Annotated in this window: 52 protein-coding genes (2 of these 52 cut by a window edge); 24 read left to right on the forward strand and 28 right to left on the reverse strand. The window is 33.4% G+C overall.

Features of this window, described 5'->3' with window-relative positions:
* From H8R22_RS11060 to H8R22_RS11090, 7 genes are all read right to left on the reverse strand, one after another.
* Positions 1–161, reverse strand: partial view of a M48 family metallopeptidase gene (locus H8R22_RS11060; RefSeq protein WP_187010442.1) — the start only. Its footprint begins 1,906 nt before the window's first position; the window shows 161 of its 2,067 coding nt (coding positions 1–161); the start codon lies at positions 159–161; the stop codon falls past the left edge of the window.
* 75 nt (positions 162–236) lie between these two features.
* Positions 237–656 (reverse strand): hypothetical protein, encoded by a 420-nt coding sequence (locus H8R22_RS11065; RefSeq protein WP_187010443.1) that lies wholly within the window; start codon positions 654–656, stop codon positions 237–239.
* 233 nt (positions 657–889) lie between these two features.
* Positions 890–1,960: a type I restriction endonuclease gene (locus H8R22_RS11070; RefSeq protein WP_187010444.1), complete on the reverse strand. Its 1,071-nt coding sequence runs from the start codon at positions 1,958–1,960 to the stop codon at positions 890–892.
* Between the two features lie 667 nt (positions 1,961–2,627).
* On the reverse strand, positions 2,628–3,287 hold the full coding sequence (locus H8R22_RS11075) for a hypothetical protein (RefSeq protein WP_187010445.1): 660 nt from the start codon (positions 3,285–3,287) through the stop codon (positions 2,628–2,630).
* 184 nt (positions 3,288–3,471) lie between these two features.
* Positions 3,472–3,675 carry a hypothetical protein gene (locus tag H8R22_RS11080; RefSeq protein ID WP_187010446.1) on the reverse strand — a complete coding sequence of 68 codons (204 nt, stop codon included), beginning with the start codon at positions 3,673–3,675 and terminating at the stop codon, positions 3,472–3,474.
* Between the two features lie 51 nt (positions 3,676–3,726).
* The gene (locus H8R22_RS11085) at positions 3,727–4,020 is read right to left on the reverse strand and encodes a Bor family protein (RefSeq protein ID WP_187010447.1); all 294 of its coding nucleotides are present in this window, start codon (positions 4,018–4,020) and stop codon (positions 3,727–3,729) included.
* Between the two features lie 367 nt (positions 4,021–4,387).
* The gene (locus H8R22_RS11090; protein ID WP_187010448.1) at positions 4,388–4,561 is read right to left on the reverse strand and encodes a hypothetical protein; all 174 of its coding nucleotides are present in this window, start codon (positions 4,559–4,561) and stop codon (positions 4,388–4,390) included.
* A gap of 500 nt (positions 4,562–5,061) precedes the next feature.
* Here H8R22_RS11090 and porX point away from each other — a divergent pair, with 500 nt between their 5' ends.
* The 5 genes from porX (at position 5,062) to H8R22_RS11115 (ending at position 9,309) form a co-directional block, all read left to right on the forward strand.
* On the forward strand, positions 5,062–6,645 hold the full coding sequence (gene porX / locus H8R22_RS11095) for a T9SS response regulator signal transducer PorX (protein WP_187010449.1): 1,584 nt from the start codon (positions 5,062–5,064) through the stop codon (positions 6,643–6,645).
* Positions 6,646–6,722: 77 nt separating this feature from the next.
* Positions 6,723–7,130 carry a tRNA (adenosine(37)-N6)-threonylcarbamoyltransferase complex ATPase subunit type 1 TsaE gene (tsaE, locus tag H8R22_RS11100; protein ID WP_187010450.1) on the forward strand — a complete coding sequence of 136 codons (408 nt, stop codon included), beginning with the start codon at positions 6,723–6,725 and terminating at the stop codon, positions 7,128–7,130.
* A 7-nt stretch (positions 7,131–7,137) separates the two neighbouring features.
* A complete protein-coding gene (locus tag H8R22_RS11105) occupies positions 7,138–7,608 on the forward strand; it encodes a GNAT family N-acetyltransferase (protein WP_187010451.1) in 471 nt (156 codons plus the stop codon).
* Positions 7,609–7,695: 87 nt separating this feature from the next.
* Positions 7,696–8,895: an alanine dehydrogenase gene (locus H8R22_RS11110; protein WP_187010452.1), complete on the forward strand. Its 1,200-nt coding sequence runs from the start codon at positions 7,696–7,698 to the stop codon at positions 8,893–8,895.
* Between the two features lie 36 nt (positions 8,896–8,931).
* Positions 8,932–9,309, forward strand: a complete 378-nt coding sequence (locus H8R22_RS11115; protein WP_187010453.1) for a DUF4258 domain-containing protein — start codon at positions 8,932–8,934, stop codon at positions 9,307–9,309.
* A gap of 208 nt (positions 9,310–9,517) precedes the next feature.
* Here the strand turns inward: H8R22_RS11115 and ung are convergent, their stop codons facing one another.
* Positions 9,518–10,192 carry a uracil-DNA glycosylase gene (ung, locus tag H8R22_RS11120; protein WP_187010454.1) on the reverse strand — a complete coding sequence of 225 codons (675 nt, stop codon included), beginning with the start codon at positions 10,190–10,192 and terminating at the stop codon, positions 9,518–9,520.
* A 167-nt stretch (positions 10,193–10,359) separates the two neighbouring features.
* Between ung and H8R22_RS11125 the strand changes: the two genes are divergently transcribed.
* From H8R22_RS11125 to H8R22_RS15690, 3 genes are all read left to right on the forward strand, one after another.
* Positions 10,360–12,525 carry an endonuclease MutS2 gene (locus tag H8R22_RS11125; protein ID WP_187010455.1) on the forward strand — a complete coding sequence of 722 codons (2,166 nt, stop codon included), beginning with the start codon at positions 10,360–10,362 and terminating at the stop codon, positions 12,523–12,525.
* 159 nt (positions 12,526–12,684) lie between these two features.
* The gene (locus H8R22_RS11130) at positions 12,685–13,104 is read left to right on the forward strand and encodes a thiol-disulfide oxidoreductase DCC family protein (protein WP_187010456.1); all 420 of its coding nucleotides are present in this window, start codon (positions 12,685–12,687) and stop codon (positions 13,102–13,104) included.
* A gap of 72 nt (positions 13,105–13,176) precedes the next feature.
* On the forward strand, positions 13,177–13,305 hold the full coding sequence (locus tag H8R22_RS15690; RefSeq protein WP_262891051.1) for a hypothetical protein: 129 nt from the start codon (positions 13,177–13,179) through the stop codon (positions 13,303–13,305).
* Between the two features lie 59 nt (positions 13,306–13,364).
* Here H8R22_RS15690 and ettA read toward each other — a convergent pair whose 3' ends face one another.
* The 3 genes from ettA to holA are packed head-to-tail and all read right to left on the reverse strand — an operon-like array spanning position 13,365 to position 16,319.
* The gene (ettA, locus tag H8R22_RS11135) at positions 13,365–15,056 is read right to left on the reverse strand and encodes an energy-dependent translational throttle protein EttA (protein WP_187010457.1); all 1,692 of its coding nucleotides are present in this window, start codon (positions 15,054–15,056) and stop codon (positions 13,365–13,367) included.
* A gap of 29 nt (positions 15,057–15,085) precedes the next feature.
* Positions 15,086–15,262, reverse strand: coding sequence for a CAL67264 family membrane protein (locus tag H8R22_RS11140; RefSeq protein ID WP_222616921.1), 177 nt, complete (start codon positions 15,260–15,262; stop codon positions 15,086–15,088).
* A 52-nt stretch (positions 15,263–15,314) separates the two neighbouring features.
* Complete coding sequence (holA, locus tag H8R22_RS11145; protein WP_187010459.1) at positions 15,315–16,319, reverse strand: DNA polymerase III subunit delta; 1,005 nt, start codon at positions 16,317–16,319, stop codon at positions 15,315–15,317.
* A 52-nt stretch (positions 16,320–16,371) separates the two neighbouring features.
* On the opposite strand from holA, the gene H8R22_RS11150 reads away from it, so the two are divergent.
* The 3 genes from H8R22_RS11150 to H8R22_RS11160 all read left to right on the forward strand — a co-directional run bounded on the left by H8R22_RS11150 (position 16,372) and on the right by H8R22_RS11160 (position 18,755).
* A complete protein-coding gene (locus H8R22_RS11150; RefSeq protein ID WP_187010460.1) occupies positions 16,372–16,818 on the forward strand; it encodes a type I restriction enzyme HsdR N-terminal domain-containing protein in 447 nt (148 codons plus the stop codon).
* A 42-nt stretch (positions 16,819–16,860) separates the two neighbouring features.
* A complete protein-coding gene (locus H8R22_RS11155; RefSeq protein ID WP_187010461.1) occupies positions 16,861–17,850 on the forward strand; it encodes a glycosyltransferase family 2 protein in 990 nt (329 codons plus the stop codon).
* Positions 17,851–17,921: 71 nt separating this feature from the next.
* The gene (locus H8R22_RS11160) at positions 17,922–18,755 is read left to right on the forward strand and encodes an OmpA/MotB family protein (RefSeq protein WP_187010462.1); all 834 of its coding nucleotides are present in this window, start codon (positions 17,922–17,924) and stop codon (positions 18,753–18,755) included.
* Between the two features lie 275 nt (positions 18,756–19,030).
* On the opposite strand, the gene H8R22_RS11165 is transcribed toward H8R22_RS11160, so the two are convergent.
* The 3 genes from H8R22_RS11165 to H8R22_RS11175 all read right to left on the reverse strand — a co-directional run bounded on the left by H8R22_RS11165 (position 19,031) and on the right by H8R22_RS11175 (position 22,980).
* Complete coding sequence (locus H8R22_RS11165; protein ID WP_187010463.1) at positions 19,031–19,651, reverse strand: L-threonylcarbamoyladenylate synthase; 621 nt, start codon at positions 19,649–19,651, stop codon at positions 19,031–19,033.
* 81 nt (positions 19,652–19,732) lie between these two features.
* A complete protein-coding gene (locus tag H8R22_RS11170; RefSeq protein ID WP_187010464.1) occupies positions 19,733–22,069 on the reverse strand; it encodes an ATP-dependent helicase in 2,337 nt (778 codons plus the stop codon).
* Between the two features lie 143 nt (positions 22,070–22,212).
* The gene (locus H8R22_RS11175) at positions 22,213–22,980 is read right to left on the reverse strand and encodes a sulfite exporter TauE/SafE family protein (RefSeq protein WP_187010465.1); all 768 of its coding nucleotides are present in this window, start codon (positions 22,978–22,980) and stop codon (positions 22,213–22,215) included.
* 156 nt (positions 22,981–23,136) lie between these two features.
* Here H8R22_RS11175 and H8R22_RS11180 point away from each other — a divergent pair, with 156 nt between their 5' ends.
* Positions 23,137–23,658, forward strand: a complete 522-nt coding sequence (locus H8R22_RS11180) for a DUF7935 family protein (protein WP_187010466.1) — start codon at positions 23,137–23,139, stop codon at positions 23,656–23,658.
* 6 nt (positions 23,659–23,664) lie between these two features.
* Here H8R22_RS11180 and H8R22_RS11185 read toward each other — a convergent pair whose 3' ends face one another.
* The 5 genes from H8R22_RS11185 to H8R22_RS11205 all read right to left on the reverse strand — a co-directional run bounded on the left by H8R22_RS11185 (position 23,665) and on the right by H8R22_RS11205 (position 30,123).
* Complete coding sequence (locus tag H8R22_RS11185; RefSeq protein WP_187010467.1) at positions 23,665–25,728, reverse strand: M1 family metallopeptidase; 2,064 nt, start codon at positions 25,726–25,728, stop codon at positions 23,665–23,667.
* Between the two features lie 184 nt (positions 25,729–25,912).
* On the reverse strand, positions 25,913–27,115 hold the full coding sequence (locus H8R22_RS11190; protein ID WP_187010468.1) for a sensor histidine kinase: 1,203 nt from the start codon (positions 27,113–27,115) through the stop codon (positions 25,913–25,915).
* Positions 27,116–27,373: 258 nt separating this feature from the next.
* The gene (locus H8R22_RS11195; protein WP_187010469.1) at positions 27,374–28,864 is read right to left on the reverse strand and encodes an aminopeptidase P family protein; all 1,491 of its coding nucleotides are present in this window, start codon (positions 28,862–28,864) and stop codon (positions 27,374–27,376) included.
* Positions 28,865–29,008: 144 nt separating this feature from the next.
* Positions 29,009–29,557, reverse strand: coding sequence for a DUF1697 domain-containing protein (locus H8R22_RS11200; protein ID WP_187010470.1), 549 nt, complete (start codon positions 29,555–29,557; stop codon positions 29,009–29,011).
* A 119-nt stretch (positions 29,558–29,676) separates the two neighbouring features.
* On the reverse strand, positions 29,677–30,123 hold the full coding sequence (locus tag H8R22_RS11205; RefSeq protein ID WP_187010471.1) for a YhcH/YjgK/YiaL family protein: 447 nt from the start codon (positions 30,121–30,123) through the stop codon (positions 29,677–29,679).
* A 167-nt stretch (positions 30,124–30,290) separates the two neighbouring features.
* On the opposite strand from H8R22_RS11205, the gene recG reads away from it, so the two are divergent.
* The 6 genes from recG to H8R22_RS11235 all read left to right on the forward strand — a co-directional run bounded on the left by recG (position 30,291) and on the right by H8R22_RS11235 (position 40,186).
* Positions 30,291–32,399 carry an ATP-dependent DNA helicase RecG gene (recG, locus tag H8R22_RS11210; protein ID WP_187010472.1) on the forward strand — a complete coding sequence of 703 codons (2,109 nt, stop codon included), beginning with the start codon at positions 30,291–30,293 and terminating at the stop codon, positions 32,397–32,399.
* Positions 32,400–32,683: 284 nt separating this feature from the next.
* A complete protein-coding gene (locus H8R22_RS11215) occupies positions 32,684–33,742 on the forward strand; it encodes an efflux RND transporter periplasmic adaptor subunit (protein ID WP_187010473.1) in 1,059 nt (352 codons plus the stop codon).
* Positions 33,743–33,778: 36 nt separating this feature from the next.
* Positions 33,779–36,874 carry an efflux RND transporter permease subunit gene (locus H8R22_RS11220; RefSeq protein WP_187010474.1) on the forward strand — a complete coding sequence of 1,032 codons (3,096 nt, stop codon included), beginning with the start codon at positions 33,779–33,781 and terminating at the stop codon, positions 36,872–36,874.
* Position 36,875: 1 nt separating this feature from the next.
* Positions 36,876–38,189 (forward strand): TolC family protein, encoded by a 1,314-nt coding sequence (locus H8R22_RS11225; RefSeq protein ID WP_225876017.1) that lies wholly within the window; start codon positions 36,876–36,878, stop codon positions 38,187–38,189.
* A gap of 133 nt (positions 38,190–38,322) precedes the next feature.
* A complete protein-coding gene (locus H8R22_RS11230; protein WP_187010476.1) occupies positions 38,323–39,186 on the forward strand; it encodes a bestrophin family protein in 864 nt (287 codons plus the stop codon).
* Positions 39,187–39,262: 76 nt separating this feature from the next.
* The gene (locus H8R22_RS11235; RefSeq protein WP_187010477.1) at positions 39,263–40,186 is read left to right on the forward strand and encodes an AraC family transcriptional regulator; all 924 of its coding nucleotides are present in this window, start codon (positions 39,263–39,265) and stop codon (positions 40,184–40,186) included.
* Positions 40,187–40,188: 2 nt separating this feature from the next.
* Here H8R22_RS11235 and H8R22_RS11240 read toward each other — a convergent pair whose 3' ends face one another.
* A complete protein-coding gene (locus H8R22_RS11240; protein ID WP_187010478.1) occupies positions 40,189–40,563 on the reverse strand; it encodes a DUF779 domain-containing protein in 375 nt (124 codons plus the stop codon).
* 82 nt (positions 40,564–40,645) lie between these two features.
* Complete coding sequence (locus H8R22_RS11245; protein WP_187010479.1) at positions 40,646–42,151, reverse strand: aldehyde dehydrogenase family protein; 1,506 nt, start codon at positions 42,149–42,151, stop codon at positions 40,646–40,648.
* 264 nt (positions 42,152–42,415) lie between these two features.
* On the opposite strand from H8R22_RS11245, the gene pheT reads away from it, so the two are divergent.
* Positions 42,416–44,836, forward strand: a complete 2,421-nt coding sequence (gene pheT / locus H8R22_RS11250) for a phenylalanine--tRNA ligase subunit beta (RefSeq protein WP_187010480.1) — start codon at positions 42,416–42,418, stop codon at positions 44,834–44,836.
* A gap of 128 nt (positions 44,837–44,964) precedes the next feature.
* Here pheT and H8R22_RS11255 read toward each other — a convergent pair whose 3' ends face one another.
* A complete protein-coding gene (locus tag H8R22_RS11255) occupies positions 44,965–45,519 on the reverse strand; it encodes a fasciclin domain-containing protein (protein ID WP_187010481.1) in 555 nt (184 codons plus the stop codon).
* Positions 45,520–45,831: 312 nt separating this feature from the next.
* Between H8R22_RS11255 and H8R22_RS11260 the strand changes: the two genes are divergently transcribed.
* Positions 45,832–46,362, forward strand: a complete 531-nt coding sequence (locus tag H8R22_RS11260; protein WP_187010482.1) for an ExbD/TolR family protein — start codon at positions 45,832–45,834, stop codon at positions 46,360–46,362.
* A 78-nt stretch (positions 46,363–46,440) separates the two neighbouring features.
* Here H8R22_RS11260 and H8R22_RS11265 read toward each other — a convergent pair whose 3' ends face one another.
* From H8R22_RS11265 to lon, 6 genes are all read right to left on the reverse strand, one after another.
* Entirely contained in the window at positions 46,441–46,905 is a 465-nt protein-coding gene (locus tag H8R22_RS11265) for a DUF5362 family protein (protein WP_187010483.1), read from the reverse strand.
* A gap of 109 nt (positions 46,906–47,014) precedes the next feature.
* On the reverse strand, positions 47,015–48,793 hold the full coding sequence (rpsA, locus tag H8R22_RS11270) for a 30S ribosomal protein S1 (RefSeq protein WP_187010484.1): 1,779 nt from the start codon (positions 48,791–48,793) through the stop codon (positions 47,015–47,017).
* A gap of 401 nt (positions 48,794–49,194) precedes the next feature.
* Positions 49,195–50,457, reverse strand: a complete 1,263-nt coding sequence (locus H8R22_RS11275) for a nucleoside permease (RefSeq protein WP_187010485.1) — start codon at positions 50,455–50,457, stop codon at positions 49,195–49,197.
* Positions 50,458–50,525: 68 nt separating this feature from the next.
* Positions 50,526–51,221: a (d)CMP kinase gene (gene cmk, locus H8R22_RS11280; protein ID WP_187010486.1), complete on the reverse strand. Its 696-nt coding sequence runs from the start codon at positions 51,219–51,221 to the stop codon at positions 50,526–50,528.
* A 7-nt stretch (positions 51,222–51,228) separates the two neighbouring features.
* Positions 51,229–52,248: a type IX secretion system protein PorQ gene (gene porQ, locus H8R22_RS11285; RefSeq protein ID WP_187010487.1), complete on the reverse strand. Its 1,020-nt coding sequence runs from the start codon at positions 52,246–52,248 to the stop codon at positions 51,229–51,231.
* 166 nt (positions 52,249–52,414) lie between these two features.
* Positions 52,415–54,865, reverse strand: a complete 2,451-nt coding sequence (gene lon / locus H8R22_RS11290; protein ID WP_187010488.1) for an endopeptidase La — start codon at positions 54,863–54,865, stop codon at positions 52,415–52,417.
* Positions 54,866–55,150: 285 nt separating this feature from the next.
* Here lon and H8R22_RS11295 point away from each other — a divergent pair, with 285 nt between their 5' ends.
* The 4 genes in view from H8R22_RS11295 to H8R22_RS11310 are tightly spaced (at most 18 nt apart) and all read left to right on the forward strand, a layout consistent with a single transcriptional unit that may run on beyond the window.
* Complete coding sequence (locus tag H8R22_RS11295) at positions 55,151–55,705, forward strand: RNA polymerase sigma factor (RefSeq protein WP_187010489.1); 555 nt, start codon at positions 55,151–55,153, stop codon at positions 55,703–55,705.
* Complete coding sequence (locus H8R22_RS11300) at positions 55,702–56,238, forward strand: anti-sigma factor (RefSeq protein ID WP_187010490.1); 537 nt, start codon at positions 55,702–55,704, stop codon at positions 56,236–56,238. The genes H8R22_RS11295 and H8R22_RS11300 overlap by 4 nt, the downstream gene beginning before the upstream one ends.
* Complete coding sequence (locus tag H8R22_RS11305) at positions 56,222–57,286, forward strand: hypothetical protein (protein WP_187010491.1); 1,065 nt, start codon at positions 56,222–56,224, stop codon at positions 57,284–57,286. Before H8R22_RS11300 ends, H8R22_RS11305 begins: the two co-directional genes overlap by 17 nt.
* An 18-nt stretch (positions 57,287–57,304) precedes the next feature.
* Positions 57,305–57,671, forward strand: partial view of a head GIN domain-containing protein gene (locus H8R22_RS11310; protein WP_187010492.1) — the 5' end (the start) only. The gene runs 368 nt beyond the window's last position; the window shows 367 of its 735 coding nt (coding positions 1–367); the start codon lies at positions 57,305–57,307; its stop codon lies off the right edge, out of view.

Raw genomic sequence — 57,671 nt, forward strand, 5'->3', positions numbered from 1 at the left:
GAGGGACGAACTGTAATAACATAAAAAGCACCTATTAAACACAAAACAGTAATACCAATGGCTAGTAGTAGCAAGAGCACATAGACCAAGAGAAAAAGCACTATTGAAAAAATGGCTTTGGTTGTCATTTTTTTAAAACTAGCTGAGACTTCGATATTCATAAATATAAAGGTGTGTTATTTACTGAAATAGTACTTGATGTTTGAATTTCTTTTTAAATTAGGTAAAAAGAAGCCTTAATCATCTTCAATTTTGAAATCAGTGAATTTATAGCTTGTATCTTTTTCACCCATTAATTCTATCGACTGGAAATCAACACCTTCAGTAGTTATGCGGTAATTATAACTATCTACAACACCATCAAAATCATGCAGCTCATAGTACTTTCCGTTTTCTGTCCACCAGGTTCCATTTTCTGTTTCTTGCGTTACCTTGCCGTTTTTATCAATGGCTACAAATAAAAGAACACTTTTTCCACCAGCAAAGCGACAGGAAACCCAGTATTTACTTAAGCCTTTTTGTTGTTGCCCAACTTCGGAGCCTTTCCAACAACCTATCAAGTTGGGATCGTATGATTTCGTACTCGTTTGCGCTTCTTGACTGAATCCTAGTGTCGTTATCAGCGAGATTGTTAGGATTAGAATTAATTTTTTCATTAGTGGGAATGATTTTGATTGTTATTTTATATGAATATCTCTACAATGTGATTTCTTATTTATATTTTTAAATCTTGTTCTTAGCAAGAATGGTTACGTTTTTTTGCTTTTATGTGCCTAAAAGATCTTTACTTTTTAGTTTTCGGCTTAACGAAAACTTGATGCGCAATAGTAAGTACACTAAATGCAAGCTAGTTTTTAATGATTAAAGCTGCAGCCGTTTTTAGGTTCTTCTATTCGTACGTTTTTATTGTCATCAATAATTCATTTTTAAAATTATAAATTTCGTCTAAAGAAGAAATTAGCTTTTTCTCTCCATTATCTTTTCCATTGTGGAAAAGTTCAATGTATTTATTTGCTGAATTAAAGTGTAAGCGACAAATTGGTTTTCTGTTATTATCATCTAATAAAATACCAAAATAAGATTGTGTATCTCTAAATGCAATTCTTGAAGAAGGTAAAACTTCTCTTAAAATTGCTTTTACAATTTGTGAACCTTCAACTTCTTCTTCGGTTGTAATAAATTTTGGAGTATCTACATTTTCGTCGATCGCAGTTGTTTGTTCAGTTGCTTTAGATGGAACCGTTTCAGATATATTTAAAGCATTTTTTAATCTAAAGTTTATAGTTTCATTTATTGAAGTAGAAAATGCTTTTTTAGTATATTCCTTAAACGCAAGTAATCTTGGAGCTGTAAAAGGCTTATTGAAAAATCGATTTACTAAAAGTCGAACCATCTCGTCTGAGGGATCTTGTATTTCCTTTTCAAATTCTTTTCTAATTGCTTTTATATATTTTAATCCTTCTGCTGAATCTAATATTTCTTCAAGATTATACCCATTTTTAGAAAAATTATGTAAGATTTTTAAACTTGTTTCTTTCAAGTTTGATATGTCTAAAGTGAAAAATGGCTTTTCATCCATTATATTAGGTTTCTCTAAATCGGCATAAAAGTTATAAATGTGACCATTCGTTAAAACACCAAAGCGAGATTTTGAAACGTGGTAATATCTATGAAGTTGAGAATTATGAGCATCGACATTTTCATTCCATTTTTTACATTCAATGATTAAAATAGGTTCGCCATCTTTTTTAATTACGTAATCTATTTTCTCTCCTTTCTTAGTACCAATATCACAAATATATTCAGGTATTACTTCTGTTGGATTAAAAATATCATAACCCAGTATTTGAATAAAAGGCATTACAAAAGCATTTTTAGTCGCTTCTTCTGTATTTATTTGGTCTTTTAAGGAATCAACTCGTTCATGTAGTTGCTGCAATTTTAATTTTAGATCTTCCATTGGTTTTTATATTTGATATATTTTAAATAAGAATTATTTCTCTGTTTCACACAACTGTTATAGTTAGCGTTTTGGCACCCTTGCATGGCTAGAAGTTCGTAATCACTCTATTTTCGACTTTATTTAGACTTAAAGTGAAACGGTAATGATATCAAATTCGAGCAAGCGCAAAACAGCTTTTAGTGGACGTTTAAACATTTAAAGTTTCTCCAAAAATTGTTGAATAATTGAAAACTACTATTATCACAGAAATAGGGGACGACGCTAAAAGAAATAAAATTGTCGGCCACTTATTTTCAATGACGAAATTTTTCCAATTTTTCCAAATAAATATAATCCCAAAAAAAGCACAAACTGACATTAAGAATATTTGAATAAGTAGACCCCAATTTTCGTCATATTGCAGAAATTGAGTTTGATATATTCCATTCCACATTGCTCCAGTAAATAGTATTAAAATTATAAGGTAGAAAATCTTTAAAATTTGTTTTCGTTTCATTTTAATGTGATTTTTGATGCATTACCACTAACCTTATCGCCACTTAGCTATGTCACGAACTTCGTAACCGATTATATACCCCTATAGATAAATAATCTTGCGAAACGTAAACGAGAATTCACCACAAAATTCGCAATCTTGCCAAATGGCTGTTGTGTGTAGTTTTTATTAAGTTCCAATTGGTTTTATTTTCCTATGATTTAGTTTTGAACTTTTTGAAAGTAAATTTTTAACTTGATGTTCAATTTTTTCTTTCTCATTTCTTTCTTTCCAAATGGAATATAGTTCAATAACATGTTCAAATATTGCCTTATCATTTGGTCTTTCTTTCCTAGTTTTAATTACTTCAACAGAACAGAGATTACACAATTGATAGAAATTTAAAAACTCTGAACTATATGCAAATTGCTCATCTGCTAATTTTCTTGTAAAAGGAATAGAAAATTCCTCTAATTTGTCTACAAGGTTAAATAATTCATCTTCTATTTCATTGTACTTTTCTAATAATTTTTTATACTCATTTATATTTTCATTATTTTCATTAATTTCATCTAATTTATGTAAATCTAATTTTTCAATTTTTTCAGCATCAATATCTAAATCGTACATTTTGTTTATTAATTCATTTCGGAGCTGTTTGAGAATTGGAATATATTTTTCACATAGTTCAAATGCTAACTTTGCTGCTTCACGTTCAGAATTAATCTTTATACTGTCTTTAGCAATTTTTAATTGATATAAGCCGATTAGAGCAACTATAAATATTAAAAATCCGCTTAGGAAATTTATGTTCTCAACAATTGATTTAGTTTCATCAAAAAATGTCATAATACTTGGTTTTTTATTTATACTGATTTTTTTAAAATTACACACAACGTTTTGACACTTTCAGATGGCTGGAAATTCGTAATCGCTCAATTTTTGGCTTAACGAAAACGTGACACGAAACAATAATTCCAATAAATTCCAGATAGATCAAAACAACGTTCGTAGGCAGTTCATCTGAGCTAATTTAACGTCTATTTTCACTTTTTTGTTTAAATGGATTTGTTCGGTAAACTACAAAACCAAAAATTAATAACAATACTATTTTTCCAATTAAAAATCCATTTCCATAATTGTTTAGCTTATCGTAATGATAGACAAAAATGTTTATGATGATGTAAATCAAATACAATGCAGTAATTATCGATGCGTAAAATATTGTTTTTTTCATTTTAATTTAAAATTAGGCGGTACTATTTTACTATTACCGCCTGAAGTATTATTATTTTGTTACTGTCGTTGTAGTTGGAGTATAAATGCTGAAAGTGAGAGCAGCAATTAAACCGTTTACAAAACTCTGTCTTGTAAACACCGTGTAATCTGTTGCTTCTCCAGCCATTTCTTTAGAGTCTGAAACTCCAACTGGTGCTAATCCACCAATTACGTAATGATTCCATTTTGTAACCTGAGAGTTACCTTGTGCACCTTTACCAACTACGCTTGTGTATGAAAAACAAGACGTTAACATAATTGACATTGCGAAAGCAATTGACAAAACTTTGAATGTTCTTTTCATTCTAATCATTTTAAAAAATATTATTGTTTACTCACTTTGAGTTTTTTTTAGGCATTATTTTACTTCGGTTTATATGCTTTTCCGCTTTCAGAACTCAATGAGCAAGTTTTTCAAAACTTCTCTCCACAGTTTTTAACCGTACTGCTAGGTTTAACTTGCTCACAACTGGGTTATAGTAACAAACAAAAACGTATTTTGTCCATTACCTCCTCAAAAACGAAAATCCACAACAATACAAGAGCTACTGCTCCTATTGTTATGGATTAATTTGTTTTTTTGTGGTGTCCAAATATAAGATTTATTTGATAAAAGTCTAATTTATTTTATTCTTTTTAAGATGCTATAAACACTTTAATTTTATATTTTTTTACTGTTCAATTGGTTTCAAGCAGTTAATCCAAATCATAGCTATAATGGGAGAAATAAAACCAAAAACTCCCCATCCTACAGCGCTGCGATTTAATTCTTTGGCAGTACTAGAGCAAACGTAGGTCCCTATGATTTTTAAAACAATCAAAACTAAATAAACTCCTCCTTCCATAATTAGTGTTTTAGAATATAATGCTATTTGTTTACTATAGTTTGAAACAGAATTTAGTACATAAGCGATTTACTTATTTTTATTGTATTACATGTTTTATCTCTCTACTTTTCAAAGATAAATAGCTGTAACTACTCTTCCTTACGGTTTCCCGTAATCGACGTTTTTATATACTTTAAACAGACCTAATTGGATGCTACAAAATGTCAATTTCTAATTCTACTCGAATACTGAATGCCCAATCTCGCGTGAGGGACGGAAACGAAAAGCCCGCAGCGACGCTTTTTAGCAAAGCGAGGACTTGTAGTGTACTGCCCGACCGTAGCTTTTGCGGAGGGCACGCCCAAAATAAAGTTTTGGCTATTTTTAGGTACTGCTGCAAGAGTATTACTAGCCTATAATTGTATAAAATTTTATAAAAATATTAATACCCTTACGCCTGAAAAAACTGTACTTTGGCTTATTGAACAAATACAATTGAACGCTTTTTACCTATATATATGGACAAAATAAAAATACTTTGGGTTGATGATGAAATTGACTACCTAAAACCGCATATTATTTTTCTAGAGAAAAAAAATTATAGTGTTACCACTTGCAACAACGGACGCGATGCCATAGACCTTTTTGAGAACGAAAACTTTGATGTGGTGTTCCTAGATGAGAATATGCCTGGTATGAGCGGACTGGAAACGCTGCAGGAAATGAAGGAGAAAAAGAGTGCTATACCCATGATTATGATCACGAAAAGTGAGGAAGAGTACATTATGGAGGAAGCGATAGGTTCTAAAATTGCCGATTACTTGATTAAACCCGTGAATCCCAATCAGATTTTATTGAGCTTGAAAAAGAACTTGGATCACTCTCGCTTAATTTCTGAAAAAACTACGCTAGATTACCAAAAGGAGTTTCGTAAAATTGCCATGGAAATGGGCATGGTAAACAGTTACGAGGATTGGGTGGAGTTGTATAAGAAATTAGTTTTTTGGGAATTACAACTCGAAAATATTACAGATCAAGCTATGATTGAGATCTTAGAATCTCAAAAGGTAGAGGCCAATTCCCAATTTGGAAAATTTATAGAACGCAATTACGAGGATTGGTTTGCTCCTAAAGCAGATAAACCGGTACTTTCGCACGACTTATTTAAGGAATTAGTATTACCTGAACTGAAGAAAAAGAATTCTCGAGACCCAGACGAGCAGAGCAAAGCGAAGCCTGTACTGTTTGTGGTTATAGACAACCTACGCTACGACCAATGGAAAGTTTTTGAGAGCGTTGTAAACGATTATTACAAACTCGAGAGAGAGCTATCCTACTACTCTATCCTACCCACAGCGACGCAGTATGCTAGAAACGCGATTTTCTCTGGATTACTGCCTGTTGAAATGGAAAAGCAGTTTCCGCAATACTGGAAAAATGATCCTGAGGAAGGTGGTAAAAACTTGTACGAAGCCGAATTCTTGACCGCACAGTTAAAACGTTTGGGATTAAACATCAAGGAAGATTACTTTAAGATTACCAATATGGAATCTGGTAAAAAACTAGCTGAGAACTTCAAGGGACTTAAAAACAATGATTTGGTTACCATCGTGTACAACTTTGTAGATATGCTTTCGCATGCTAAAACAGAGATGGATGTGGTAAAAGAATTAGCTGCAGATGATAAGGCGTATCGCTCCTTGACGCTAAGTTGGTTCAAGAATTCGCCTTTGTTAGAAATTATTCAGCAAGCGCAAAAACTAGGTTTTAAATTGATTTTAACTACAGATCACGGAACCATCAATGTCAAAAATCCATCGAAAGTAGTGGGAGATAAAAACACAAGTTTGAACCTTCGATACAAAACGGGACGAAGCCTTACTTACGAGCATAAAGATGTTTATGCTGTAAAAGATCCAAAAAAAATAGGATTGCCTAGCATTAATATGAGCAGTTCTTATATTTTTGCAAAAAATGATTTGTTTTTGGCCTACGTAAACAATTACAATCACTATGTAAGTTATTATAAAAATACGTACCAGCATGGTGGAATTTCGCTTGAAGAAATGATTATTCCGGCACTAGTATTTAATCCAAAATAGTATCTAGCATTCGAGCTCTTGTTTCCGAATTTAGTAAGGATTTAGAGCTCTCTGTTAGCAAATGAAGAAGCAAGAATATGGAGTTTATTTATGAATTAGAAGACATCGCCTCAGTGGCGGAAATAGTTGTGGCTCAAAATCCTAAAAAAGTCATCCTTTTTTATGGTGAAATGGGTGCCGGAAAAACTACTTTTATCAAGCAATTATGTAAAACTCTTGGTGTTACAGAAGCAACTAGTAGTCCAACCTTTTCTTTAGTTAATGAGTACCAAACTACTAAAAATGAAACGATTTACCATTTTGATTTTTATAGATTAAAGGTCGAAACGGAAGCGCTAGACATGGGAGTTGATGATTATTTATATTCGGGTGCTTGGTGCTTCATCGAATGGGCAGAACAGATTCCGAATTTGATTCCAGAGGAGCATTCGGTAATCAGAATTAGGGAGCAAGCCGATGGAAAACGAATTTTAGAATTAAGTTAATTACTGTATGAGTACTACCAAAATGGTTCGCATTATTCCCTTTACAATTGACTTAAAGGACTATATTAAAATTTTAAATGTAGAATGGTTACAAAAGTATTTTCGAATAGAAGATCGAGACGAAATTGTCTTATCAAATCCACAAGAAGAAATCATTGACAAAGGCGGTTTGATTTACTACGCAACATACAACGATGAAATAGTTGGCACGGTTTCGCTTTTGCGAGTTAGTAACACCGTTTACGAAGTTAGTAAAATGGCCGTTACAACAAACGTTCAAGGATTAGGAATTGGAAAAATACTATTAGAGCACTGTTTTCAAGTTGCCAAAGAAAGGAATGCTACCAAGCTGATTTTGTATTCGAATACAAGTTTGCAATCAGCCATTCATTTATACTACAAATATGGTTTTGTAGCAATACCATTAGAAAGCGGCATTTATGAACGTGCTGATATCAAAATGGAGAAAGTTTTGTAACCTTAGTTTTTATATGATTTAGCCCTCAAGGTCAACTGTATTTTGAACTTTTTTATGTAATTTTACCTCTTAAACAGCACAACAACAATGTCAATTTCATTCACACCGTTTACAAAGCAGCAACTAATGCCTCAGGAGGAAAAACTAGAGGTTGGAAAACGACGAAGCGAACTTTTTATTGGTTTACCTAAAGAGACAAGCCATCAAGAACGCCGTATTTGTTTAACGCCTGATGCTGTCAACTCTTTAACATGTCACGGTCACCGCGTAATGATCGAGTCTGGAGCTGGAGAAAGTTCAAGCTATTCAGACAAAGAGTATAGTGATGCTGGTGCCGAAGTAACGAAAGACACGAAAAAGGTTTTTAGCTGTCCGATGATTCTAAAAGTAGAACCACCAACACTAGAAGAAATTGAAATGATGAACAGCCAATCGATTCTGATTTCGGCTATTCAGTTAAAAACAAAACAAAAAAGCTATTTTGAAGCTTTGACCAAGAAAAAAATCACTGCCTTAGCATTTGAATATATAAAAGACGAAGACGGAACCTATCCTGCGGTGAAGTCACTTAGTGAAATTGCTGGCACAGCCTCGATATTGATTGCTGCAGAATTAATGATTACAACCGAATTTGGAAAAGGATTGCTCTTTGGTAACATCACCGGCGTTCCTCCTACCGAAGTTGTTATTTTAGGTGCTGGCACTGTAGGAGAATTTGCAGCCAAAACAGCAATAGGTTTAGGTGCCAATGTGAAAGTATTTGACAACTCTATTACCAAATTGCGTAGACTGCAGAATAATTTAAACCAACGCATCTTTACCTCTACCATTCAGCCAAAAACATTATTAAAGGCGTTAAGACGTTGTGACGTAGCGATAGGTGCCATGCGCGGAATTGATAGAACACCTGTTGTAGTTACAGAAACAATGGTCGAGCACATGAAAAAAGGCGCTGTGATTGTTGATGTGAGCATTGACACGGGTGGTTGTTTTGAAACTTCAGAGGTTACCTCACACGAGAAACCAACCTTCATAAAAAGTAATGTTTTACACTATTGCGTACCCAACATACCCGCTCGCTACTCTAAAACTGCTTCGTTATCGATCAGCAATATAATTACACCTTACTTAATTCAAATCGCAGATGATGGCGGAATCGAAAGTGCGATACGATGCGATAAAGGATTAAAATGTGGCGTTTATTTATACCACGGTATATTGACTAATAAGGCCATTGGCGATTGGTTTGACATCCCTAATAACGATATCAATTTAATTGTGTTTTAAATAATCTTTGCCCTACCTTTGCAAAAAAAATAATTCATGAAGTTTGTACATCGTTTTGCCTACTACCTAGTAGGTTTAGTTATAGGTTGTTTTTTTGTAGCACTTGTTTTTAGCGGTAAAGATACTCGTTGTAGTTATTTCCCAAATGCACGTGTTTTAAATGACATTCGTAATAAACCATTTGAGTACTCAGATGCAGCCCTTAAAACGTTGGCTGAACCTTGGATTGATAAAAATGATATTAAACAATCACTAACTTACGGTGATGTAGATTTTGATAAAAGCAACACCGAGTTTGGCAAAAACAATAAATTGTACATTATAGAAGGTAAAACCGTCAAAAATGTAGAGATTATTTTAACTGTTGAAAACAAGGCAAGCAAAGCTATCCTTGTAGATGTTAGTCGCAAATAACACAATTTAAATAATTGAAATTGAAAAACCACTTCTGTTTATAGAACCGAAGTGGTTTTTTTATTTTTTAGAAAATGGTTCAAATTTACGTTCAGTAATACCTTCGTCGTTTTTTGAGTAAGCATATGTAGTTTCGCTTTTTATAAAGTTATTCTTCACCAAGCAACTTTAACATTCCATCTGTTTTTTATAGAGGTTTTCGAATGCACTACAAAAACCAATCAATTTCTTTTTCATTGTTAGCTTTTAAATAGGCATTCACTTTGCTAAAATGCTTGTTGCCAAACCATTTTCCTTGATTAGCACTTAAGGGTGATGGATGTCCTGATTCTAAAATTAAATGCTTAGTTCGGTCAATTTTACTACCTTTTTTTTGTGCAAAAGCACCCCATAACAGAAAAACGATACCTTCTTTTTGACTTGAAATTTCTTGAATTACGGCATCCGTAAAAAGATTCCATTTTAAGTGCTTGTGACTGTTTGCTTGGTCTTTTCGAACTGTCAATCCTGCATTCAAAAGTAGTACGCCTTGGTTTGCCCAACGTTCTAAATTACAAGACGTAGGCATAAATAAATGATCTAAATCATCGTTTAGCTCTCTAAATATGTTTCGTAAAGAAGGAGGTATCTTTACTCCATCATTTACAGAGAATGCTAATCCGTTAGCCTCGCCTTCCCCATGATAGGGATCTTGACCTATTATCACTACTTTTAAATGCGAAAGGTCGCAATAATCAAAAGCAGCCAATATTAAATCCTGCGGAGGGTAACAAGCTCCTACTTCATACTCCTGGGTTAACTGCTCTTGTAGATCCTGAAAATAAGGCTTTTGTAGTTCATTTGCTAGTAGCGAATCCCATTTTGGCGGTAGTTGTAATTGCATTATTTTTAAAACTTAAGAACACAAAGATACACAGAGATATCTAATCGATAAAAGGAACAATTATTTTTTATGTTACAGCAGAAATAAACATTAGTTAAACTTGGTATTTATTTACAAAATAGTCTTCACTATTAACTATTTTTGTAGCAAAGAAGTAACTTATCCTAATGATATCAATAACAGAAAAAACTTTACAAGATCTACAATTCCCAACGGTCCTTGAAACCATTTCGAGTATATGTAATACCGAAATTGGTAAAGAAAAAGCGTTAAACATAACTCCCTTTAAAGACAAAGAGAGTTTGATGCAAGCATTAATGCAAACATCAGAATATGTTTCGTCTTTTCAAAATAACAATGCCATTCCTAACCACGGATTTGAAACCATAAATCACGAAATTAAATTTCTGGCAATCGAGGATAGTTTTCTCGAAGTTGGAAGTTTTAGAAAAATAGCGACGCTAGCATCTACAGTCAACTTTTTATTGAATTTTTTACGAAAATTTGATGATTACTACCCCAACATAAATGCTCGAGCAGCTCGCGTAGAACTAACGAAGGATATTGTTCACATGATTGATGATGTAGTGGATAAGTATGGTGAAATTAAAGATAATGCTTCACCTGTACTTTTAGACACAAGACGCAGCATGAATAGTGTTCGTGGTAAAGTGAATCAAAGTTTTGGTATAGCCATGTCACATTACAATGGTTTAGGTTACTTAGATGATATCAAAGAAAGTTTTGTTCAAAACAGACGTGTACTGGCCGTTTTAGCGATGTACCGTCGTAAAGTGAAAGGAACTATTTTAGGCAGTTCAAAAACAGGAAGTATTGCTTATGTAGAACCCGAAATGACGTTGCAATACTCTAGAGAGCTAAGCAATTTAGAATATGAGGAAAAAGAGGAAATCACCCGAATTTTAAAACAACTGTCAAATTCTATTAGACCCTTCTTACCATTACTTATTGAATACCAAGAATTTCTAAGTGATATTGATGTAGTTGCGGCTAAGGCTAAATATGCTAACAAAATCAACGGAATCTTACCAGCAATTACTGATGAACGTCGCATGTATTTTAGAGATGCTTATCACCCGATTTTGTTTTTGAACAACAAACAAAAAAACGAAATCACGCATCCTCAAACCATTGAATTGGGTCAAGAAAACCGTATTATAGTTATCTCTGGACCTAACGCTGGAGGTAAAACCATCTCGTTAAAAACAGTTGGATTATTGCAATTAATGCTGCAGTCTGGTATGTTGATTCCGGTACATGAACGATCAGAAACATTTTTGTTTGACAGGATATTAACAGATATTGGTGATAACCAATCTATTGAAAATCATTTAAGTACGTACAGCTACCGATTGAAGAACATGAATTACTTCTTGAAGAAGTGTAATAGCAAAACCATGTTCTTAATTGATGAATTCGGTACTGGTTCTGATCCCGAATTAGGAGGTGCGTTAGCCGAAATTTTCTTGGAGGAGTTCTACCACCGAGAGGCCTTTGGAATCATTACTACACACTACTCTAATTTAAAAATTCTAGCTAACGAACTACCGTTTGCTACCAATGCCAACATGATGTTTGATGAGAAATCATTGGAGCCTATGTATAAATTGGCTTTGGGACAAGCAGGAAGTTCCTTTACATTTGAGGTAGCGCTTAAAAACGGAATTCCGTTTAGCCTTATCAACCGAGCAAAGAAAAAGATCGAAGTGGGGAAAGTCCGTTTTGACAAAACAATAGCTACGCTTCAAAAAGAACGTTCTAAACTAGAAAAAACTTCTCAAAATCTAAAAGAAGAAGAAACCAAAGCACGCGAAGAAGGTAAAAAGATGGAGACTATCAATGTCAAAATAAAGCAGAAACTAGAAAGTTATCAGGAGCTTTATGATAGTAATCAAAAGACCATTTACATTGGTCAGAAAGTCGAAGATATTGCCGAGAAATACTTTAACAATAAAAATAAAAAAGAACTGCTTGGCGAGTTTTTAAAAATTATCGAAATCGAAAATTCAAAACGTAAAAAAGCCACTGCAAAAGAGTCTAAAGCGATAGCTGTCAAAAAGAAGGAAGTTATTGAAGAAGTAACATTAGTCGTTGAAGAAATTCGTAAAGAAAAGAAAGAGAAGAAATTAAAACCTATTATCGAAAAACCAAAACCTATTTTGAAAGTAGGTGATCGCGTACGAATGTTTGACGGTCGTGCAGTGGGAACAATTGATGTGATTGAAAAAAACAAAGCTACTGTGAACTACGGAGTGTTTACATCAAAAGTAAGTTTAGAAGCGCTTGAATTTGTTGAGGCGGCTAAGAAGTAGTTATAAAATTATTGATTTAATATTAGTCTCCTTTTTGTCATTCTTAGGAACGAAGAATCCCAACAAAATTAAACAACTAATGTAGATCTAATCTTAGAGGCTCCTTGTCCCTTGGAATTAAAAATTAAGCTTGAAATAGAAAACTGAATTCGATACAAAATGCTAAACTTACCTCCTAATAAAAAAATAATACTATTTGATGGTATATGTAATCTTTGCAATTCGGCTGTTCAGTTTATAGTTAAAAGGGACGCAAATGATGTTTTTAGGTTTGTAGCGCTACAATCCAATTTAGGAATTGAAATTTGTAATTATATTGGTGTTGATCCAACAAAAATGGATAGTATTATTCTTTATGAGCCAGGAAAAGCGTATTACTATAAATCAGACGCTGCATTAAGAATAACTTCTAATTTAGGTTTCCTTTATTCCTTAACCATAGTTTTTAAAATTATTCCAGAAAGCGTACGCAATATGATCTATGATTATATCGCTAAAAATAGGTACCGCTGGTTTGGAAAAAAAGAGGAATGTATGATTCCGACTAATGAGTTAAAAGATAAATTTTTAGAACAATAAGGTAATAACTGATTATTATCATATTTTATCTTGGTGCTGCTACCTATTTTTGAAGTTCTAAAATAGAATAGTATGAAAAACATTTCGCTTTACACCTGGGATAACGGTTCAATCATTATAGTTTTTGTCTTTGGTTTTGTAGTCATTGGTTTGGTAGCCACCGTTTTATTACTAATGAGTAATGACAAAAAAAAGAAATAAAAAAAAGGATGTCACGCAATCAAAGCAGACATCCTTTTTGGTTTGATTTGAAAATACAATTATCTAATCAATTTTCTATATTTCAATCGCTTAGGTGTCAAATCTCCACCAAGGCGCTTTTTCTTATTTTCTTCGTATTCAGAGAATCCACCTTCAAAATAGTACACTTCTGAATCCCCTTCGAATGCTAAAATATGCGTACAGATTCTGTCCAAGAACCATCTGTCGTGAGAAATCACTACTGCGCAACCAGCGAAGTTTTCTAAACCTTCCTCAAGTGCACGAAGTGTATTTACATCCAAATCATTCGTTGGCTCATCCAGTAACAATACGTTTCCTTCTTCCTTTAAAGTCATAGCAAGGTGCAAACGGTTACGTTCCCCACCAGAAAGTGCCGAAACCTTTTTATTTTGCTCACCACCACCAAAATTGAAACGAGATAAATATGCTCTTGAATTTACTTGCTTACCACCCATCATGATTAATTCTTGACCATCGGCAAAGTTTTCCCAAATTGATTTGTTTGGATCTATGTTCGAGTGTGATTGATCTACATAAGCAATTTTCACCGTCTCACCTACAGAGAATTCTCCACTATCTGTTTCTTGTTCTCCCATGATCATTCTGAAAATAGTTGACTTACCAGCACCATTGGGTCCGATAATTCCAACAATTCCAGCTTGTGGTAATGTGAAATTTAAGTTATCGTATAATAATTTGTCTCCAAAAGCTTTGGCAACATTCTTAGCTTCAATAACATTTGTTCCTAAACGTGGTCCGTTAGGTATATAAATTTCTAGATTTTCATCTAATTGCTTTTGGTCTTCGTTTAACAACTTATCGTAGTTTTGTAAACGCGCTTTTTGCTTCGTTTGACGACCTTTAGCTCCTTGACGAACCCAGTCTAACTCTCTTTCTAAGTTTTTACGACGTTTAGAAGCTACTTTTTCTTCGAGAGCCATACGACTCGATTTTTGGTCTAACCAAGAAGAATAATTCCCTTTCCATGGAATACCCTCTCCTCTATCTAACTCTAAAATCCATCCAGCAACATTATCTAAGAAGTATCTATCATGCGTAACTGCAATTACAGTTCCTGCATATTGTGCTAAATGTTGTTCTAACCAAAGCACAGATTCTGCATCCAAGTGGTTGGTAGGCTCATCAAGAAGCAAAACATCTGGTTGTTGCAATAACAAACGACACAAAGCAACGCGACGACGCTCTCCTCCAGAAAGATTTTTGATTGGCGTATCACCGTCTGGCGTACGCAAAGCATCCATTGCAATTTCTAATTTGGTATCGATTTCCCAAGCACCTAGCGCATCAATTTTGTCTTGTAAAGCTGCTTGACGATCCATTAACTTGTCCATTTTATCTGGATCAGAATAATTCTCCTCTAGACCAAACAAATCATTAATACTATTATATTCAGCAAGTACAGCCATTGTTTCTGCAGCTCCTTCTTGAACAATTTCTAAAACTGTTTTAGTATCATCTAATATTGGCTCTTGCTCTAAATAACCAACAGTGTAACCCGGTTGAAAAACAACATCACCTTGAAAGTTTTTATCAACCCCTGCAATAATTTTAAGTAGTGATGATTTACCGGATCCGTTCAAACCTAAAATACCAATTTTAGCTCCGTAAAAGAAACTTAAATAAATATTTTTAAGAACAGGTTTGTCTGCTCCAGTGTAGGTTTTACTCAATTTTTGCATTGAGAAAATTACTTTTTTATCGTCTGACATTATATTTAATTTTAATTTTTATATTTTATTTACAATCTCCCTTTTAATGAGCTAAAAACCCATGCATTAGCAAGAAAACCGACTCCAACAGCTACAAATCCCCAGCCTGAAACTTCGCTATATCTAAAAGCTCCAAGACCTATTAATAGCAATCCCATCAATATCATTATAAAGGTAGCCCATCCTAAGACCGTATTTTTATTCATTCCCATGATTGTGATATATAATTTATGTGTTGCAAATATCGTGATTTAACCGCTAATTAAAAATATGATACAACATTTCTCTTAATAAATCCCCATTTGACATCGCGCTTGCTCCAACTCCTTTGCTCTTTACATCAATTTCTCGCAATGCTGCAACTACTTGACTGACTTTTCGCATCGGATAATTTTTTAAAGCGAGGTCATACTCTTTCAAAAAATAAGGATTTACCCCTATCACTGTAGCTACATTTTTAGGGTTTTTATCTTTTAAACCATGGTATTTTAAAAGTTGTACAAAAAAACCAAAAACCAAACTAGTGGTAACGACCATGGGATTGTCTTTAGGGTTATTTGCGAAATTCTCAGCAATCGTATATGCCTTAAGTTGATTGCGCTCACCGATAGCTTTACGTAATTCAAAAACATTAAAATCCTTGCTAAAACCAATATTCTCCTCGATATCTTTGGGAGTAATGGTGGCACCTTTTGGTAAAATGATTTGCAGCTTTTCTAATTCGTTATTTATTTTACTTAAATCAGTACCTAAAAACTCGACCAACATCGCTGATGCTTTAGGCTCGATTGCATACTTTTTACCCGATAAAACTCTTTTTATCCAATCTCCAACTTGATTCTCGTACAGCTTTTTACTTTCGTAAACTACTCCGTTTTTAGCTAAAAGCTTGGTAACTTTTTTACGTTTATCTAATGTCTTGTATTTATAGCAAACTACCAAAACCGTTGTGGCCATCGGATTCTCAGCATACGATTCTAATTTATCAATTGTTTTAGTCAGATCCTGAGCTTCTTTTACGATAATCACTTGTCTTTCAGCCATCATTGGATATCTTTTCGCCGATGAAACAATATCCTCAACGGTAACATCTCTACCGTAAAAAACCGTTTGATTGAATCCTTTTTCTTCCTCGGACAAAACATTTTGCTCAATGTAATCAGATAGTTTATCGATATAATACGGTTCCTCTCCCATTAAAAAATAGATAGGCTTGATAGTACCACTCTTAATATCGTTTACAATTTTTATGACTTCGTCCAAAATAAATTTATTTGATAATTTGGTTATTAGCTGATTTACTTACTTTTGTCGCATGCAAAAACTAAATTTTCAGCAGTATGACTTTCGATTCAAAAATAGTGAAAATAAAGTGTCTATTTTTGATGAAATCAGGAAAAAATTTATCATTCTCACACCAGAGGAATGGGTTAGACAACATGTGGTGCGCTTTTTACTAGAAGAAAAAAAGTACCCTAAGTCCTTAATAAATGTTGAAAAAGTACTAAAAGTCAATGGTTTAAAAAAACGATATGATGCCGTAGTTTTCAATACCGTTGGTGAAATTCAAGTTCTCGTAGAATGTAAGGCACCCGAGGTTAAAATCACTCAAGCTACCTTTGATCAAATCGCCCGTTACAATATAACTATGAATGCACAATATTTGATGGTAACTAACGGCCTGAATCATTACTTTTGCCAAATGGATTTTGAAAACGAGAAATATGTTTTTTTGCCTCAACTTCCCGATTACAATCTTTAGAATCGATTATTCATACATTGCAGATTTAAATTCCGTATTATCTTGAAAAAAATAGCAGTAGTTATATTAAACTGGAATGGTGTTCAATTGTTAGAACAATTTTTGCCATCAGTAGTACAATTTTCGCCCGAAGCAGTCATATATGTAGCTGATAATGCTTCTACTGATGATTCAGTAGCTTTTGTCAAAGCTAATTTTCCCACCGTTAGAATAATTCAAAATAGCACCAATTATGGCTTTGCACAAGGTTATAATGAAGCGCTACAGCATATTGATGCTGATATTTATGCATTAGTAAATTCAGATATTGAAGTTACAGCCAATTGGTTGCAACCTATTCTCAATACTTTCGAGAAAGATAGAGACACTGCCATAATTCAGCCTAAACTACTAGACTTTAAAAATAAAGATTACTTTGAATATGCTGGTGCAGCAGGTGGCTTTATTGACAAATACGGTTATCCTTATTGTCGTGGTCGTGTGTTCGATACAGTAGAAAAAGATCTTGGTCAATATGATAACAATTGTGAAATTTCGTGGGCATCTGGTGCTTGTTTTTTCATAAGAAGTAGTGTTTACAAAGAATTGGGTGGTTTCGATGAGATCTTTTTTGCTCATCAGGAAGAAATTGATCTTTGTTGGCGCGCCACCAATAAAGGTTATAAAATAAAATACCAGCATGACTCAACAGTGTATCACGTAGGAGGAGCGACCCTCCAACAAGGTAATCCGAAAAAAACGTATCTTAACTTTAGAAATTCACTATTAATGTTAAGTAAGAATTTGCCTAAAAATAAATTATTTCCAATTCTTTTTACAAGGATGATTTTAGATGGTTTAGCAGGAATCCAATTTATTTTACAAGGAAAAGCAGCCCATTTTACAGCTATTCTTAAAGCTCATTATTCTTTTTACACATTACTATCAGTTACTTATAAAAAAAGAAGCAATTTTCAGTCGGAAACATACTATTCAACAAAAAGTATCGTTTATCAATATTATGTTAATTCTGGCAAGATATTTGTTAAATGATTTTAACACTATATTATTACTGTAATTAATCATTTAAAGCTAACTTTGTAATTCAACTAAAAATTATTTTTATGAAAAAAATCGTAATCACCTTATCACTCTTCGCACTTTTGACCTCTTGTGTGTCTAAAAAGAAATATGCTGATCTAGAATCCAGAAACAAGGAAACTCAAGACTTGTTGAATTCTGCTACGGTAAAATTAAATTCTTGTCTTGAAGAGAAGGCTGGACTTCTAGCAAGAGTTGATGGATTGAAAGAGTACAATCAAAACTTGATCAACACGTCTAAAGACATGACGATTTTAACGACTAAAGGAGCTCAAAACATTGAGAAGGCTTTGGAATCTATCAAAGAAAAAGACTTAAAAATTAGTAGAATGCAAGATGCATTAACTAAAAAAGATAGTGTAACACTTGCTGTAGTGACTAGTTTAAAAAGCGCTGTTGGTTTGAACGATCCAGATATCGAAATCAATGTTGAAAAAGGGGTAGTATTTATCTCTATCGCAGATAAATTATTATTCAAAAGCGGAAGCTATAATGTAACAGATAAAGCTAAAAGTGTTTTAGCGAAAGTTGCAAAAGTTGTTAATGACAAGCCAGATTTCGAATGTATGGTTGAAGGTCATACAGATAGTGTTCCTTACATAGGAAACAACATCTTACTTGATAACTGGGATTTAAGTGTTAAACGTTCTACATCTATCATCCGTGTTCTTACAGATGAGTTAGGAGTTAAACCAAGTCAATTAATCGCAGCTGGTAGAAGTTCATATGTGCCATTAGTAGCTAACGATAATGCTGACAATAGAGCGCGTAACAGAAGAACTCGTATTGTAGTACTTCCTAAAATTGATCAATTCTACGAAATGATTGAAAAAGAAATGAAAAAACAAACTAAATAATTAGGTTTTTTTATATAGGTAAAAAGCGTCTCTTAACAGAGACGCTTTTTTTTTGAACTGTATTTAATTTTATCTACTACGGTCTAAAATTTAAATTAGAAATGGTAGTAAAAAGAAAAAGCAGGTCTTGCGACCTGCTTTAATGTATCCTTAACTTTTCTCTAATAACCAATCAAATATAATTAAGAATAACATGCTATAATTAACTTTTAAACATCTTTAAGGCATCAAAGGTAATAATTTTTCAAGAAAACACCGTTAAATGAGTCAAAATTTTAGATTATTTCTATATCTCCTTTACCTGCTCTAATAATTTCAGGCTCAGAACCTGATAAATCAATTATTGTCGATCCTACGTTATCTCCATAACCACCATCGATAACTAAGTCCACTAAATTCTGCCATTTCTCGAAAATTAATTCAGGATCAGTGGTGTACTCAATCACATCATCTTCATCTCGTATAGAAGTAGACACAATAGGATTTCCTAACTGTCGCACAATTTCAAGTGCAATCGCGTTATCAGGGACACGAATCCCTACGGTCGTTTTCTTTTTAAATTCTTTTGGCAAATTATTATTACCCGGTAAAATAAAAGTATATGGACCTGGTAAAGCTCTCTTTAAAATTTTAAAGGTTGCTGTATCGATTTGCCTCACATAATCAGATAGATTACTCAAATCATGACAGATAAATGAAAAATTAGCTTTCTCTAACTTTACCCCTTTGATCTTAGCAATACGCTCTAATGCTCTAGAATTTGTAATATCACAACCTAAACCGTAAACAGTATCTGTTGGGTAAATAACCAAACCACCGTCTTTTAAAACCTTAACAACTTTAGCTATTGCAGCCTCGTTAGGTTTATCTTCATATATTTTCAAAAATTGTGCCATTCGTATATTTGTTTACAATTACCAAGTTGAAAGTTTAAGCGTTTACTAAACAACTTTAAAAATTTAATTTGAAACTTATTTTTATCCAATAATATCCAACTTTGCGAAACGCAATAAAAGCTTCTTGATTCCACCCACTTCAAATTTTATCTCTGCTTTTTTATCTGCTCCTACACCTTCTAGATTTATAACTTGGCCACGTCCAAAACGCTCATGCATTACCACATTTCCGGCTGTAAGTTTATTATCAAACAAATTCGCAGCTCCAGAGGCATTAGGATTACCACCAATAGGTTTCAATTTACGTACATTTAAATCCGGTTTAGGCATATTATCACCGCTTGGAATAGGTGGTGTTCCGTTTGCAGGCTTTGCCAACCTGAGCTTGGATTTGTCTACATCGCCAAAAATATCTTTATCAATCATTGATTGGTATCGATACGAAGACTCTGCTGGTGTTAGGTATTCTAAATATTGCGAGTCAATTTCTTCAATAAAACGGGATGGTTCACTATCAGTCAGTTTTCCCCAGCGATAGCGCGATTGCGCATAAGTTAGATACGCTTGATGCTCCGCTCTAGTTAAAGCGACGTAAAATAAACGGCGCTCTTCCTCAAGTTCAGATCGAGTACTCATACTCATAGCTGAGGGAAACAAATCTTCCTCCATACCTACTACAAACACATGAGGAAACTCTAAGCCTTTAGCTAAATGTATTGTCATAAGTGCTACACGGTCTTCGTCACTTGTGTCTTTGTCTAAATCCGTAGCAAGGGCAACATCCTCCATAAATTCGCCCAAAGCTCCTCTAGCGCCATCAATCTCTTTTTGACCTTCGGTAAAATCTTTTATACCGTTTAATAATTCTTCAATGTTTTGGATCTTAGCCATTCCCTCGGGCGTAGCATCTTTTTTTAATTCTTGGACTAATCCTGTTTTTTTAGATACATGATCCGTAATATAAAATGCGTCTTGATTTTCATTAATTACTTGAAAACTTTGAATCATGGTTACAAAATCTTGAATTTTCTGTTTGGTACCTGAGTTCAACTTTAAATCAATTTTATCAATGTTCTGCATCACCTCATACATCGATCGTTTGTAGTGATTTGCCGCTACTACAATTTTTTCGATAGTAGTATTCCCTATTCCTCTTGCAGGATAATTAATAACGCGCATTAATGCCTCTTCATCCTTCGGATTTAAAACCAAACGCAAATAACAAAGTACATCTTTAATTTCTTTCCTCTGATAAAAAGAAAGCCCTCCGTAAATACGATACGGAATATCTCTTTTACGCAATGCATCCTCCATGGAACGAGACTGCGCATTGGTGCGATACAAAATAGCAAACTGACCATTAGTCATTTGGTTTTGCATTTTTTGTTCAAAAATAGTACTCGCAACAAAACGCCCCTCTTCAGCATCGGTCATAGAACGATGAATTTTTATCTTCGGTCCAAATTCATTTGCTGTCCAAACGATCTTGTCTAATTTTACTTTATTTTTCTCAATAATCGTATTTGCTGCCTCCACAATATTTTTTGTAGAACGGTAATTCTGCTCCAATCTAAAGGTCTTTACACCTTCATAATCTTTTTGAAAATTCAAGATGTTATTGATATTTGCACCCCTAAATGCGTAGATACTTTGAGCATCGTCACCTACTACACAGATATTTTGGAATTTATCAGATAAAGCTCTAACAATTAAATACTGAGAGTGGTTGGTATCTTGGTACTCATCTACTAAGATGTATCTAAAACGATTTTGATATTTCGCTAAAACTTCTGGAAAACGAGTTAATAATTCATTTGTTTTTAATAATAAATCATCAAAGTCCATTGCCCCTGATTTGAAGCAGCGATCAACATAATTTTGATAGATTTCACCCATTCTTGGCTTTTTTGCCATAGCATCCGTTTCTTGTAAATCTGGATCGTTAAAATAGGCTTTTACCGTAATCAAACTATTTTTAAAAGACGAAATACGACTTAATATTTGTTTGGGTTTGTAAATATCACGGTCCAATTGCATTTCCTTTATAATTCCTGAAATCGCTCTTAGAGAATCTTGTGAATCGTAAATTGTAAAATTAGAAGGATATCCTAACTTATCTGCTTCCGATCGTAGTATTCGTGCAAAAACCGAGTGAAAAGTTCCCATCCATAAATTCTTGGCTTCGCTTGAACCTACGATATCAGAGATACGGTTTTTCATTTCGCGAGCCGCTTTATTAGTAAAGGTCAGCGATAAGATATTGAAAGCATCGACACCTTGGTGCATTAAATAAGCAATTCTAATTGTCAGTACACGCGTTTTACCTGAACCAGCACCAGCAATAATAATCATTGGTCCGTCCTTTTGTAATACCGGTTCTCTTTGTGCTTCGTTAAGTTGGGAAATGTATTGTTGCATGAAAATTTTCTATTTATGCAAAAATAAGAATTTAAGAGTTAATAAAGTGGCATCTAATCTTTTTTTAAAGTGCTAAAACCATCTAATTTAAAGGCTTTTTATATGGAATAAAAACCATTATTGACTGCGTTATATTTATCTATTTACAAATGAAAAACATCATAGGCAAATCGAACTAGAGTAGCTATTACCACCACTAAAAAGAACACACGAATAAAACCGTTCCCTTTATTTATTGCTAGTTTAGCACCTAACCACCCACCAAAAGCATTGCTAGCAGCCATAGGAATAGCAATAGCCCAAATGATTTTTCCTTTTATCACAAATAAACAGATCGAACCAAAGTTAGTCGCTAAGTTTACCATTTTGGCATTAGCAGAAGCGTGTAAAAAATCAAATCCCATCAAAGCAATGAAAGCAACTACAAAAAAACTTCCTGTCCCAGGACCTATAAATCCGTCATAAAAGCCAACAATAACACTGATCAAAACAGCATTTATTATTTGTTGTGCATCAGACATATCTTTCGCGACATGTTGTCCAAAATTTTTCTTTGCGTACGTATAAATAGCCAAAAGTGACAAGATAAAAAGCAAGAGCGGTTTCATAAAATCATTACTCATATAGGTTAGTAGAGTTGATCCCAAAAAAGCGGAAGGCAATGCTAAAGCCATCATAATGAAAAGTAATTTCCAATTCATTGTCACTTTTTTCATGTACTGATATGCAGCGAAAGAAGTACCGCTGAACGCTGGAATTTTTAGTGTCCCAACTACTGTTGATACAGGTAAGTTAGGAAGTAAAACTAAACCAGCTGGCGTTTGAATTAAACCTCCTCCTCCAACAATAGCATCAATAAAACCTGCTACAAAGGCAGCGACACAAAGCAATGCAATAATATATGTTTCCATCTTATATATAAATCAAGGTCCTCAACATCATAATTATGCTTTATGATAAATCCCCATTTCCAATTGGTAAAAATAATAATCTATAAAGTTATTCCGTGCAATTTAGTCTTGAAATAGAAGCAAAAAGTATATTTTTGCTTTTTTAATTTGATATTTATGAACACAACCTTTTTTTTTGATATACTTGGCTATACAATTCCCGCTTTAATTACAGGAGTAGTTGCCTATTCACTTTTTAATGCACACTTTAAAGATCAGCAAAACAACAGACTTTGGCTAATTCAAAAAGACAATCAACAAACAGCTTTACCGTTGCGATTGCAAGCTTATGAGCGACTGACATTATTAATGGAACGAATTAATCCTTTACAATTAGTTAATCGTATCAGTCCAATATCAGACGATAAAAATGATTATAAAAATTATATTATAGCTCAAATCGAACAGGAAATCGAACATAACTTAACACAACAAATATATGTTTCGGAGAAATGTTGGGCAATTGTATTGACAGCCAAAAATGCCACTATTCAGATGATTAGAATAGCTACACAAAACGAAAAAGTTACTGATGCCAACAGCTTGAGAGAAGTTCTTATTACCGATTTACTGGATAAAACAGCACCAAGCAGTACTGCATTATCCTTTATAAAAAATGAGGTAAACGAATTGTTTTAGTAAAAACTATTCGATCAATAATCGCTTTAATTGAAACTGTTCTATTTCAGACAAATTAGGAAGTATTCTGTTAAAAGAAGTACGAGTCTCCTCATTCTTAAGCAATCGTCTGATAGTGTCGCGACCAAACTTTGAAAACTGCCACATGTGATGTGTTGTAGCGTTAACTAAATTTATCAGCACCTCATCGTTAAATAATTGAAAAGCAATTAATTTCTCTAAAGCATTCTGCCTAGTGATAGCTTCGTACTTAAATGAAGAATACAATACTAGTTCCCCTATTAATAACTTTTTATCCGCATTATAATCTTTAGTAGACAGTGCCAACGAAAGCCATAAAGTTCTTAGATTATAGTCGTTAAAACCAATCCAATCTTTGGTTTGATCTAAATAACTCACTCTTTGTTCTGGAAAATTCTTCCATAAATTATACAATGCTGTTTCCTGCGTTTCATATGATTTATCATGAAGCAAACTTTCATAAGAAGTCCTAAAATCTAAAGGTATTTTTGATAAAGAATTAGCTACTGCCATTCGAACCTCAATGTTTGAGGTAGCAAGAGCTAATCGTAGTAATTCTTTTTTCGACTCATAATTTTCATTTTTAAGTTGGTTAACAATAGCTACTTTTAGGTAGGCTGAAGTGTTTGATTCTAGAAGTTTGGTAAAAAATTGGAGTTTTTCTGCAATTGGTATGGTCTTCATTTTTTCTACTTCAAACAACAGTTGCATACTTTTGTTTTTTAGCAGTAAACCATTGGCTTCCTGAGTATTAAATACGGTTGATTCTAGCCAAACTTTACTAAAATTGGTAGTATCAAAATTCGATAATTTATGAATTTCATTAAATAAATCCTGAGTTTCTACGTTTTGAAAAGCATATCGCTTCAGATAATTTTTAATTACTTTTTTAAAAACTTTATCACCTAAGGATTCATGAATAACAAATAATGCCCAAGCCCCTTTTTGATAAAAACTCAATGAACTTGCTTTTTCATTCAATATTGGAATGCTATCTGTTCTAGAGGCAAATTTTATTTGCTGAGCTGATTCATGTAATTTAGCATAAAAATAGTCCTCACCTTTAATTTCTTTTTCTGCTAGTAAAGCATAATACGTTGCGAAGCCTTCTTGAAGCCAATGATCCTTACCACTTTTAGCCGTGATTAAATCACCAAACCATTGATGTGCCAGTTCATGAGCATCCACGCTTGTATAACTACGATCCTCGAATCCTATTTTGTCAACAATATATCTTCTAGAAAATATGGTCGCAGACGTATTTTCCATACCTGCATATAAAAAATCTCGTACAGGTACCTGTTTGTAAACATTCCACGGATATTTTACTCCTATTTTCTTCTCCATGAAATTAAAAATGGTTGCTGAATGTTGATAACTAGACTCCCAATTTCTTTGGTCTTCTTCTTCAATATACAATTCGATAGGCACTCCTGATTTTGCTTGAAGATGAGTAACTTGATATTTCCCTATAGCTAACATAAGTAAATAAGAACTCATAGGGTTTTTCATTTTAAATTCCCATATAGTCTCATCGTCTTGAATTGATTTTTGAACTAACTGACCATTTGAAATAACTTGATAACGAGAATCATAAATAATGGATAAATTAAAAATCAATTTTTCATTTACATCATCGAAACTTGGGAACCAATTGCTTGTATATCTCCCCTGCCCTTGCGTCCAAATTTGCGTGTCATTTTTTTCTTCAGAACCTAAGAAATAAAGCGCTTTTTGAGGTTTAGCCTTATATTCTAAATAAAGCGTATTGTCGCCTTTAATAAAAGGAGGAATGAACTGAATTTGTTTACCTGTATTTATAAATGGTATGTTTTTTCCATTTAGCTTTACTACAGAAAAGGCCATGTTTTGTGCATCGATGGTAATCGTATCTGTGAGTTCTAACCATTCAAATTTATAAATTACCTTTCCAGAGATGGACTTTTCTTTAGAATCTAATTTAAGTTCTGCCGATACCGATTTAAAATCGACAAACTTTGTTTGCTGCGCGAAAGCGAAAGAACATAAAAAAAGAAAGATAAATTTCATAAATAATAAATTAGAGCACCAAAGTTACATTCTTTCTAAAACAAATAGAACCCATATCTCGAGTTTACTAAAATAGAGTATTCAATTATGGAATTGAAAGTAGAAAAGATCATTGCTACTACTTTTTAAGTTTAGTTACTTCTCTCTTAAAATTAAAGCGAGCAAGATATCAAAGCGACATTTTTTAACGCGCCAAAGTGAATTTAAATATAGCTCCTTTCCCTAGCGAGGAATCCACGGTAATCTCGCCACCTAAGGCTTCTACAATTTTCTTGACAGTTGCTAGACCAATACCATTTCCTTTTTCACCAAAACGGTCTATCGATGTCACGGTTTCAAAAATTTCGAAAATCATCTCTTGATGCTCTTTCACAATGCCAGGTCCATTGTCACTAACAATGATTTCATATTGGCCTTTTGTTTCAGTAATATCAATTGTTATTTCAATCTTTTCTTTGTCATTATATTTTATCGCATTGGTCAATAAGTTTACCAAAATTTGCTCTAAAGCCGACTTGTTGGCCAACAATTCTTCTGTATTCGATTTGAATACTATTGAACAATTATTATGAAAGGCAAAAAGACTAGTGATTTCCTTTTCTAATCGAACAACACTTATGTTTGTGTTTTTCTCCTTATCAATCACATTTGATTTACTATAATCTAGTAAGCTGTCTATTAGCTCTTTTAATCTCTCTGAAGAACTTTTTATTAAAGATAAAATTTGTGTTCCCTCTTGGTCAATAGACTCTTTATAATTGTATAAAAACATATCTGTAAGTCCGGATATATTATGCAAAGGCGATTTTAAATCATGCGCAGCAACATAAGCAAAACGCTCTAAAGCTAGATTTTTCTTCTCTAACTCAACCAAAGCTTTTTCCAATTGTTTTTTATGTAGTCTTAGCTCTAACAATTTCATCGTTTGCTCTGAAAGCGCTTTCAACGAATTGATTTGTTCAACAGATAATACTCTAGGCTGATGATCAATAACGCAGATAGTTCCTAATGGTAAACCGTCTTCATTCTTTAATGGTATTCCTGCATAAAACACAATATTTGGCTGCCCTGTGACCACAGGATTATCATGAAATCTAAAATCATCCCTAGCATCTGGAACTATAAAAATATTTTTGGGATCGTTAATAGCGTGTCCACAAAAAGAGACAGATCTTGGCGTTTCTGAAATATCTAAACCTTGACGAGACTTAAACCACTGCCTATTTTCATCTACAAAGGTTATTAGAGCAATTGGTGTATTGCATATGTGAGAAGCTATCTTCGTTAAATTTTCGTAATCAGCTTCCGGCAAACTGTCAAGTATCGAATAGGACTCAAGTATTTTAAGTCGTTCTTCTTCCTGATTAAATTTCTGTGGTTCAATCATGTTTAACTATTTCCTTTCTTTTTTATTTCACCAATTTTATCTTAATCAAATTAGTTAATTTGTCAACTTAGACAAATAACTCAATGTGATTTTGCGTAAAAATAAAACATAATCAATGCTGTGACTAAAACTGTCTCCTTTTTTATAGAAACTTTATGAAGTTAAAAAAATTAAAGTACTGTAGACTACAAGAAGAAATTAATAGCTAAGCCATAAAGATTAACTAGTACTAATTGATAATCAAATAGAAACAAACAGTTAATCTAGATTAGGAACGGTATAGTTGGAGAGCACACTCTTCTCCTTCATTAATTCTTCAATTTCTTGCCATTTTCTTGGCGCCTCTACACTTAAATTGAGGGGGCCATCAGGCGTAATTAGAATGTCATCTTCAATTCGTACTCCAATTCCCCACCATTTTTTATCACAATTACTACCATTGGGTATATAAATACCTGGTTCAATAGTAATTACCATATTACTCTCTAGAGCATTGTAAGCGCCTGGATCGTGAACATCTAAGCCTATGTGATGACCTAAACCATGTGGGAAATATTGATTCCCATCTGCTTCAGATTTTACAATGCCAAGTTTTAATAACCCTTTATTAATTATTTGGCGAGCAATACCGTCAAGGGATCCAAATGTTACGCCCACTTTTGAAGCAGCTATTCCCGCTTCTTGAGCCTGATATACTAAATCATATATCAATTTTTGTTCCACTGTAAATTTTCCGTTGGCAGGTATGGTTCGTGTAACATCAGCATTATAACCGTGATATTCAGCGCCAACATCCATTAAAACCAAATCATTTTCAACCTTAGTTTTACTGTTTTCGATATAGTGTAGAATGCAACCATTATTACCTGCTCCTACTATAGATGGATAGCCTTCAAACTCGCTACCATATTTTCTATAAACAAATTCATGAATCCCCTGAATTTCAGTTTCAGACATCCCCGTGTGCATCGCTTTCATAACCTCTCTTTGAGCGATAGCTGAAATACGAACCGCTTTAGTTAATAATTTTAACTCTTCTGTACCTTTAATTTCACGTAAGCTGGCCATAAAACTCGGAATAGCATTGGTATTAAAGTTCTCTTTCTTACTAGCTGTAATACTCTTGCTCTTAACATCTCCAATTCCTTTTGAATCACTCTTTGAAATCACAGCTGTCTTGTACCCTATTTGAGCCTTGAACGATTCTATTAACTTATACAAATCAGCTTTATCTCTAAGAGCAGAGTCGCCATTGTCCTCTTTGAATTCTTTAAATAACACGGAATCAAAATTAGAGAAATTAATCCCAGACTTTAAGAATATTTCGCCATTGTAAGCAGCTGAAAAACCTAAATCTTTTTTTGCTCCTGCAATACCCAATCTAATACCTGTCCATTGCTCCTCACTCGGGTTCTTTTCTTGAACGTAAATTAACTCGTTATATTTATTCCCATCTGCAGACAGTTGATCTCCTGAAAAAAGCACCAAAACACAATTAGGCTCTTTATATCCTGTTAAATAGTAAAAATCTGGATCTTGATGATAGACATAATCTACGTCATTTGCTCTATTGCGTACTGGATTACCAAAAAACACTGCGACACTATTAAAAGGCATTAAAGCCCGAAAAGCTTGTCTTCGCTCTTTATGAAATTGTGCTGATAAATAATCGGAGGGATTTCCGTTTTGACCAATGGCTGTGGTAACGAAGCATAATGCAAGGATACAAAAGAGGGTGTTTTTAAGCATTTAACAAATAGTATTCAATTAATATTAAAATAAATATAAATATTTTCATCTTGAAAATACTTAATAAAGTAAGAATTTATATAAAAAAAAGTACTTAAAATAGAAATCTACAACGGTATGAGATACTCTTTAAAATCCTAGATACTAAGCCATATCTTGATACATCTTAAGCAGTTGACTAACGGAATTCCAGTTTCGGATTGTAGCGGTTACATTTAGTTTTTTCTCAATGTATTTTTGATCTAATCTTGTTTTCCCTGCACCAACTGCATATTTAATAAATATTTTATTAGCGTCAATACTAGCTTCGTCAGGTTTAAATTGGCTAATTTTTAGATCATTTATATTTTCTGAGCGAAGTTCTTTTGAGATAAAAGCAACGTATAATTTTTTATGATCGACCTCTTTTTCTTTTAAAAAAGGATTATTCACTAAACAACTTTCCAAATGATTTTGACCAATTACAATAGTAGGAACATCATAACCAAATACTTTAAAGATTTCTTGTTTGATTTTGAATCCGACAGTCGCTGCATCTTCTTCTTTACTTGTCACAAAAACATTTCCTGACTGAATATATGTTATTACATTTGTGAATCCCATATTCTCAAGCATTTTTTGTAAAGCATCCATTTTGATCATGTTGTGACCAGATACATTTATTCCTCGCAGTAAAGCCAAATGAGTTGTCATAATTTATATGTTTTTTTTTTCTATTATTTACCCAAAGGTATTCTCTTTCTATTGATAATCATAATCAGCACGAAGTGGCATCCAATTCTTCTCGTCGTAGCTACAACAAAAGCGGATTACTAAATTTGTACTTTTACTACCACTTTTTTAACCTTGGTTACATCACCAACTCGTATACAAGGGCGATGTAAATCATCTGGAAAAAACAAGGTAAACATGCCTGCTCCTACTTTAATATAAGACGTTTCTCCCTCATAAAAAGTATAGTCTTTATCTACATCAAATGATTGAATTTTTTGATTTCCCTTTGTAGTAATACCCATCATCTCGGTTCCTTGAACCATATATTGAATATCAATATATTTAGTATGTCCCTCAAGAAAACAATCCTTCTCGTCCTTTGTATCATATTCTTGAACAATAGCGAAAATTGCTTTACCATCGATTTCATATGTCCCTACTGCGATAGCTAATAAATCTGAGGTGTTGATAAAGTTAAAACCTGCAGCCAATCGTTCCGTAATATTGGCATACAGTCCATAATTTTTAATTGAGTCTAAAACCATTTTTAATTTTTTTCGTTGTAATGCAAATATGAAAATTAAAATACATTGTTTTTCATTCTAATTATTTTTTTTCAAAATTGAGTTAATTCTGAATTTCCTATTTACCTATTTAAAAACTATCTTCGTTCTTTGAATTTACTATCAAAATTATTCCCAATAAATTTAAAATGTCAAACAATCTTTTACTTACACCTATAGAATATTTGAAAGGCGTTGGACCCAATAGAGGTACATTGCTACGCAAAGAATTAGGAATACATAAGTACGGAGATTTATTAAATCTTTATCCCAATAGATACATTGATAGAACCCGATACTATAAAATAAACGAAATACAAAATAATGTTACCGAGGTTCAAATTATTGGAAAAATAATAAACATCAAAACGGTTGAATTTGGAAAAGGGAGAAAACGTCTTGTTGCTACTTTTGTAGATGACACGGGACAAATGGAACTTGTTTGGTTTCAAGGTCATAAATGGGTTCGTGAATCTTTAAAACTTAATGAAGTTCTTGTGATTTTTGGCAAATGTACGTCGTTCAACGGAATGTATAATATGGCGCATCCCGAAATAGAATTGTTGGCTGAACATGAAAAAAGTCTCCGCTCTGCCATGCAAGCCGTGTATCCTTCTACGGAAACCCTAACCAATAGAGGTATTACAAATCGTGGTATTAATAAAATGATGCAGCAGTTGTTTCTAGAAACGCAAGCTTTGTTTATAGAAACCATCCCCGATTATTTATTACAGGAATTGAAGCTCATTCCTAAAAACACTGCTTTATTTAATATTCATTTCCCCAAAAGTGCCGATGCCTTGGCGAAAGCTCAATTCCGACTTAAATTTGAAGAATTGTTTTTTATTCAATTACAATTGATAATGAAAAACAAGATTCAGAAACATAAAATTAAAGGACATCCTTTTGCAAAAGTGGGCGATTACTTTACTGATTTTTATCAAAATCACTTACCTTTTGAATTAACAGGAGCGCAAAAAAGAGTAATAAAAGAAATCCGAACGGATATGGGAAGCAACGCCCAAATGAATCGCTTGTTACAAGGAGACGTAGGTTCTGGAAAAACTATTGTAGCTTTTATGAGTATTTTATTGGCTATAGACAATGGTTTTCAGGCTTGCTTGATGGCTCCCACTGAAATTTTAGCAAATCAACACTTTATTGGACTTTCAGAATTAGCCAATAAATCAAACATAACTATTAAAATACTTACGGGCTCTACTAAAATAGCCGCTCGTAGAGTTTTACATGAAGAATTAGAAAACGGAACTTTACAAATACTAATTGGTACTCACGCCTTATTAGAGGATAAAGTCAAATTTAAAAACTTAGGATTAGCGGTTATCGATGAGCAGCATCGTTTTGGAGTAGAACAACGTTCTAAATTATGGAAAAAAAATACGATTCCGCCTCACGTATTAGTTATGACTGCCACTCCTATTCCGCGAACGCTTGCTATGAGTTTATACGGCGATTTAGACATATCCGTAATTGATGAGCTACCTCCTGGTCGAAAACCCATACAAACAGTGCACCGCTTTGATAGCAATCGACTAAAAGTATGGAAATTTATTAGAGACGAAATTGCTATTGGTAGACAAATTTACATTGTCTACCCATTGATACAAGAATCAGAAAAAATGGATTTCAAAGACCTTATGGATGGTTACGAAAGTATATCACGTGATTTCCCTTTACCACAATATGCCATTTCGATTTTACATGGTAAAATGAAGCCTGCAGAAAAAGATGCTGAGATGAAACGATTCTCAGATGGAAAAACGAATATTATGGTCGCAACCACTGTAATCGAGGTAGGTGTCAATGTACCTAATGCCTCTGTTATGATCATTGAAAGTGCCGAACGTTTTGGACTTTCTCAACTACATCAATTGCGTGGTCGCGTAGGACGTGGCGCTGATCAAAGTTATTGTATCCTTATGACAAGTCACAAACTAAGTGCCGACAGCAAAACACGAATGGAAACGATGGTTAGTACCAATGATGGATTTGAAATCGCAGAGGTAGATTTAAAACTTCGAGGACCGGGAAATTTAATGGGAACACAACAAAGCGGTGTATTAAATTTGCAAATAGCCGATATTGTCAAGGACAAAGATATTTTAGCCCTAGCGAGACACCATGCTTTAAAAATTTTGCAAACTGACATTGCAATGGAGCGACCAGAACATGCTACTATGCGTGCTGTATATATTGAACTAACCAAGAAAAAAAATATTTGGAATTATATAAGTTAATTTTTTTATCAACAGATTAAACCTTTAAGTTTTTTTTAAGTCTAAGTCAAAAACGGACATTCGTCCGTCAATTATAAATAGCAGACCTTATTTTACACAATTAGGTCATTTAACGAGATTAATTTGCAGTTAATGCAAAAATGAATAGGTAAAATACAATAAAATTATTTGTATGTACAACTGTTAAATAAACTCTAATGATAATACAATTGCAAATTGGAATACATAAGTTTGCTTTTTTTAACATAATATTACAATAATCAATCTCTCTATCGTCCCTAATTATGAAAATAAAACATGTAGTTTACGCTTTATTAATCCTTGGCTTTGGTGCTTTTATTACGTACAGAATTGTCGATAATAAAAGTAAGTCAGAAGGTCAAAATGGAAAATCAGATAAAAAAAGTGCAATGAAAGTTACTGGTATCATTGTTAAAACTGAAACTTTTGATAACACATTATCCCTCTCTGGTTCTATCGAAGCGAATGAACAAGTAGAAATTAGATCTGAAGTATCTGGAATTGTAGAAAGTATCAATTTTAATGAAGGAAGCAATGTTACAGCGGGACAACTACTGTTTAAAGTAAACGATGTGGAACTGAGAGCGCAGCTTAGCCAGGCAGGTACAAGAGAAAACTTAGCTGGAGAAAATGAAAGAAGAGCAAAATTATTATTACAAAAAGAAGCCATAAGTCAAGAGGAATATGATGTAGCTAGAGCAGAATATGCTTCTACAAAAGCTATGAGCCAGCTGATTAAAGCACAAATTGCTAAAACGGCTGTTCGCGCTCCTTTTTCAGGAAAAATTGGTTTGCGTTCGATCTCAAAAGGAACATATATTACACCAACCATGCCAGTTGCTAACTTGGTAAATACAGGGAAATTAAAAATCACTTTTTCTATTCCTGAAAAATATGCTAATCAAGTAAAATCAAATACAATTTTAAAATTTAGTGTATCGGGTTCTACAGAAAAATATACTGCAAAAGTATATGCTATCGAGCCAGCGGTAGAGGTAGCAACTAGAACGTTACAGGTAAGAGCTATTGCCGAAAATAAAGATGGAAAATTACTACCTGGAACATTTGCTAACGTAGAACTTCCTTTAGATGTGATCAAAGACGCCATTGTGGTTCCCACGCAAGCAGTTATTCCTGTTCAAAATGGAAAAAAAGTATTCATTTCAGATTTTGGCAAAGCCAAAGAAATAATGGTAGAGACCGCTACTAGAACAGATGCTTCATTACTAATTTTATCGGGATTGAAAGCGGGTGATACTGTAATCACAAGCGGCGTTATGTCTCTTAAAAACGAAGCTCCAGTTAAAGTAAGCATTAAGTAATTTTTAAACTAATCATCTCATCATTAAACTATTAAAATGAGTTTATCAACTTTAAGTATAAAAAGACCTGTATTAACGATCGTGATGAACCTTACCATCGTTTTATTTGGTATAATTGGATACACCTATCTGGGCGTTAGGGAGTTTCCATCTATTGATCCTGCACAAGTATCGATTAGAACCAACTACACCGGAGCAAATGCTGATATTATCGAATCGCAAATTACAGAGCCGCTCGAAAAAGCAATCAATTCTATTGATGGTATTCGTAACATCACCTCTTCAAGTTCGCAAGGTAGTAGTAGTATTACCGTTGAATTTAACTTAGACAAAGATCTTGAAGAAGCTTCAAATGATGTGAGAGATAAAGTTTCTCAAGCCATTCGTAGTTTACCACAAGATATTGATGCACCGCCGGTGGTTTCTAAAGCGGATGCTAATAGTGACGCTATCATCTCGATGACGGTTCAAAGTGATACTAGAAGTCAGCTTGAATTAAGTGATTATGCCGAAAACGTAATTTCACAACGTTTAGAAACTATTCCTGGAGTAAGTGGTGTGCAAATTTGGGGACAAAAAAGATACGCTATGCGTTTGTGGATTGATCCCGTAAAATTAGCTTCTTACGGTTGTACTGTAGCAGAAGTACGTGCGGCATTGAATCAACAAAATGTAGAATTGCCTTCTGGTAAATTAACTGGTGATAACACCGAGCTTACTGTAAAAACGGTTGGAAATTTAGCTACAGTTGAAGAGTTTAACAATATAATCATTAGAACTGACGGAGCTAAAACAGTGCGCTTAAGTGATATTGGTAGAGCTGAATTAGGTCCTGAGAATATTGAAACAAAATTAAGCCAATCAGGTTTACCTTTAGTAGGACTTGCTATTGTTCCCCGTCCTGGTGCTAATTATTTAGATATCTCTAAAGCGTTTTACGAGCAGTACGAAGATCTAAAGAAAGACTTACCCAAGGATATTAAGCTTAATATAGCCTTAGACAATACTATTTTTGTAAAGAAATCAGTTTTGGAAGTTGCTGAAACTCTTGGTATATCAATTTTCTTGGTGATATTAATTATTTACCTTTTCTTTAGGGACTGGGCAATCGCTTTTAGACCTTTGATTGATATTCCAGTATCGTTAATCGCTACTTTCTTTATTATGTGGCTTTTTGGTTTCTCTATAAATGTATTAACCTTACTAGCTATTGTTCTTGCAACTGGCCTTGTCGTTGATGATGGTATTGTTGTGACCGAAAATATTTTTAAGAAAGTCGAGGAAGGAATGACACCAATTGAAGCTGCAATAAAAGGATCAAACGAAATATTTTTTGCTGTTATCTCGATATCCGTGACTTTAGCTGCGGTATTTTTACCTGTAATATTCTTAGAAGGTTTTGTTGGTAGACTATTTCGAGAGTTTGGTGTCGTCATTGGAGCAGCTGTATTAATCTCAGCTTTCGTGTCCTTGACCTTGACACCAATGCTTAATGCCTATTTAATGAAAGGCGGCGAGCAAAAGAAATCTAAGTTTTATATTGCAACTGAACCATACTTTCAAAAATTAAACTCTAATTACGCAAGTTCACTGAGTAATTTTATGAAAAAAAAATGGATCAGTTTTCCAATTTTGATTGCTTGTTTTGGTTTAATATATGTTTTTTACAATTTAATTCAAAAAGAAACAGCACCCTATGATGACCGAAGTTCATTAGTATTGCGAATGACTGCTCCTGAAGGGGCTAGTTATGAGTACATGGATCGTTTTATGCAAGAAATATCACAATTGGTTGAGGATTCTGTTTCCGAGAAAAAAGTAGCTTTAACAATTACCTCTCCAGGGTTTGGTTCTTCGTCAGTGAACAGTGGTTTCATGAGACTTTCTCTAAAAGAGTCTGGTGAGCGAGAGCTATCGCAGCATGAAATTGCCGATAACCTAACTAAATGGACCAAAGGATACGTTGATGCAAAAACATCTGTTACGGAGCAACCTACTATCGCTGTAAACAGACGTGGAGGACTACCTATACAATACATCATACAAACACAGAATTTTGCTAAGTTAGAGCAAAAGATTCCTGAGTTTATGGAGGAGGCAGCTAACAATCCTACTTTTGCCATGACTGATGTGAATTTGAAATTTAATAAACCAGAAATTAATGTTTCAATTGATCGTGAAAAAGCTGAAAGTCTTGGAGTCTCTGTAATAGACATTGCTCAAACATTACAGCTTTCCTTAAGTGGACAACGTTTTGGTTATTTTATGAAAAAAGGAAAACAATACCAAGTGATAGGTCAATTTGATCAAAAAGACCGCTCAAAACCATTGGATTTAACTTCGATGTATGTTAAAAATGACAAGGGCGAATTGATACAAATGGATAACATTGTAAGTACCGAAGAGCAAAGTAAACCACCACAGCTATATCACAACAACAGATTTATGTCGGCCACCGTTTCAGCAGCTCTTGCTCCTGGCAAAAGTATCAGTGATGGAATCGAAGCAATGGAAGAAATTCGTGCTAAAGTACTTGATGACACCTTTACAACTGACCTAGGCGGAGAATCGAGAGATTTTGTTGAAAGTAGTTCTAATACCTCATTTGCATTTGGATTGGCGTTATTACTTATCTTTTTAATCCTTGCTGCACAATTTGAGAGTTTTATTGATCCATTCATTATTATATTAACAGTACCTATGGCTGTAGCAGGAGCTTTGTTTTCTCTATGGTTATTTAATCAAACTTGGAATATCTTTAGCCAAATTGGAACTGTAATGCTTATTGGTTTGGTTACTAAAAATGGAATTTTGATTGTTGAGTTTGCAAACCAACTTCGAGAACAGGGTAAACCAAAACTTGAAGCAATTCTTGAAGCATCAGAGGCTCGTTTAAGACCTATCTTAATGACTAGTTTAGCCATATCTCTTGGTGCATTACCAATTGCCATGTCATTAGGTGCGGCATCCACTAGTAGAATAGGAATGGGAGTTGTTATTGTAGGCGGAACGATATTTTCACTAGTGTTAACTCTTTTTGTTATTCCAGCACTTTACTTTATGTGGTCACGAACTAAAAAACATTATCCAGAATTTGAACACATTGAAGAATATGAAAAAGAATCAAAATAAGATGAAAATAATTAAACAAGTTGCCCCCTATTTTGTACTATTTATTCTATCAGTCTATAGTGCTAATGCACAGGAATTGTTAACTATCGAAGATGCTGTGAAAATTGCATTGGAAAATAACTACGATATAAAAATCGCGAAAAATGATCTTAAAGTTGATGATGCTAATGTATCTTCTGGGAATGCAGGAATGTTACCTAGAGCTACTGCCACAGTAACAGACAATAATAGTGTTCAAAATTTGACTCAAACTAGAATTGATGGAACAGAAAATAGTTTAAGTAATGCAAAAAATAATAGTTTAAGCTATGGCGTACTTTTAGATTGGACGGTTTTTGATGGTTTACGAATGTTTGCTCGTAAAGAACAATTAAGAGAGCTACAGAAATTAGGCGATGCTGAACTAAAGTTGGCTATTTTAACTAGAATAAGCGATGTAAATGCTACTTATTTCAATTTAGTACAACAACAGCAACAACTAGCTGCGTTAGACTCTACAATGATTATTTCCAACCAACGACTTGACCTAGCTAAAAATAGATTTTCCATAGGAAAAGCATCTAAACTAGAGGTGTTAAACGCGCAAGTAGATTTGAATACGGATAAAGTAAATTTATTACGCCAAAAAGAGTTATACGCTAATACGAAGACTTCACTTAACGAAATTTTAGCTCGTACTGTCTCCACTGACTTTACTGTTGTAGAAACGATTAGTATCGACAACCAATTAAATTTATCTGAATTAATGACATTAGCTGATAATCAAAATCCTATGCTACAAGCTCAAATCATTAATAAACGAATATCCGAATTACAACTAAAGCAGGTAAAAGCAGCGCGGTACCCTACAATACGAGTAAGTACAGGTTATAACTTTGGACAGAGTCAATCTAGTTTAGGTTTTATTACCCAATCTACATCGAGAGGGCTTAATTATGGGTTTAATGCTTCCTTAAACCTTTTTGATGGTAATGCACAAAATCGAAATGAAAAAATTGCTAAGATTCAAATAGAGACTGCAGCTGCCCAAATAGAACAGCAAAGTTTAGCACTGCAAACCCAGTTAACAACTGCTTATCAAACCTATTTAACCAACTTAGAGTTAACTGATTTGGAAGAAACAAACGAGACTATTGCGAAGCAAAACTTAGATATCACTTTAGATAAATTCCGTATTGGAACAATTACAACTTTAGAATTTAGAACTGCTCAACTGAACTTTGTAAATGCAAAAGTTCGTTTCAGTAACGCGCAGTATCAGGCGAAATTATCTGAGATAGCGTTAAGGGAACTTGCGGGTAATTTAACTTTTTAAGTATATAGACCTTAATTTTAATTCAATTTAATCCTCATTCAATTTTACTTTTGGCAATTTTGATTGAGGATTTTTTTTATGAAGAGACATAAATCAATTTTAAAATATAAATTTGTAAAAACAACTGATTACAATGATTTCATACAACCCTAAGAAGTGGATAATTTTTATTTTTCGATTTCATAAAGCCGATACTTTTAGGAAATTAGTTCCATTGATGATCATGATAGGTTTGTATTCTGGAGGGGTTGCCTATCTAGAAATTGAATATTGGCACCTACCAGATGATAGCCATGTAAAAAACATATCAATCATGCATGGCATGTTGGGATTTGTAATCTCTCTTTTACTAGTTTTTAGAACAAATACAGCTTACGATAGGTGGTGGGAAGGACGTAAATTATGGGGTGCCTTGGTAAATAATAGTCGCAATCTAGCCATAAAATTACATGCCATTTTAAAGGATGAGAAAGACAGAAATTATTTTAAAAAAATGATTCCTAGCTATGCCGCTATCCTAAATAAACATTTGAAGGATGAAGAAACGGGGAAACAATTATCCGAAGAAATTACATTCACAGTAGATCATCATACCCACAGACCTAACCAAGTAGCTAAGATGATGTTTATGAGAATAAACGACTTATACGAAAGTAAAAAAATAACAGGTGATCAATTAATTATTATCAACAGCGAACTACAATCGTTTACCGATATTTGTGGTGCGTGCGAAAGAATAAAAAACACTCCTATACCCTACTCGTACAGTGTCTTTTTAAAAAAATTTATATTCTTTTATGTGATGACCTTGCCCTTTGGTTACGTATTTAATCTGGGGTATTATGTCATCCCTGTGGTTGTTTTTATCTTTTATGTATTAGCTAGTTTAGAATTAATTGCTGAGGAAATCGAGGAACCTTTTGGCTACGATGATAATGACCTTCCTACCAGAAAAATAGCAGAAAACATTAAAAGACATGTTGAAGAATTAATATAAAATAATAACACTATATTAGTACGAGGCAACTTTAATTTTTATTAAATTTAGACTTTACCAAAAAAGACTGAAATCTATGAATACGAATCGTGCTTTAATAAAACCTCCTGATTTATCTAACGAACGATCTTTAAAAACTTTAGTAGAAAACAGAACCGTATATAATTTAAATCATTGCGAATTAAATTTGTTTGAGACCTATGAAGCTTCAACTTTAGTTCCCCTAAAATTTAATGACTTGGTTGTTACGAGCATGTTGCGTGGTAAGAAAGTGATGCACCTTTTTGACGATCCTAGTTTTGAATACCTTCCGGGTGAAACAGTAATGATTCCCTCGAATGTCGAAATGAAAATTGATTTTCCCGAAGCATCAAGAAATAATCCGACGCAATGTTTGGCTTTAGCAATCGATCAGTATAAAATTAATAGCACTCTAGACTTCTTAAACGAACGGTATCCTAAGGAAGGTGAAAAACAATTTTGGCACTTAAATTTTCAGAATTATTATTTTTTTAATAATGTAGAATTAGCTGCTACCATAAATAAACTTATTAAGGAATGCATGAGTACCTCTATTACTAAAGATGTGCTAGCAGATTTAACTTTACAAGAACTATTAATTCGAATCATTCAAACCCAAACAGCAAAGTCGATCGATGATGGCTTACATACTGATCCGTATTCTCCAATAACACAAGTGTTAGATTACATTAGACTAAATATTAAAGAAAGTATAAGTCTTAAAAACTTAAGTGATAAAGCGTGTATGAGTACAACCTCATTTTATCGCTATTTTAAAAAAGAATTAGGGATGAGTCCTATAGAATTTGTCATTCAAGAAAAAATCAGACATGCTAAAACATTACTAAAAAATCCAGCCATTCAAATAAATGAAGTCTGTTACATGGCTGGATTTGATAATAGTAATTACTTTATCCGATTATTTAAAAAACATGAAGGAATAACTCCTAAACAATACCAATTACTTTACAATACTTAAAATTATTCAATTACGGTAACCGGTTCTAGCTCCAACTCTTCTGCAGCTGTAAAAATGCGATAATCAATTTGAAACGTTTTTTTATAAGGGGTTTCTAAGGAAAAACCACCAGCTCCAAATGCATCAATTACTTTTAGGGTAAAGTGTGCATGTTTCCAGTATTCATATAAATCTTTATCAACCCAAAATTCTACATCCTCGATTGTGCCTATACACACGTCACCCATTCGTTGGTAAAAACCACCTTTTTCAAAGCATTGAGGCTGTGTGCCCTCACAACAACCACCTGCTTGATAAAACATTAAGTCTCCGTGCTTTTCTTTTAAAATTTTTATAAGTTCTATTGCCTCGCTTGTAGCATCAATCCTTTTCATCATTTCTGTATTTAGTAATTACACTTCTTCTTTTAATAAAAAAGGTAAGTTATAAACTTACCTTTTTTTAATCAACAACTATTTATTAAAAGAATCCTAATTTATTCTTATCATAAGAAATAAGCATATTCTTGGTTTGACGATAATGTCCTAACATCATTTTATGATTTTCACGTCCAATACCTGACTGCTTGTATCCACCAAATGGTGCTCCTGCAGGATAAGCATGGTATTGATTTACCCATACACGACCCGCTTGAATCGCTCTTGGAACTTGATAAATCTCGTGAGCATCTCTTGTCCACAAACCAGCTCCTAAGCCATACATAGTATCGTTTGCTATAGCTATAGCCTCTTCTGTTGTTTTAAAAGTAGTTACTGCTAAAACAGGTCCAAAAATTTCTTCTTGAAAAATACGCATTTTATTGTGGCCTTTAAAAATAGTTGGTTGAATGTAGTATCCACCAGCTAAATCACCATCCAACATTTTTTGATCTCCTCCTGCTAGTAATTCAGCTCCTTCCTCTTTACCTAATTTTAGGTAAGACATGATTTTTTCTTTTTGCACTAGAGAGGCTTGTGCTCCCATCATAGTTGTTACGTCTAAAGGATTTCCCATTTTTATTGCGTTGGTACGCTCAATAACCTTTGCAATAAATTTATCGTAAATATCTTCATGAACTAATAAACGAGAAGGTGCAGTACATATTTCTCCTTGATTTAAAGCAAATAAAACAGCTCCTTCGATCGCTTTGTCAAAAAACGCATCATCAGCATCACCTACTGACTTCATAAATACATTAGGTGACTTCCCTCCTAGTTCTAAAGTAACAGGAATTATATTTTCTGTAGCATATTGCATCACTAATCGCCCAGTAGTTGTAGAACCCGTGAAAGCGGCTTTAGATACTTTTTTGTTTGTTACTAATGCTCTACCTAATTCTGATCCGAATCCGTTTACGATATTTACAACTCCTGGAGGTAAAATATCACCAATAAGTTCCATCAATACTAAAATAGATATTGGTGTACTCTCTGCTGGCTTAAGTACTACTGTATTACCAGCAGCCAGTGCGGGAGCCAATTTCCATACCGCCATTAGAATAGGAAAATTCCAAGGTATAATTTGTGCGACCACACCTAAAGGTTCACTTAATGCGATGGAAACCGTCGACGCATCAAGCTCGGTAATAGAACTTTCTTCTGCTCTGATAACGGAGGCAAAATATCTAAAATGATCAATAGCTAATGGAATATCAGCTGCAAGTGTTTCTCTAATAGCCTTACCGTTATCTATAGTCTCAACTGTAGCTAGATAATGTAAATTATCTTCTATAACTTGAGCAATTTTATTTAATAGATTACTACGTTCTGTTGAGGATGTTTTTCCCCAAGTTTGAAATGCCTCATGGGCATGATCTACTGCTAATTCTAAATCCTCTTTGGTGGAATGTGCTGCTTGCGTGAAAACTTTTCCATCAATAGGTGAAAATACATCAAAATACGCTCCTTTCACAGGAGCTACAAATTTACCACCAATATAATTGTCATACTTTGCCTTGAAATCAGGTCTTTCTGCTATGTTGCTCATACTATCTATATTTTAATTTATTCAAACTTACCTTTAAATTTACGATATAAACAGCACAATATGTTCAAATTGTAGCACAAAATTTTCATATCTGTTTTTTTAACATGTATTAATTACATAATTAACAATTAATTAATAAAATAGTACGATAATCAAAAAAAAGAAATGAACTAAAAGTGTTCTTTTATTACCCTAAAAAACAAAAAAAATAGTTTCTTACTACAATATGCAATCATTATATTTGCAACCTTATAAAAATGACAAATGAAAATATCATATAACTGGTTAAAACAGTTCATCAAAATCGACTGGAATTCTGAAGATACATCGGCTTTATTAACTGATCTGGGACTTGAAGTAGAAATGGTTGAAAAATACCAATCTGTAAAAGGAGGGTTAGAAGGAATTGTTATTGGTCATGTGCTAACTTGTGAGCAACATCCAGATGCAGACAGACTAAAAGTAACCACAGTTGATATTGGTACCGGTACTCCAGTACAAATAGTATGTGGCGCTGCAAATGTTGCTGCAGGACAAAAAGTACCTGTTGCAACCATAGGAACAGTACTATATGATAAAGAAGGAGTCCCTTTTACTATCAAAAAAGGTAAAATTAGAGGGCAAGAAAGTCACGGAATGATTTGTGCAGAAGACGAATTAGGTTTGGGTGAAAGCCATGATGGAATAATGGTATTGGATGACAAATTAATTCCTGGAACTGCCGCAGCCCAAGTATTCAAAATAGAAAATGATGAAGTATTTGAAATTGGTTTAACTCCAAATCGTGCTGACGCTATGAGTCATTTAGGAACGGCACGTGACTTAAGAGCTGGTTTGATTCAAAGCGGAATTAATGTCGAATTAATCACTCCATCTGTGAGTAATTTTAGAGTCGATATGCGTACACTAAAGATTGACGTTAACGTAGAAGACAACAATTTAGCACCACGTTATTGCGGTGTAACCATATCTGGCATAACAGTAAAAGCATCTCCAAAATGGTTGCAAGATCGATTGAAGGCAATTGGATTAAACCCTAAAAATAATATTGTAGACGTTACAAATTACGTTTTACATGAATTAGGTCAACCCTTACATGCATTTGATACCGCAAAGATAAATGGAAAAATTATCGTAAAAACAGTGACTGCTGGAACTAAATTCACCACTCTTGATGATGTAGAGCGCTGTTTACATGAAGAAGATTTGATGATCTGTGATGACAAAGGTCCATTGTGTATCGCAGGTGTATTTGGAGGAAAGAATTCTGGAGTAAGTGATAATACTACTTCTATTTTCTTAGAAAGCGCCTATTTTAACCCGGTTAGTGTACGTAAAACAGCAAAAAGACATCAATTGAATACCGATGCTTCTTTCAGATTTGAAAGAGGAATTGATCCAAACATAACGGCTTACGCTTTAAAACGTGCTGCACTACTTATTCAGGAAGTTGCTGGTGGAGAAATCACATCTGAAATCGTTGATATATATAATAAAAAGATTGAAGACTTCTCCGTGTTTTTAAATTTTGCTAATGTGGCAAAAATTATTGGTCAAGAAATCCCGAAAGATACTATTAAACAAATACTTGTGTCACTTGATATAAAAGTTAATAGTGTTTCTGAAGCAGGTTTGGGGCTAACAATACCTTCATACCGTGTGGACGTACAAAGAGAGATTGACGTTATAGAAGAAATCCTAAGAGTATACGGATACAACAACATTGGTTTTTCAAACAAGCTAAATGCTACTGTTACTAATTCACCTCGAAATGAAGATTATAAGCTTCAAAATATAATAGCTACTCAATTGAATTCGCAAGGTTTCAATGAAATGATGGCCAACTCACTTACAACACCATCCTATGTACAGTTGTCTACCATGCTTAAAGAGGAACATAACGTTACTATGTTAAATCCTTTAAGCAATGATCTATCAACTTTAAGACAATCATTGTTATTCTCAGGGTTAGAAGCGATCTCTTATAATATCAATCGTAAGAATTCGGATTTGAAATTTTTTGAGTTTGGAAAATCGTACCACAAACTACTATCAGGTTTTGAAGAGCGTAAGCATTTGACACTTTTATTAACAGGTAATAGAAATCAAGAAACGTGGACCAACGCACAAAAACCTTCTGATTTTTTCCTATTCAAAGGATATGTTGATGCTATATTAGGTCGTTTCGGAATTCAAAAAACACAAAATAGCCCCGCTACTTCTGATGTTTTTTCAGAAGGAATTGCGATCGGAAGTGGTCATAATGCTTTAGTGGAATTTGGAGTAGTAAAAAAATCAATACTAAAACACTTTGGAATTAAGAATGAGGTATTTTACGCAGACTTTAATTGGGATGTTATCATAAAATCGACAAGTAGCAAAATCAAGTACAGCGATATACCTAAATATCCAGAAGTAAGACGCGACTTAGCATTATTAATCGATAAGACTGTTACCTACGATTCAGTCTATAACGTAGCTCGTCAAACAGAAAAGTCCTTATTGAAAGAAATCAATTTGTTTGATGTTTATGAAGGATCAAATCTTGGAGAAGGTAAAAAATCTTATGCATTAAGTTTTATCATTCAAGATAACAATAAGACTTTAACAGATGCCCAAATAGACAAAATCATGGGGAAATTGCAAAAGAACTTCGAAACCGAGCTCGGTGCGAGTTTAAGATAAAACAAAATTTGAATATACAAAAATGCCAATTCTAATATAGAATTGGCATTTTTTATTTGCAAAAAAGGTTCTACCTAAAAAAATAAGTAGAACCCTTTTAAAAAAAAAAATCAACTGTAAAAAAAAAATTAACTTTTTGGTAACAATACAGCGTTTACCACGTGTATTACTCCATTAGACTGATTAACATCTGCAATCGTAACCATTGACATACCACCTTTTTCGTCTGTGATATATAAATCTTTTCCTTTCATCCAAGCAGTCAATGTACCACCACTAACCGTTTTCATTGTTGCTTTACCTTTCCCTTTTTTAATTGCCGCAGCAATATCAGATGCATTCATTTTTCCTGCAACTACATGGTAAGTAAGAATTGTTTGTAACATTTTTTTATTTTCTGGTTTCAATAAAGTGCTAACAGTACCTTCTGGCAATTTATCAAAAGCCGCATTTGTTGGGGCAAAAACGGTGAATGGTCCTTTACTTTGTAAAGTAGCTACTAAGTCAGCAGCAGTTACAGCAGCAACTAATGTTGTATGGTCTTTAGAATTAACTGCATTCTCAACGATATTTTTAGTAGGATACATTGCTGCTCCACCTACCATAACTGTTTTCTGTGCAAATGAGGTTGCTCCAAATACTAAAGCGAAAAGCGCTACTGATAAAAATTTTCTAGTTTTCATAAATATAATTTTAAGTGTTTTATACTATCATTTACGACCAATAATCAATTATGGATTTAAAAAAACTATTAAATTAAAAATATAAGACATAAAATACTGTTTATCAGTAATTTAATTAATTAATTTCACTTAATAAAGACAAGAAATTATTTAAATAAAATCCAAAAAAACTAAGCTAACAGTTCGTTTTAATCATTATAAAAAATATTGTATCTACATGAAAAGAAGGAAAAGGGGAAACTAATCAGTATTTTACTTATTTTTAGTAAAGGGTAAAAAAGCAAATGCTTAAAAACTAAAAAAAGCAAACGGATGATAAATACTAATTATAAAGTTCGAAGCAGAAAATTGAATAATAAAATAGATTTAACCGCTATGGTTAGCGTTTCTTTTCTATTAATGATTTTTTTTATGGTCGCAGCCGAAATGAGGAAGGCAAATGTAATGCACCTCACTATACCTTATAATGATGAATCTACAAATGGATGGGGTTGTTATAAGCCTGACGAAAATAGATCTTACACTATTTTAATTGGTAAAAATGATAAAGTAGTCTGTTATCAAGGACTAATTTATTTTCCTATTGAAACCCCTACTACTTTTAATCTGAAGGAAAAAAGCTTGACAACAGAAATTAGAATTAAAAACAAGCAAGTACTTAAATATTCGGCTAGTATAGGTAAACCTGATCGAGGAATAAATGTAATTATTAAGCCAAGTAAAGACTGTAATTACAGTAATTTAGTGGCTATTTTAGATCAAATGCAAATCAACAATATACAGTCTTACAATGTAATCAAGACATTTACTCCAGAAGAGCAATTACTATTAAGCAAAAGTTAGAATTTTGATTAACTAAAAAAGTGCTTTTAGTATTACTGCAAATAACGCAGTACTAAAAGCACTTTTTAAAAAGGAAAATTAATTAAATAAAGCCACGGCGCCAGCTAGTATTGAGAACAAAATTACAAGTCCATAAAGCACAACAAACACAAGTGATAGTATACCAAGGAATTTGTAATGTGATTTTAAAAATTCAAATGAAGAATTAATTAAATTAGTATCATTAGACCTTATCGCCATTTTCATCTTTGAAGAAAATTTAAACAAGTAATATACGGGAAAAAAATACAATAAAGCAATAACCAAGTACATTCCTGAGATAAATCCGGTACCTATTCCCATCATCGGATTCATGTTTCCATTCAAACCATTGAGGGCTGAAAAAATAGTCCCTATAAAAAGTGCCAATACCACCATGAAACCTATACCTATAAAACCTAGTATAGATAAGAAATAGCCCCATTTAGCCGTTTCTTTTAAAAATCCTTGTGCCTCTTGGCTTAAATACAATCTTTCGTTCTCTTGTAAAGTAGTTTCTTCCATTTTAATTAATTTTATAATTACTTTCAAATATATAAATATTATCAGAAAATACAACACAAAAAAAAGCCTCACATCCCTGTGAGGCTTTCATTATTAGATCAACTAAGAATTATTTTTTCTCAGTTTTTTCCATTTTAGCTTTCAATGCAGCTAATACATCATTACTATCTCCTAAAGTTGCAGCTGGTGCATTTGTAGATGAGTTAGATGAAGTATTATCAGATGCAGATTTCACATTTTTCTCTTCTTCTTCACGGAAGATAGCAGTGTGAGATGCAACTACTCTTTTGAATTCTTTGTTAAATTCGATTACTTTGAAATCAGCAGATTCTCCTTTTTTCAATTTCTTACCATCTTCTTTTTCAAGGTGACGAGTAGGAATGAAAGCAACGATATCATCTCCAAATTCTACAGTAGCTCCTTTATCAACGATTTCAGAGATCTCTCCGTTGTGGATAGTTCCAACAGCGAATGAATCTTCGTACTGATCCCATGGATTAGCAGTAGTTTGTTTGTGACCTAAAGATAATTTACGTCCATCAACATCTAATTCTAATACTACAACGTCAAGTTTTTCACCAACGTTAACGAATTCAGATGGGTGTTTGATTTTCTTAGTCCAAGATAAGTCAGAGATATAGATTAATCCATCAATTCCTTCTTCAAGTTCTACGAAGATACCAAAGTTTGTAAAGTTTCTAACGATACCTGAATGCTTAGAACCTACAGGGTATTTAGTTGTAATATCAGTCCAAGGGTCTTGAGACAATTGTTTGATACCTAATGACATTTTACGGTCATCTCTATCTAATGTTAATATAACAGCTTCAACAACATCACCTACTTTTACGAAATCTTGAGCAGAACGTAAATGAGTAGACCATGACATTTCAGAAACGTGGATTAAACCTTCAACACCTTCAGCAACTTCGATGAAAGCTCCGTAATCAGCAATAACAACTACTTTTCCTTTTACTTTATCTCCAATAGCCAAGTTAGCATCTAATGCATCCCATGGGTGAGCGTTTAATTGTTTCAATCCTAATTGAATTCTTGTTTTCTCATCATCGAAATCAAGGATTACAACATTTAATTTTTGATCTAATTCAAGAACTTCAGATGGGTGGTTAATTCTAGACCAAGAAAGGTCAGTAATGTGAATTAATCCATCAACTCCACCTAAGTCAATAAAGACACCATAAGAAGTAATGTTTTTAACAACACCTTCTAATACTTGTCCTTTTTGTAATTGACCAATGATTTCTTTTTTCTGTACTTCAATATCCGCTTCAATAAGCGCTTTGTGAGATACAACAACGTTTTTAAATTCGTGGTTGATTTTCACAACTTTGAATTCCATTGTTTTGTTTACGTAAACATCGTAATCTCTAATTGGTTTAACATCAATTTGAGATCCTGGTAAGAACGCTTCAATTCCGAAAACGTCAACGATCATACCACCTTTAGTTCTGCATTTTACAAAACCATTAACGATTTCACCTGTTTCGTTTGCAGCGATAACTCTATCCCATGATTTGATAGTACGTGCTTTTCTGTGAGATAAAACTAGTTGTCCAGTTTTGTCTTCACGGATATCGATTAATACTTCAACAGTATCACCTACTTTTAAATTCGGGTTGTAACGGAATTCGTTTAATGAAATAACACCTTCCGATTTTGCGTTGATATCAACTATAACGTCTCTATCTGTAATTCTAACAACTGTACCATCTACTACTTCTTCTTGGTCAGTAGCGATAAAAGTTTTAGTAACTAATTCTTCGAATTCTTTTAAGTGCTGATCATCAACAACATCAATTCCTTCTTCGAAATTGTGCCAGTTAAAATTTGCTAAAAACTCTTCTTGTGATTGGATTTGTTCAGACATGCTGATTAAAAATTTGTATTCTGTATTCTCTTGAGTTTCTTAAAGTAGTAGAAAACAACAGAAGTTGTTTATGTAAATTGTTGATACCTAATGGAAACTCTTATCCACCAAAAGGTGTGCAAAATTAATACTTTTTTATGTAACTGCAAAATAAATAAGATACAGATCCTCTTATATCTCATAAAAGCTGCATCCACAGCTATAATTCCATTGAAATCAGTAATTTTAGGGAGCAGTTACTCAATTACTATAACAAGATCACTCCTGCTATCGCCTTTATCTCTTCATTACATTACGAGGATATCGGCTCTATCAGGGCTAAGTTTCACCTTTGGATTTCAAAAAAACATAAAACCCGATGCATTTTGACATCGGGTTCTCTATAAATATTTTTAAAAAGTTTAATGATTTAAACTATCTGCAATCTTTGGATCGTGCTTGTATTTAAACAAAATAGCAAAAGCTATCATTATCACAAATGCATAGGCAGCAAACGAAAACCAGACACTTGGCCACTCTACCTTATTATCTACGGTATAATAACTTACCGTCCTTCCTGCTAACTCTCCTCCAACAATTGCTCCAATACCATTTGTCATTAACATAAACAATCCTTGAGCACTAGACCTAATTTTACTATCTGTTTCTTTTTCTACAAACAATGATCCTGAAATATTAAAGAAATCAAACGCCATTCCGTAAACAACCATTGATAAAATTAAGAAAATCACTCCTGAACCTGGATTACCAATTCCGAATAAAGCAAAACGCAACACCCAAGCAATCATACTAAATATCATTACTTGTTTGATTCCAAACTTACGCAAGAAAAACGGAATAGTAAGGATAAACAAGGTTTCTGAAATTTGCGAAAGTGAAATTATTAATACCGAATGTTCAACACCAAAAGTTCCTTGGTACTCTGGATTAGAACCAAAATCTCTAATAAAAGTATCGCCAAACATATTAGTAATTTGTAATGCTGCACCAAGTAACATTGCAAATACGAAAAAGATTGCCATTTTTTTCTGCTTGAAAAGCACAAAACTATCCAAACCAAATTTACTAGTTAAAGTCTGATTACTGTTTCTGTTTTCAGCTGGAACGTTGGGTAGTGTGAAACAAAAAATACCTGTGATTATCATCGCAATTGACGCAAAAACAAATTGATTTGTGTTTGATTTCCAATCTGTTAAATCTGTAATCCACATAGCAAATATAAAACCTACCGTTCCCCATACACGAATGGGTGTAAACGTTTTTTGAACGTCAAAACTGTATTTATTTAAAACAGCATAACTTACTGAATTGTTCAGTGCAATAGTTGGCATGTAAAAACAACTTGTTGCAAAAATGACCCAATACATCTCAGTAGAGTTAGTAGCTTGTGTTGCAAAATAAATAGCAATACCTGCCGCAATATGCGCTAATCCTAAAACTTTTTGAGCACTGAAATATTTATCCGCAATTATACCTAGCAAAGCAGGCATGAATAAACTAGCCCATCCCATAGAACCATAGGTCCTACCAATTGACAAACCAATACTCCCACCCTCAATTGGACCAAAAGTTTGTCCCATGTAACCCCCCAGTGAAATCAACCATATTCCCCAAACAAAAAATTGGAAGAAATTCATAATTGTAAGTCTTAATCTAATATTCATATCGTAACTTATATGGTTAAATTTATTCAGGCCGTAAATCTAATATTAAAAATGAGATCTACAAAAAATTATACTTTTTTTACTACTTGATTTACTAATGCTAATACCATATCAAATTGTTGTTCTCTATTTAAATCAGAATTATCAATTTCTATAGCTCCCTTTGCTTGGGCTAAAGGTGAGTTAGCACGACGCGTATCGATGTAATCACGTTCTTGCACATTTTGTAAAACCTCCTCATAAGTGACTTGATCACCTTTAGCAACCAATTCATCATAACGCCTTTTTGCTCTAGTAGCAGCACTAGCTGACATGAATATTTTTAACTCAGCATCAGGAAAAACAACGGTTCCTATATCACGACCATCCATAACAATACCTTTGTTTTTACCCATTTCTTGTTGTTGTTCCACTAGCTTAGTTCGTACCTGATCTATTTCGGCTACTTTACTAACAAAACCTGAGACTTCAATTGTTCTAATTTCCTTCTCGACATTAACGTCATTTAAATACATTTCGGCAAAGCCCGCTGCTGCATTAAATTTAAATTCTAGTGTAATAAAAGGTAAACTTTGAATAAGAGTTTCTTTGTCAAAAAATTCAAATGAAATATATCCGTTTTGCATCGCAAAAAAAGTAATTGCTCGATACATTGCTCCAGTATCGACATATACATAAGATAGCTCCTTAGCTAATTGTTTTGCTAGCGTGCTTTTTCCTGTTGAAGAGAAGCCATCTATGGCAATAGTAATTTTTTTATCCAAAATAATGTTATTGAAAGTTAATAGTTAAACCAAACAGACTTGTGTTACCCGCTAAAGTATATCTGGAATAGGAATAGTTAAATTTTAATTTGTTTAATTTGAGTCCGAACCCAGCTGAAATCCCAGAGAAATTACGTTGATCAACAACTCGCAACTCTTCGGCCCTTCTAAAGTTATAGCCTAACCTTACATTCACTGCTTTTTTAGGAAATAACTCTACACCTACAATCACATGACGCAAAGCATTGTTTATTGCAGATATTTTTTCCGCTTCATTATCACCATTCAAGTTATACTGTGCTCTATTTGGATTAGAAAAAGCAAGATTCCATTGCTGTAAATTTTCTAATGTCAAGTGCCACCGAATGGGAACATTTTCCAATTCTTGAGAAACACCAAACATGATTTCTAAAGGCAATTTTTCTGTTGTCCCTGAATAAGTTGTAAACTGCGTACCAATATTTCTAATAACTAATCCCCAGTTCACATCGTTTCTTTCATCAATATAAATTGCACCTATGTCAACTGCTCCCCCCATGGAATTATACGTTTCTAAAGTGGAACTAATTAATTTAGCATTAACACCAATATGTAAATGGGTATTGGGAATGTTGTAAGAGTAACCTAATGACAGTGCGATTTCGTTTCCTGTGAAACTCGTGGTAGGTTGACCATTTTCATCGTAACCTTCAAAATTACCGTAATTCACGTAGTTAACGCCCGCCTGAAAGGTTTGTAAGTGGCGATCATAAGTATAAGCATAGGAAGCAGTTCCATAAGTTACCTCACCAAAATAACTACCGTAATTTAAAGCTAAATGATTGTCCATCTCTGCATTTATCGTAGCAGGATTAAAATTAGCCTGATTGACATCCTCATCATAAATAGTAATTACTTTACCTCCAAGTGCTGCTTGTCTTGGTGAGGTAACTAGATTTAAAAATTGGTATATGTACTTGCCTCCTATTTGACTGTATGAGACAGTGCAACAAGAAACAAATAAACATACTACAATTTTTTTAAACATTTTTGAGGTGCTATGCTTTGACTAAAACGCAAATGCGAAGATAAAATTATAAATACACAATTTGAGTTTTTCAATTGTCAAGTTACAAACAAATAAAATTCCAAAACCAATTCTTACTCTTGTAAGCTTTAGTTTTGGAATCTATTGATAAATGCTAAATATTATTTTATAACGTTTTAGCGTTTTTAACGTTTTGATCTGTAATTGCTATTTTAAGTACTTCACTCATCTCTTTCACGTAATGAAATGTCAGCCCTTGCACATACTCCGGTTTAATTTCATCAATGTCACTTTTATTCTCATGACATAGAATAATTTCCTTAATATTTGCTCTTTTGGCAGCTAATATCTTTTCTTTTATTCCGCCTACAGGCAATACTTTTCCTCTAAGAGTGATCTCGCCAGTCATAGCCAAATTTTTCTTAATTCGTTTTTGCGTAAGCAAAGAAACTAACGAAGTTAACATGGCAATACCTGCACTTGGGCCGTCTTTTGGCGTAGCACCCTCTGGCACGTGCAAGTGAATATTGTGTTTTGATATTGCCTCTGGGTTGATACCAACTAGTTCTGCATTAGCTTTAATGTATTCTAAAGCTATAGTGGCAGATTCTTTCATGACTGTCCCTAAATTCCCTGTGATAGTCATAGTGCCCTTTCCAGGAGAAAGTAAAGATTCAATAAAAAGAATATCACCCCCAACACTTGTCCAAGCCAAGCCAGTCACTACTCCAGCAACATCATTAGTTTCATATTTATCACGTTCTAAACGAGCAACTCCTAATACTTTTAGTATATCCTCGTCGGTTACTTTTTTATTGTATTCTTCATCCATAGCAACTGACTTTGCTGCATTACGAATTACTTGAGCAATTTTAGCTTCTAAACCACGAACACCTGACTCCCTAGTATATCCTTCAACAATTTTCTCCAATTGTTTTTTACCGATAGTCAAGTCTTTAGAAGTTAATCCATGTTCCTTTAATTGTCTCGGAAATAGATGCTGCTTGGCAATCTCTACTTTTTCTTCGATGGTATAGCCAGTCATTTTTATAATTTCCATACGATCTCTCAAAGCAGGCTGTATAGTTGCCATATTGTTAGAGGTAGCAATAAACATCACTTTGGAAAGATCAAAACCCATCTCGAGAAAATTATCATAGAACGAACTATTTTGTTCCGGATCTAAAACCTCCAAAAGTGCAGACGATGGATCACCTTGATTACTATTAGACAGCTTATCGATTTCGTCCAAAACAAATACAGGATTAGATGTTCCTGCTTTCTTTAAACTTTGAATGATTCGTCCTGGTAAAGCACCAATATAGGTTTTTCTATGACCACGAATCTCTGCCTCGTCACGAAGTCCTCCTAATGAAATACGAACATATTCACGACCTAGCGCTTCCGCAACAGACCGACCAATAGATGTTTTACCAACACCTGGAGGACCTGTTAAACAGATAATTGGAGACTTCATGTCATTTCTTAGCTTTAACACAGCTAAGTGTTCAATCATTCTCTTTTTTACTTCTTCAAGTCCAAAATGATCACGGTCTAAAATTTTCTGAGCACGTTTCAAATCAAAATTATCTTTGGAATACTCATTCCAAGGTAGTTCTAATAAAAGTTCCAAATAGTTTCTTTGGATACCAAAATCAGGCGCTTGAGGATTCATACGACGCATTTTCGAGAGTTCTTTTTCAAAAATCTTCTGCGTTTTTTCATCCCATTTTTTGGTCTTAGATTTCGCTAGCATTTCATCCATTTCCTCCTCTTGAGAAACTCCACCCAATTCTTCCTGAATTGTTTTCATTTGTTGGTGCAAGAAATATTCACGTTGCTGCTGATCTAGGTCAAAACGGACTTTAGATTGGATATCATTTTTTAATTCCAATTTTTGCAACTCAATATTCATGTAACGCAACGTTTCTAAAGCTCTTTCCTTCAAGTTGTTGATGCGCAACAAATCTTGTTTTTCCTTTACAGAAAGATTCATGTTAGAAGTAACAAAATTAATTAGGAATGATTGACTCTCAATGTTTTTGATTGCAAATGTAGCCTCACTAGGAATGTTTGGACTCTCTTTTATGATTTGTATCGCTAGTTCTTTTATAGAATCTAAAATAGCAAGAAACTCACTGTCTTTACTATCTGGTCTGTCTTCGACAAAGTTTTTGATAGTTGCAGTAATGTAGGGTTCCTCAGAAGTTACCGTATCTATTTCAAAGCGCTTTTTACCTTGTAAAATTACAGTTGTTGTTCCATCAGGCATTTTTAAAACACGTAAAATACGAGCCACAGTTCCTACAGAATGAATATCATCTTTAGTAGGATCTTCGTCTTCCTCGTTTTTTTGCGCAACAACACCAATTATTTTGCCAGCTGCATTGGCATCATCAATTAATTTAATTGACTTATCACGTCCAGCAGTAATAGGAATTACTACACCTGGAAATAAAACCATATTGCGCAAAGGTAAAATAGGTAAGGAATCTGGTAATTCCTCGTTAATCATTTCCTCTTCGTCTTCTGGCGTTAATAAAGGAATTAATTCAGCATCTGAATCAAATTCTTGAAGTGACAGATTGTCAATAGTACGTATTTTATGATTTGACATAGTATATATAAGTCTTTTTGTCAGTGAAAAATTTCAGTTTATAAATAAACAAGCGTTTTTGATGCCTATTTCTAAGGCGCAATAAATAATTAAGCTTCTTATTTAACAAGAGGTTAAAAAGACAATCATTGTGCCAAAACAAGCTAAATATAGTTATTCTTAAAGTACTTCCTGAAAAAAAATTCTCAAAATACAGGATTTAAAGATTAATTTTAAAAAATAGTAATCAATACTGTAACATTTAAAAATTATGACAGTCTATATATAAAACCTTCAATCTAAATATTGACAGTAAGCACCTTAAATACAGAAGAATTACTCTTGTTATGCAAGAATAAAAACCAAACAGCACAGTTTGAAATTTACAACCGATATAGTAAAGCGATGTTCAATGTTGCTTACCGCATTGTAAAAGATCAACATTATGCGGAGGATGTAATGCAAGAAGGTTTTTTGAAAGCATTCAACAATATTGATGCTTACAAAAATGAAGTGGCTTTTGGAGCATGGTTAAAAAAAATTATCGTGAACACGAGTATTGATTTTTACAAGAAAAATACCAAATTTAAACCGGAGGACTTAACTGATACTATACACAAAATTGAAGAGGTCGATCAATACCAATGTGAAACTCTTGACTTTACTAACTTAAGAGTCCAGCAAGTCATTGAAGCTATGAATACATTAAAAGCTAGCTACAGCGTAATTCTAACTCTTTTTTTTATTGAAGGCTATGATCAAGAAGAAATTAGCGAAATTATGAATATAAGCTATGCCAATTGCCGCACAACTTTAAGCAGAGCCAAAGATTGTTTAAGACTAAAATTGATGAAAATATGAAAAATGAAAATGAAGAATTAGATCAATTGTTTAATCAATTTACTGATGAATGGGATATCCAAGAAATAAAAGCAAATCATCAGCAGCGATTTTTAAAGAAACTAAAACCAGCTCAGTCTAAAATTAAATTTTTTATACCTTTAAGCATAGCAGCAACTATAGCACTACTGTTCTGTTTAAACATACTACCTAAACCTTTAGAATCACCAAAGGATTATAAATTTGCCTCTATTCAAACAAAGCAAACTGATTCTGTTTTTACTGTTATAATCGAAAGAGAGTTAGAAAAAGTCAAAGACAAAAAATCACCCGAGAATGAGAAGATAATTGCAGATGCTTTACAGCAAATGAAAATTTTAGATAAAGATTATACTAAAATTATAAACGAATTAGAGTTGAACGGAGAAAGCAAACCTATTATTAATGCATTAATTAGTAATCTTCAAATAAGAATATCTTTTTTACAAGAAGTTTTGCAACATATTGAAAACAACGAAAAATTAAAAAACATACCTGATGAAAAAAAAGTATAGCATCACCTTTATATTATTTATCATGTCTTTTTTTTGTTTTTCGAATGGCGTAGATGTAGCGTTTGTTAAAACAAAAAATATAAAAAAAGCCTATTTAGTTAATGCAGATGCTGGAATAAACATAGATAATTCTTATGGTAACATTTCAGTAATGACTTGGGACGAAGATAAAATTGAGCTAGACATAAATATCAAGGTAAGTGGTAGCAATGAAACCTGGGTAAATCAAAGAATAAACGAAATTGATATTGATATTAATCCTCTAAAACATTTGATTACTGCGAAAACTATTCTCGGGAATACTAACCTTAAAACGAAAGGTAACAACAATAGTTTTGAAATTAATTATATTATTAAAATTCCTAAAAAAGGTAACGTAACCTTACGTAATAAATACGGCAATATTACAACAACTGATTTATGGTCTTGGACTGATATATATTGTAAATATGGAAAATTAACCACTGGTAAATTGTACGGTACTAAAAATGCAATTCAAATAGAGTATTGCCCAAACTCTTCAATAGAGTATCTAAACATTGGTAATCTAACTGCTCGATATTCCGGATTGCAAGTAAATTCAGTAGCTAAAATTGACCTACTATCTGATTACACAGATACGATCATTTTAGAAGCAGATATTCTACAATACACCAGTAAATATGGAACGCTTAACGTGCAAAAAATTAGATCAAGTACGGGAACGGCTAACTACATGACGCTAAAATTTGGTGAAATAAATGGTTCATTAAAAGTTACAGCAAAGTATTGTGATATATATATTGACCAATTATCCGCAAAAGCAAATGATGTTGCTATCATTGCAGGATATTCTAATATGAAATTAGGTTATAGTGGCAATTATGACTTTGATTTTGATATCAATCTGCGATATGCTTCCTTCAAGCATGATAATGACTTGGTTTTTTCTAATAAAGAGGAAACAAATTTTAGCAAATCATTTCAGGGGTATTTTAGCAAAAAAGGTATAAATAATCTATCCGTAAAATCCGATTACGGAAACTTACATTTATTTAAAAAACAATAATTTAACAATCAATCATCAATGAAAACAACAATCAAATCTCTGTTATTTTGTGCTTTATTAAGTTCAATTACTTGCAACGCACAATGGTCTAGCAAATCTAAAATTAAAGGAAATGGTAAGATAGTTACCGAAAAACGAACTACAGTACCTTACGATGAAATCAAAATAGGCGGATCTTTTGATGTGGAACTCGTTGCTGGAAAAGAAGGCGCAATCACTATTAAAGGAGAAGAAAACTTACTTCCTTTAATAATAGTTGAAGTAGAAGGAAATATATTAAAAATATACCCTAAGAAAAATACTAATATGATCTCTGGCTCTGGAAAAGCAATTATAGTAACCGTACCTTTTGAAAGTATTTCAGATGTTTCACTAGGAGGTTCAG

Origin of the sequence: Flavobacterium kayseriense (genome assembly GCF_014305095.1) — a bacterium.
In the GTDB taxonomy this organism is placed as follows: Bacteria; Bacteroidota; Bacteroidia; order Flavobacteriales; family Flavobacteriaceae; genus Flavobacterium; species Flavobacterium kayseriense.

Coding starts and splice junctions, on each gene's coding strand:
- H8R22_RS11065 (WP_187010443.1), bottom strand. CDS start 656: ATGAAAAAATTAATTCTAATCCTAACAATCTCGCTGATAACGACACTA.
- H8R22_RS11070 (WP_187010444.1), bottom strand. CDS start 1,960: ATGGAAGATCTAAAATTAAAATTGCAGCAACTACATGAACGAGTTGAT.
- H8R22_RS11075 (WP_187010445.1), bottom strand. CDS start 3,287: ATGACATTTTTTGATGAAACTAAATCAATTGTTGAGAACATAAATTTC.
- H8R22_RS11080 (WP_187010446.1), bottom strand. CDS start 3,675: ATGAAAAAAACAATATTTTACGCATCGATAATTACTGCATTGTATTTG.
- H8R22_RS11085 (WP_187010447.1), bottom strand. CDS start 4,020: ATGAAAAGAACATTCAAAGTTTTGTCAATTGCTTTCGCAATGTCAATT.
- H8R22_RS11090 (WP_187010448.1), bottom strand. CDS start 4,561: ATGGAAGGAGGAGTTTATTTAGTTTTGATTGTTTTAAAAATCATAGGG.
- porX (WP_187010449.1), top strand. CDS start 5,062: ATGGACAAAATAAAAATACTTTGGGTTGATGATGAAATTGACTACCTA.
- tsaE (WP_187010450.1), top strand. CDS start 6,723: ATGGAGTTTATTTATGAATTAGAAGACATCGCCTCAGTGGCGGAAATA.
- H8R22_RS11105 (WP_187010451.1), top strand. CDS start 7,138: ATGAGTACTACCAAAATGGTTCGCATTATTCCCTTTACAATTGACTTA.
- H8R22_RS11110 (WP_187010452.1), top strand. CDS start 7,696: ATGTCAATTTCATTCACACCGTTTACAAAGCAGCAACTAATGCCTCAG.
- H8R22_RS11115 (WP_187010453.1), top strand. CDS start 8,932: ATGAAGTTTGTACATCGTTTTGCCTACTACCTAGTAGGTTTAGTTATA.
- ung (WP_187010454.1), bottom strand. CDS start 10,192: ATGCAATTACAACTACCGCCAAAATGGGATTCGCTACTAGCAAATGAA.
- H8R22_RS11125 (WP_187010455.1), top strand. CDS start 10,360: ATGATATCAATAACAGAAAAAACTTTACAAGATCTACAATTCCCAACG.
- H8R22_RS11130 (WP_187010456.1), top strand. CDS start 12,685: ATGCTAAACTTACCTCCTAATAAAAAAATAATACTATTTGATGGTATA.
- H8R22_RS15690 (WP_262891051.1), top strand. CDS start 13,177: ATGAAAAACATTTCGCTTTACACCTGGGATAACGGTTCAATCATTATA.
- ettA (WP_187010457.1), bottom strand. CDS start 15,056: ATGTCAGACGATAAAAAAGTAATTTTCTCAATGCAAAAATTGAGTAAA.
- H8R22_RS11140 (WP_222616921.1), bottom strand. CDS start 15,262: ATGAATAAAAATACGGTCTTAGGATGGGCTACCTTTATAATGATATTG.
- H8R22_RS11150 (WP_187010460.1), top strand. CDS start 16,372: ATGCAAAAACTAAATTTTCAGCAGTATGACTTTCGATTCAAAAATAGT.
- H8R22_RS11160 (WP_187010462.1), top strand. CDS start 17,922: ATGAAAAAAATCGTAATCACCTTATCACTCTTCGCACTTTTGACCTCT.
- H8R22_RS11165 (WP_187010463.1), bottom strand. CDS start 19,651: ATGGCACAATTTTTGAAAATATATGAAGATAAACCTAACGAGGCTGCA.
- H8R22_RS11170 (WP_187010464.1), bottom strand. CDS start 22,069: ATGCAACAATACATTTCCCAACTTAACGAAGCACAAAGAGAACCGGTA.
- H8R22_RS11175 (WP_187010465.1), bottom strand. CDS start 22,980: ATGGAAACATATATTATTGCATTGCTTTGTGTCGCTGCCTTTGTAGCA.
- H8R22_RS11180 (WP_187010466.1), top strand. CDS start 23,137: ATGAACACAACCTTTTTTTTTGATATACTTGGCTATACAATTCCCGCT.
- H8R22_RS11185 (WP_187010467.1), bottom strand. CDS start 25,728: ATGAAATTTATCTTTCTTTTTTTATGTTCTTTCGCTTTCGCGCAGCAA.
- H8R22_RS11190 (WP_187010468.1), bottom strand. CDS start 27,115: ATGATTGAACCACAGAAATTTAATCAGGAAGAAGAACGACTTAAAATA.
- H8R22_RS11195 (WP_187010469.1), bottom strand. CDS start 28,864: ATGCTTAAAAACACCCTCTTTTGTATCCTTGCATTATGCTTCGTTACC.
- H8R22_RS11200 (WP_187010470.1), bottom strand. CDS start 29,557: ATGACAACTCATTTGGCTTTACTGCGAGGAATAAATGTATCTGGTCAC.
- H8R22_RS11205 (WP_187010471.1), bottom strand. CDS start 30,123: ATGGTTTTAGACTCAATTAAAAATTATGGACTGTATGCCAATATTACG.
- recG (WP_187010472.1), top strand. CDS start 30,291: ATGTCAAACAATCTTTTACTTACACCTATAGAATATTTGAAAGGCGTT.
- H8R22_RS11215 (WP_187010473.1), top strand. CDS start 32,684: ATGAAAATAAAACATGTAGTTTACGCTTTATTAATCCTTGGCTTTGGT.
- H8R22_RS11220 (WP_187010474.1), top strand. CDS start 33,779: ATGAGTTTATCAACTTTAAGTATAAAAAGACCTGTATTAACGATCGTG.
- H8R22_RS11225 (WP_225876017.1), top strand. CDS start 36,876: ATGAAAATAATTAAACAAGTTGCCCCCTATTTTGTACTATTTATTCTA.
- H8R22_RS11230 (WP_187010476.1), top strand. CDS start 38,323: ATGATTTCATACAACCCTAAGAAGTGGATAATTTTTATTTTTCGATTT.
- H8R22_RS11235 (WP_187010477.1), top strand. CDS start 39,263: ATGAATACGAATCGTGCTTTAATAAAACCTCCTGATTTATCTAACGAA.
- H8R22_RS11240 (WP_187010478.1), bottom strand. CDS start 40,563: ATGATGAAAAGGATTGATGCTACAAGCGAGGCAATAGAACTTATAAAA.
- H8R22_RS11245 (WP_187010479.1), bottom strand. CDS start 42,151: ATGAGCAACATAGCAGAAAGACCTGATTTCAAGGCAAAGTATGACAAT.
- pheT (WP_187010480.1), top strand. CDS start 42,416: ATGAAAATATCATATAACTGGTTAAAACAGTTCATCAAAATCGACTGG.
- H8R22_RS11255 (WP_187010481.1), bottom strand. CDS start 45,519: ATGAAAACTAGAAAATTTTTATCAGTAGCGCTTTTCGCTTTAGTATTT.
- H8R22_RS11260 (WP_187010482.1), top strand. CDS start 45,832: ATGATAAATACTAATTATAAAGTTCGAAGCAGAAAATTGAATAATAAA.
- H8R22_RS11265 (WP_187010483.1), bottom strand. CDS start 46,905: ATGGAAGAAACTACTTTACAAGAGAACGAAAGATTGTATTTAAGCCAA.
- rpsA (WP_187010484.1), bottom strand. CDS start 48,793: ATGTCTGAACAAATCCAATCACAAGAAGAGTTTTTAGCAAATTTTAAC.
- H8R22_RS11275 (WP_187010485.1), bottom strand. CDS start 50,457: ATGAATATTAGATTAAGACTTACAATTATGAATTTCTTCCAATTTTTT.
- porQ (WP_187010487.1), bottom strand. CDS start 52,248: ATGTTTAAAAAAATTGTAGTATGTTTATTTGTTTCTTGTTGCACTGTC.
- lon (WP_187010488.1), bottom strand. CDS start 54,865: ATGTCAAATCATAAAATACGTACTATTGACAATCTGTCACTTCAAGAA.
- H8R22_RS11300 (WP_187010490.1), top strand. CDS start 55,702: ATGAAAAATGAAAATGAAGAATTAGATCAATTGTTTAATCAATTTACT.
- H8R22_RS11305 (WP_187010491.1), top strand. CDS start 56,222: ATGAAAAAAAAGTATAGCATCACCTTTATATTATTTATCATGTCTTTT.